Here is a 56,356-nt window from a genome sequence, read left to right as displayed (position 1 = left end):
GGCAGCCCCATGCCGGTCACGCCCTTGACGATGCCGGCAACGATGAAGGTCGCGAGGATCATGAGCAGGGTGGTTGTGTCTAAGTTCGGCACCGGGCACTCCAGAGGTCATTCGCATTTCGGCCGGGTGATGCCAGCCAGTCATTTGAAGCGAGCGGGTGCGACACGGTTTCTTCTCCCCGCCGGGGAGAAGGTGGCCCGAAGGGTCGGATGAGGGGGCAACGTCGGTGATAAATCGAGAGCTGGCCCCCTCATCCCGCTGCCGCGGACTTCTCCCCGGCGGGGAGAAGAAACAAGCGGCACCCGCTCGATTTGATAGGCCACTGATACATGAGGCCATGAGCAAATGTTTCGGCCGCAGCCGAACTATGCAAGCGTGCTCTTCATCGCCCTGCCGGCCACATAGGTTTCCACCACCGTGCGGTCGTCGCCCATGGTCAGCATCAGGAAGAGTTCTTCCGTCAGGCTGTTCACTACTTCCATCTTCAGCGCCATGGCGGGTGTCGAGGAAGCGTTCAGCACCGTGATGTCCGCGTCCGTGCCGGCCTCCAGCGTGCCGATGCGGTCGACCATGGAAAGGGCCTCGGCATTGCCGCGGGTCATCAGATACCAGCTTTCCAGCGGGTTGAGGCGCTCGCCCAGCAATTGCTGAATCTTGTAGGCCTCGTCCATGGTGCGCAGCATGGAGTAGCTCGATCCGCCGCCGATATCGGTGGCGACGGCGATACGAACAGGCTTTTCGCGCCGTTGCAGCTTTTTCATCGGGAAGAGGCCGGAGCCGATGAAGAGGTTTGAGGTGGGGCAATGCACGGCCACCGCGCCGGTTTCCGAGAGCACGTCCGCCTCGCGCTCGGAGAGGTGGATGGCGTGGCCGAGCAGGGTCTTGTTGCCCATCAGGCCGTAGCGCACATAGATATCGGTATAGTCGGTCGCTTCGGGGTAAAGCTCGCAGGTATATTTGATCTCGTCCAAATTTTCCGAAAGATGCGTCTGGATGAAGAGATCGGGGAATTCCTGCGCCAGCGCCTGTGCGGCTTCCATCTGCTTCGGGGTGGAGGTGATGGCGAAGCGGGGGGTGATGGCCACGTGGTTGCGGCCCTTGCCGTGCCAGTCGGCGATGACCTGACGCGTCTCGTCATAGGAGGTTTCCGGCGTGTCCAGCAGGCCCTGCGGGGCGTTGCGGTCCATCATCACCTTGCCGCCCACCATCAGCATGTTGCGCCTCATGGCCTCAGTGAAGAAGGCGTCGGCGGAGGTCTTGTGCACCGAGCAATAGGCAGCGGCGGTTGTTGTGCCGTGGCGCAGCAGCTCGTCGTAAAAATGCGTGGCGATGCGCTGGGCATGGGCGCTTTCGACGAAACGGCATTCCTCCGGGAAAGTATAGGTATTCAGCCATTCCAGCAGATTGGCGGCATAGGAGCCGATGACCTGCATCTGCGGGAAATGCAGGTGCATGTCGATGAGGCCCGGCACGATGAGATGCGGCCGGTGATCCTTTTCCTCGATGTCTTCGGGGGCTTGCTTGCGGATATCGGCGTAGTCGCCAATGGCGGCGATCTTGCCGTCTTCGATCAGCAGGCCACCATCCTCAATGTAAAGATAGCTTTGCGTATCGTCGATTGCGAGCGGCGCGCGGCGGAAGCTCAGCAGGCGGCCACGCAGCAGAACCATGCTCATTCAGTCTTTCCTTCGGCTTTTCCGGCCCCGGAAACCGCGCTTTCGTACCAGGCGGTCAGCACCTTGCGCTCATCCGGGGTGATGGCGGTGATGTTGCCGGGAGGCATGGCATGGCTGCGGCCGGCTTGCAAATAGATTTCGCGCGCATGGGCGGCGATCTGCTCGTCGGTTTCGAGCTTCACCGATTTCGGCGTGAAGGGCACGCCTTCCCACACCGGCTCGGCCGCATGGCACATGGAACAGCGGCCCTGAACCACATCGCGCGCTTTGGCGAAATGGGCGTCGGCGACGAATTGCTGCTGCATCGGCGAAAGCGTCGCTGCCTTCTGTTCTTCTTCGCCGGTCAGCACCTTCGGCACGGTGGAAAGCCACATGATGACGATGAAGATGAGGGCGGTCAGCAGCCAGGTCCATGTCGGCTTGCCCTTGCGGGCATGGGTGGTGTTGAACCAGTGGCGGATGGTGACGCCCATCAGGAAGACGAGTGCGGCGATGATCCAGTTGAACTGCGTGGCAAAGGCCAGCGGATAATGGTTCGACAGCATAAAGAAGATGACGGGCAGCGTCAGATAGTTGTTGTGCAGCGAGCGCTGTTTGGCGATGCGGCCATATTTCGGGTCCGGCGTGCGCCCGGCGATCAGGTCGGCAACGACGATCTTCTGGTTGGGGATGATGATGAAAAACACATTCGCCGACATGATGGTGGCGGTGAATGCACCGAGATGCAGGAAGGCTGCGCGGCCGGTGAAAACCTGCGTATAACCCCACGCCATCGCCACCAGCGCGACATAGAGCACGATCATCAGGCCCCAGGTATTGTTGCCGAGCGGCGATTTGCAGAGGAAATCGTAAAACAGCCAGCCGATGGCAAGCGAGGCGAGCGACAGACAGATGGCCTGGAACTGGGTGAGCGCCAGCACCGAATGGTCGATGAGGAAGAGATCGGCGCCGCCATAATAAACGATGCAGAGCATGGCGAAGCCGGACAGCCAGGTGACATAGCTTTCCCATTTGAACCATGTCAGGTGCTCGGGCATCTGGGCAGGCGCGACCAGATATTTCTGGATGTGGTAAAAACCGCCGCCATGCACCTGCCATTCCTCGCCATAGGCCCCCGGCGGCAGATGAGGCCGTTTGACCAGCCCGAGATCGAGCGCGATGAAATAAAAGGATGAGCCGATCCAGGCGATGGCGGTGATGACGTGGAGCCAGCGGACGGCAAAGGCCATCCATTCCCACGCAATGGCGTATTCGTACATGCGGTTCCCCTGATCCTTGTGCAGCGCACCTTGCGAGAAATTTGACCTTTAGGAAAGGGAAAAGCAGAGGGCAGGAGGTGATTGTTCACAATCTGACGCCTTTGTGTCCGCAATCTCGTTTCAGTTCACCCGTGTATGTGGGTTGGCCCGGTAAAGTTGCAGCCGCTCATTCCTGTCGCATAGTTTGTGCTTAGCTGGCTAACGCGACTCAGCTATTATCCTTTGTGCAGTCTGCCAATGTGCTAAAATATAAGGCTGCGGAGTCCTGCGGGGCGCCTTACCGGAAATCCATTCCGGTTTTACGCCGATGCGCAGGGCTTCCATGACATGTTTCGCTGGCGGTTCTTCCGAAAGCGGGCGCTGCGAACCCTGGGTGGGGGCAGATCAGGGGGCAGGTATCGCAGTTCCCGGCGCCGTTGTGTCCGGGTGGGTGTTGATGTGAAATTTGAATAAAGGGACGCAATGATCTTCCGGCAGCCGCCGTTGTTTCAACGGAGACCATGCCGATGCGCCTTGTTCTGACGGTCCTCTTCCTGCTTTTGGCGTTCAGCGCCACCGCGCTTGCCCATGAATCCCACAAGGGGTTCAAATATGAAAGCTATTGCTGCAATGGCGACGCCGAAACCGGCGACTGCCAGATGATTCCCACGCGCAGTGTTCGTGTCACGCCTGACGGTTACGAGGTCTCGCTCGCACCCGGCGATCACCGCATGGTCACGCGACGCCACGTCTTCAACTGGTCGCAGCGCGAGGCCAGACGATCCGAGGATGGCGAATATCATCTCTGCCTGTTTCCGGATGAGGACACGCCACGCTGTTTTTATGCGCCGGACATGGGGTTTTGAGGCAGTTGCTGCGGCCGGCTTTCCTCGATCCGCTTCAATATCCAGTCGCGGAACAGCCTGATCTTGCGAATGTTCCTGCGGTTTTCGGGGTAGACCAGCCAATAGTTCTTGCCTTCGCTGCTGAGGTGCTCGAAGGGTTGATAAAGGCGGCCGAGCGCAATCTCATCGGCATAGAGTTCAGGGGTGAGCATGGCCACCCCCTGGCTGGCGATTGCGGCGGCGGCTTCGAAGGCCTGCACATTGAGGCGGCTGCGGGGATAACGGTCGAGGCCGGGATTTTCAACACCCACTTCCCGAAACCATTGGCTCCACCAGATATCGCCGGGATCGATGATGCGCAGGCGCAGCAGGTCTTCTGGTTTGTGCAATCCGCCGATGCTTTCGGCAAGGCCCGGATGCAGCATCGGCGTATAAACGCCACGCAGCAGTTGATGATAGATCAGCCCTTTGCCGTTATCTTTGCTCCAGCGAATGGCGACATCGCAATCGGACTGGGAAAAATCGATCAAAGCGCTTGATGTGTCGAGCCGCACGGCAATCGAGGGATGTTCGAGCTGGAAAGCACCCAGATGCCGCGAAAGCCAGCGCGATGCGAAGGTAGCGGTGGAATGGATTGTCAGGGTCGCGTCGGACGTGTCACGCACATTGTCCACGGCCTCCCGCAGATTGTTGAAGGCTTCCGCGACTTTCGGCGCGAGTTTCTGCCCGGCCTCCGTCAGCGAGACCTGCCGCGCCTTTCTGATGAAGAGCGGCTCGCCGATATTCTCCTCCAGCAGTTTCACCTGATAGCTCACTGCCGTCTGGGTCATGCCCAGCTCTTCGCCGGCCTTGGTGAAGCTCAGATGCCTTGCGGCAGCTTCGAACACCCGCAGGGCGTTCAGGGGAAACTGGCGTGACATTTTCATGGATAAGTTCTCTTTATGCCAATTGCCGAAGGTTTCATTGGTTTTTCTCCGGAAAACAGAGCATTTTTAGCTCAATTCATCAACTGAGCTTCTGACATTTTTGAATGGAGACGAACATGCGCACAGCACTCTTGCGCGCGTGGTCCCGCCTGCGTGCGGGCCTGCGGACAGCGGAACGGTTTACCCTTGAAAGCATTGCGCCGGACAATCTGGCGGATGAAAGCCTGCCCGACGGGCTCAGGCGTGATCTTGGCCTTGAGGATGGCCGTGTCGATTTTCGCTGCGACGGATTTCGGCAGCGGAAAATGCTTGCAACAACTCGGCTGCCACAAGGGCCGCTATGACGGCGGGGCGCTTGTCCCTGACGCTGTTGCCACCGATGGGCAGAGTGAGTTTTGCAAGGCGGGAAGGCGGTTCGCCCTCCCGCTCCAGCCAATGGGAGAAGGTGGCGCGTTTGGTCTTTGAACCGATCATGCCGACATAGGCGAGATCGTCGCGGGCAAGCGCTTCCTTGGCTATGAGGAAATCGAGCGCGTGATCGTGGGTGACGATGATGGCAGCCCCGTTTGCAGGAATTTTCGCGACGAGCGCCTCCGGCATGGGGGTCAGCACGGATGCGATGTTCACTGGAAGATCGTGCAGCTCGTTTTCCCGGGTTTCCACCACTGTCAGCGTCAGGGGCAGCAGCGACAGCGCCTCGGCCAGCGCCTTGCCAACGTGGCCCGCCCCGAAAATGAAGACGGCCGGCTGCTGCTCGGCCTCGCCCTTTAGTCTCGCCTCCAGCGCTGCCGCGATTTCCGAAGTTATCAGCCGGAACCGGAGCAGGGTGCGGCCGCCGCAGCACTGGCCGATTTCCGGGCCAAGCGGAATATCCATGCGGTCTTCGGTAGAACCGCTCCGCAGCATCGCCCGGGCGTGGTCTATGGCCATATATTCGAACTGCCCGCCGCCAATGGTTTGCCACAGGCCGTCTTGCGAGACCAGCATGAAGGTTCCTGCCTCACGCGGGGAGGACCCTTTCACGGCCTCGATTTCCACGAGGATCGTGGCTGGATATTGCGTGAGGAAGCTGGTGAGGGAAGTCATGGGTCTCCCCTCACACCTTCTTCAGCCGTTCCACCGCCATCAGAACCCGTTCGGGCGTTGCCGGCGCATCGAGGCGCGGGCAGACCTTGTAATCGGCGACGGAGGCGACGGCCATGGAGAGGGCTTCGAGAACCGAGATCGCCAGCATGAAGGGCGGTTCGCCCACGGCCTTTGAGCGGCCGATGGTGGGTTCGGCATTTTCCGCCCATTCCGCCAGCCTGACGTTGAAACTCTTCGGCCGGTCGGAGGCGAGCGGGATCTTGTAGGTGGAGGGCGCATGGGTGCGCAACCGCCCCTTGCCGTCCCACCATAATTCCTCGGTCGTCAGCCAGCCCATGCCCTGCACGAAGGCGCCTTCTACCTGGCCGATATCAATGGCCGGGTTCAGCGACTTGCCGACATCGTGGAGGATATCGGTGCGTTCCATCAGGTATTCGCCAGTGAGCGTATCGATCGACACTTCCGAGCAGGCCGCGCCGTAGGCGAAATAATAAAACGGCGTGCCACGGCCGGCGGCGCGGTCCCAGTGGATTTTCGGCGTCTTGTAAAAACCGGCGGCGGAAAGCTGCACGCGGGCGAAATAGGCCTTTTTGATGAAATCGTTGAAGGCGATTTCCTCGAGGCCGATGCGCACCCGGTTCGGCAGGAAGACGACTTCTTCTTCCGGCACGTTCCAGTTCTCGGCGGCGAATTTGACCAGCCGCTCGCGGATTTGACGGGCGGCATCATAGGCCGCCATACCGTTGAGGTCGGTGCCGGAGGAGGCGGCGGTGGCCGAGGTGTTCGGCACCTTGCCGGTGGTCGTTGCCGTTATCTTCACCCGGCTGATATCCACCTGGAAGGCATCGGCCACCACCTGCGCCACCTTGGTGTAAAGGCCCTGGCCCATTTCGGTGCCGCCATGGTTCAGGTGGATGGAGCCGTCATTGTAGATATGCACCAGCGCGCCCGCCTGATTGAAGGCGGTCATGGTGAAGGAGATGCCGAATTTGACGGGGGTGAGCGCGATGCCCTTGCGGATGATCGGGCTCGTTTTGTTGAACTCGATGATCGCCTCGCGTCGCGCGCGATAGTCGCTGGAGGTTTCCAGCTCCTCGACGATGCGGGCGATGATGTTGTCCTCGACCTCCTGATGATAGGGCGTCGTGGTGCGTCCCGAGCCGGTCTCGCCGTAGAAATTCAGCTTGCGGATATCGAGCGGGTCCTTGCCGACGGCATAGGCGATTTCCTCGATGAAACGTTCCGCGCCCAGCATGCCCTGCGGGCCGCCGAAACCGCGAAAGGCGGTGTTGGAGACGGTGTGGGTTTTCAGCGGCCGCGAGGTGAGGTGCACATGCGGATAGAAATAGCTGGAATCCGCATGGAACAGCGCGCGATCCGTGACCGGGCCGGAGAGATCGGAGGAAAAGCCGCAGCGGGCGGCATAGGTGGCGTCGACGGCGTGGATGCGGCCTTCTTCATCGAAGCCAAGTTCGTAATCGACGCGGAAATCGTGGCGTTTGCCAGTTGCCGTCATGTCCTCGTCGCGGTCCGGGCGGATTTTCACGGCCCGATTCAGCTTCTTGGCGGCGATGGCGCAGAGGGCCGCGAACTGGTTGCCCTGCGTTTCCTTGCCGCCGAAACCGCCGCCCATGCGGCGCACCTGCACCGTGACGGCATTGGATGGCACCTGCAGCATATGGCTGACAATGTGCTGGATTTCGCTCGGATGCTGGGTGGAGCTCCACAGCGTTACCTCGTCATCCTCGCCCGGCACGGCCATGGCGATGTGGCTTTCGAGATAAAAGTGTTCCTGCCCGCCGATCCGCATGGTGCCGGTGAGGCGGCGCGGTGCGACATCCATTTCCAGCTTGGCATCGCCGCGCTTAAGCGTCATCGGATCGATGACCAGCGCGCCACCATTCTCAATCGCCGTGTCGATATCGGTGAAATGCGGCAGGTCCTTATAGGTGACCTTTGCCTTGCGGGCCGCCTTTCTGGCGATATCGCGGGTTTCGGCGAAAACCGCGAAGATCGGCTGGCCGTGGAATTCCACCTTGGTCTCGGCAAGCAGCGGTTCGTCGTGACGGCCGCCGGAAGAAATGTCGTTTTCGCCGGGCACGTCCTTGGCAACCATGACCCAGAGCACGCCGGGTGTTTTTTCCACTTCCGAGAGGTCCATCGAAACGATTTCGGCATGCGCCCGGTCGGAAAGGCCGAGCGCGCCATGGATCAGTCCGGCGGGTTCGGGAATATCGTCGATATATTCGGCGCTGCCGGTCACATGCTTATGGGCGGAATCGTGCCGGAGCGAAGCGTGCATCGGGCCGTCGATTTCGGTCTTGGTCTTGTCGAAGCTTGTGGTGTCCATGGTTCAAGCCTCTCCTTCGCAGTCAGAATCGGTGTGTAGAAACGATAACCCATCCTCATTCCTGTGCTTGTCACAGGAATCCAGCCGACGCGCGTCTGCGCGGTGAGAGAGACTTTCCAGCCCAAGGACTTGGGCTGGCTGGATTCCTGTGACAAGCACAGGAATGAGGGAGGGTGCGGGTGCCGCCATCGCCATCATCACGCCTCCTGAAGCGAGAAACGGCTGAGTTCCTGCTTTTGCCCCGAAGTCTCGAGGAAAAATCGCGTCAGCAGGTTCTTGGCCGTCAGTTGCCGATATTCGGCAGTCGCGCGCCAGTCGGTCAGCGGGGTGAAATCCTCGTCCAGCACATCGCGCGCCGCATCGATCGTTTCTTGGCGCCAGGGCTTGCCGAGAAGCGCCGCCTCCAGATGCGCGGCGCGTTTGGGCGTACCGGCCATGCCACCGAAGGCGATGCGGATGTCTTCGACCGTGTCATCGGCATCGAGCGTCAGGTTGAAAGCGCCGCAGAGCGCGGAAATATCCTCGTCGCGCCGTTTGGAAATCTTGTAGACGGCGTAGAGGCTTTCCGGCTTCCGGAACGGAATGAAGAGCTTTTCGACGAATTCGCCGCTCAGCCGGTCCTGTTTGCCGTAATCGATGAAATAGCTTTCCAGCGGCAGGCTGCGGTTACCGGAGGAGGATCGCAAGGTCAGCGTCGCCCCGAGCGCGATCAGCGCCGGCGGCGTGTCGCCGATGGGGGAGCCGTTGGCGATATTGCCGCCGATGGTGCCCATATTGCGCACCTGCTCGCCGCCGAGGCGGTCGAACAGCCGGGCAAGCGGCGGAAAATGGTCTGCAATGGTCTTGAAGGCCTGGCTGTAGGTGACGCCGGCGCCGAGTGTCACGCCCTCTTCATCCACGGCGATGGTTTGCAAATCCCCGAGATTGTTGATGAAGATCACCGGGTTCAGTGCCCGCATCTGCTTCGTCACCCACAGACCGACATCGGTGGAGCCGGCCACGATGGTCGCTTTCGGCTCAGCAGCGTAAATCTCGGTCAGCTCGGCCAGTGTCGCTGGAATGATTGTGCGGTCCTCGCCGTGGGTAACGGTGATCGTCTCGTTGGCGCGAATGGCCCAGAGCCTTGCCATGATATCCGTGCGGTCGCGTTGCAGCGGGTCGAAGAGCGCGCTCGGGCGGGCAGCGGCGATCTTTTCGGCGGCGCGCACGATCGGCTCATAACCCGTGCATCGACAGAGATTGCCTTGCAGCGCCTTTTCGATGTCGGCGCGGCCGGGGTTTTCACTGGAAAGCCAGAGGCCGTAAAGCGACATGATGAAGCCCGGCGTGCAGAAACCGCATTGTGAACCGTGGAAATCCACCATCGCCTGCTGCACGGGGTGAAGCGTACCGTCGCGGGCGGCCAGATGCTCGACCGTCACGATATGGGTGCCGTGCAGCGAGCCTAAAAAGCGGATGCAGGCATTGACGCTCTCATAACGCAGCGAACCGTCCAGCAGCCGCCCGACCAGCACCGTGCAGGCGCCGCAATCGCCTTCGGCGCAGCCTTCCTTGGTCCCGGTCAACCGCTTGCTGATGCGGAGATAATCGAGAAGCGTGTCTGTCGGTCCGAAATCCTTCAGCGAGATGGTTTCGCTGTTGAGGATGAAGCTGATCGCGTCGTTCATGCAATGCCCTGCTTTTTTGACCGGCTGCCGAGCCGGTTTCTTGTCATTGTCCCTGCGCATCATATGCACGCCCGCAGGCGTATATCGATTTCCGTTTTGGCAATTCATTGCTTCCAAAACGGAAATAAATTTCGGCAATTATTGCGCCGTCCAGCCGCCATCCACGGAAATATGGGTGCCGGTGATGTTGCTTGCGGCATCGCTTGCCAGAAACAGTGCGGCGGCGGCCACGTCATCGACGGTGACGAACTGCTTGGTCGCCTGCAGTTCCAGCATCACGTCGTTCTTCACCGCCTCTTCGCTGATGCCGCGCACCTTCGCCATTTCCGGTATCTGCTTTTCAACGAGCGGTGTGAGCACATAACCGGGACAGATGGCGTTGACGGTAACCCCGGTCTGGGCAAGCTCGAGCGCCGCCGTCTTCGTCAGGCCCATGATGCCGTGCTTGGCCGCCACATAGGCCGATTTGAACGGCGAGGCGACGAGACCGTGGGCGGATGCGATGTTGATGATACGGCCTTTTCCGGCCTTCTTCATCAGCGGTATCGCAGCCCGCATGGTATGGAAGGAACTGGTCAGATTGATGGCGATGATCCAGTCCCATTTCTCCGGCGGAAATTCCTCGATGGGCGCGATATGCTGGATCCCGGCATTGTTGACGAGCACATCCACCGAGCCGAGTTTTTCGTGCGAGGATTGAATGAGATCGGCGATCTCGTCCGGTTTCGTCATATCCGCGGGGTGATAAAGCACGCGCCCGCCGCTTTCCGCTTCCAGCAAAAGGCGCAATTTTTCGATCTCGTCCTCATCGCCGAAACCGTTCAGCACAATATTGGCGCCCTCCCGCGCAAATCGCTGCGCAATCGCAAGGCCGATACCGCTTGTAGAGCCCGTCACGATAACTGTCCGATGCATGCTTTCCCCTTTTTGCATTACTTCGCACATGTTTAAGCAAGGTATGCCCAAAGGGGGCGGGCTGGCAATCGCCATTTCGGGGGAGCTCGGTTGCGCGGTGAAACAGGCCGCGCCCATCCATTTTTTCGAAGCTAAGCATCCAGATTTTGCGCCAGATTCTGCATTTGCCTGCGGGGGCTTCCGTCCCTATCTCTGAGGCAAGCAAACAGAGGTATCATCTATGGAACTCGGTCTTTACACATTCGCGGATGTCAATCCCAACCCCGCCGATGGCCGTGGGCCGGAAGGCGCGCGCCGGCTGCGGGAGCTTATCGAAGAGATCGAGCTTGCCGATCAGGTCGGGCTCGATGTCTTTGGCCTCGGCGAGCATCACCGTCCGGATTATGTCGTCTCCTCGCCCTCCACCGTTCTCGCGGCGGGGGCGGTGAAGACGAAGAATATCCGCCTGACGAGCGCCGTTTCGGTGCTGAGTTCGGACGATCCGGTGCGGGTGTTCCAGCAGTTTTCGACCGTCGATCTTCTCTCGAACGGCCGCGCCGAGATCATGGCCGGGCGCGGGTCCTTCATCGAATCCTATCCGCTGTTCGGTTACGATCTTGAGGATTACGACGTGCTCTTCGCCGAAAAGCTCGATCTGCTTTTGGCGCTGCGGGAGCAGGAAATCGTCACCTGGTCCGGCACCAAGCACCCCGCCATTCACGGGCGCGGCGTTTATCCGCGGCCCCTGCAGGAGCGCCTGCCGGTCTGGATCGCCGTCGGTGGCACGCCGCAATCGGTGGCGCGGGCAGGCGCCATGGGTCTGCCGGTGGCGCTTGCCATCATCGGTGGTGAATATCGCCGCTTTGCGCCGCTGTTCGATCTCTATCATGAGGCTGCGCGCCGCGCCGGGCAGGAAAAGACCAAGCTGCGCACCAGCATCAATGTGCACGGCTTCATTGCCGACACCACCGACAAGGCGGCGGACCAGTTTTACGGACCGCAGGCGGAGGTGATGAACCGCATCGGCCGCGAGCGTGGCTGGGGGCCGACGAACCGCGCGCATTTCGACGCCGCACGCGGGCCGGAGGGCAATCTCTTCCTCGGTGAGCCGGAGCTGGTGGCGGAAAAGATCATCAAAGCGCATGGCGTGTTCAGGAATGACCGCTTCCTGCTGCAGATGGCCATCGGCCTGATGCCGCACGATCAGATCATGCGCGGCATCGAGCTTTATGGTACGAAAGTCGCCCCTATCGTCAGAAAAGAATTGACGGGGAGCGCCGATCCGGTGAAAGCCACGGCCTAATGATTGCCAAGGCGGGCGTTTTGAGACCCGCCATACAGAACGACGGACAGAGACATGGTCATTTCCACCGAAGAAGAACTGGTTCTGCTGAAGGACATCGGCCGTTTGTGCGCCGTCGCGATGCAGACCATGGCGGACGCGCTGGAACCCGGCATCACCACGGCCGAGCTGGATGCCATCGGCCGCAAGGTGCTGGAGGATAACGGTGCGCAATCGGCGCCGGAATTCTGCTACAAGTTTCCCGGCGCGACCTGCATCAGCGTCAACGAGGAAGTGGCCCATGGCATTCCGGGTCCCCGCATCATCAAGGCGGGCGATCTCGTCAATATCGATGTTTCGGCGGTAAAGAACGGCTTTTTCGGCGATACCGGTTCGTCCTTCGCCGTGCCGCCGGTGAAGAAGGAAATCGAGCGCCTCTGCCGCGATGGCAAGCGCGCCATGTGGACCGGCCTGCAGCAGGTGAAAACCGGCAGGCCTTTCGCCGATATCGGCAACGCCATCGGCGCTTTCGCCAAGAAGAACCGCTATACGCTGATCACCAATCTGGCGAGCCACGGCATCGGCCGCTCGCTGCATGAGGAGCCGAAGGAACTGGCGACCTGGCCGGACAAGGACGAGCGGCGCATCATGCAGGAAGGCATGGTGTTTACCGTCGAGCCGTTTCTCTCGACGGGGGCCTATTGGGCCGAAGACGGCGATGACGATCCATGGACGCTCTATAGCGATCCGAGCGCGCCGACGGTGCAGTATGAGCATACCGTGGTTGCGACCAAGAACGGGCCGCTGGTGCTGACGCTGGCTGAGTGAGGAGAGCATTGCTGACGTTTGCGATGTCCAGGCGCATAGCCCGCCTGGCAGTGCGGACTTGCCGTATTCAAAACTCTTCCATCTCCTCATCCCTGTGCTTGTCACAGGGATCCAGCCAGCCCAAGTCCTTGGGCTGAGAGGAGTCTTTTCGCCGCGCGGACGCGCGTCGGCTGGATTCCTATGACAAGCACAGGAATGAGGGTTGGAGGGCGCGGCGCGGTATCCTTCACCTTAGGTCTTGCACCGATAACGACCGCTTATAACGCCGATCAAAATAACTCGCTTGTCCCTTATCCGCCCCGTTGCGATAAGCCATGCATGAGCATCGACAAGCCACTTTCCGCCAAACATCTGACCGCACTTGGATTTTCCGGGGCGCTGATGATGGCCTCCGCCATGGGTTTCGGCCGTTTTTCCTTCACCCCCATTCTGCCGGGCATGATGGCGGATGTTCCGCTTTCGGCGGGGGATGCGGGGATCGTGGCGGCGGGTAACTTCGCCGGTTATCTGGCGGGGGCGGTTCTGGCGGCCTATTCATGGGGTTCGGGGCGGGAACGGCTGGTGGCGCTTTGCGGCCTGTTTTCCACCGCGGCATTATTGCTTGCCATGGCGGCTTTCAACTCCGTCGCGGTTTTCACCGCCATCCGGTTTCTGGCCGGTGTTGCCAGCGCGCTGACCATGATCTTCACCTCGCAGATCGTTATCGGCCATGCCGTCAAGGCGGGCAGGGACAGTGTTCAGGCGCTGCATTATGGCGGCGTCGGTGCGGGCATCGCGATCTCCTCGCTTGCGGTCTATCTGATCGGCGTCGTTTTCGATGGCGGCGGTTCCTCATGGCGGGAGGAGTGGATCGCAGGTGCCGTCTTTTCCTTCATCACATTCATTCTCGTCTGGCGGGTGCTGCCCGCAGGCCCGCCGCGACATGCATCCTCGGTGGCGGAGCCGCCGCTCCACTGGACGCGGCCGCTCTTCCTGACGACGCTGGCCTATGGGCTTTTCGGCTTCGGTTACGTCATCACCGCCACCTTCATCGTGGCGATTGCCCGCATGGCCGCCGCCGGTGCTTTCGTGGAGTTTCTGGCCTGGTTCATCACCGGCTGCGCCGCCGCCATTTCGCTTTTCCTCTGGAAACCGGTCTTGAAATCGCAGGGGTTGAAACGCGCCTTCGTCATCGTTCTTGCCGTCGAAGCCGTCGGTGTTTTCGCTTCCGTCATGCTGCCGCCGGTGCCGGGCGTGCTGGCAGGTGGTCTGCTTCTCGGGCTGACCTTCATGGTCATTACCGCTTATGGCCTGCAGCTCGGCCGGGAATTTGCCGGGCCGAGCCCGCGTCGCGCCTTTGCGCTGATGACGGCCGCTTTCGGCACGGGCCAGATCGTTGGGCCGCTTGCTGCCGGCTGGATTGCCGAGGCGACGGGAAGTTTCACCGCGCCCAGCATTCTCGCTTCGGCCGTGCTCGTCGTCAGTATTGTTCTGATGCTGCCGGTGCTTGCCACGGAGCGGCGGCGTTAAGTCTCTGACGACGTCCTGACCGGCCCGAATTCACGCTGTTTTGCGGGGATCGCGCAACTCTCTGCGCCTTACATCTTGTTAAGGTCAGCGCTTCTTCATTGCTGTGCACAAATTTCTGCCCTAGGTTCGGGCCAATAAGTGCTTCGCCAATAATGGCTGATTTCAAACGCGCGTGAGTTCGAAACGTGTTTCATTCCTTCTTTCCCAAACCGAAAATCTTCTTCACGTCGGCCATTATCTGGGCTTTTTTCGCAATTCTCGGATGGTACTTCATCGTTGAAGGATTAGGTCGGTCTTGGGGCTATGTAATGCCTGAACAGGAACCCTACGATCTCAGCTACTTCCTGGTCCCGGCTAACCTGTTCTTTTACGCCTATCTGGCATTGTGTCTGGCGGCGTTCGGCGGCGTGTGGACCGTTATCGCCAAGGATCATCCCTGGAAATTCTGGTCCATCTGGGGATCGTTGCTGATTATCGCGGTGACCTATTTCGGCGTTCAGATTTCCGTCGTCATCAACAATTTCCGGCGGCCTTTTGGCGACCTTTTGCAAAATGCCCTGTCGAAACAGCCGGGTATCGAGGTCTGGGATTTTTACAGCCTCCAGATCGTCTTCGCCAAGATCGCCTTCCTCAGCATGGCGGTCTCGATCCTGACGGATTTCTTCACCAGCCATTATATCTTCCGCTGGCGCACCGCGATGAACGACTTCTACATGTCCAAATGGGAAAAGCTGCGCCACATCGAAGGTGCTTCCCAGCGCGTTCAGGAAGATACGATGCGGTTCTCCTCAACGCTTGAGGGGTTGGGTATTACGCTCATCAATTCGGTAATGACGCTCGTTGTTTTCCTGCCGATTCTGTTTGCGCTGTCGTCCTATGTTTCGGAATTGCCGATTTTGGGCGAAGTGCCGCATGCGCTGTTCTGGCTGGCAATCGTCTGGTCCATCTTCGGTACGGTCCTTCTGGCGACAGTCGGCATCAAACTGCCTGGCCTGAACTTCCGCAACCAGCGTGTGGAAGCCGCCTATCGCAAGGAACTCGTCTATGGCGAGGACCACGCCGACCGCGCCCAGCCGCCGACAGTCAAGGAGCTTTATTCCAATGTGCGGAAAAACTATTTCCGCATGTACTGGCACTATCTCTATTTCAACGTCGCACGGTATTTCTACATTCAGGCCGATGCGGTGTTCCTGCTTCTGATGCTCGTTCCGACCATCGTGGCGGGCAAGATCACCTATGGTATCTACCAGCAGATCGCCACCGCCTTCGGTCAGGTCAGTAATTCGTTCCAGTATCTGGTTAATTCCTGGACCACGATCATCGAACTGCTTTCCATCCACAAACGTCTTGTGGCCTTCGAGGCCGCGATCGACGACAAGCCCCTGCCGGATATTGACGAGCGCTATCTTCAGCGGGAAGCGGAAGCCGGAGAGCTGGCGGCCAACAAACCCTGATGGAGAACAAAAAAGGCGGCCGATTGGCCGCCTTTTTAATAAGCTGAGAAGATTCAGCCCTCGGTCTTCTGCTTCTTCCGCGCCTCGATCATCGGCATCGCCTCGGCATAGCTTACACAGGCAACATCCTGCCTGCCGCAGACTTCGCGCAGCAGCCGCTCATAGGCGTTCCAATAGGCGCCGCCGTTCATCTTCACGAAGTGAAAGCCCATCTGTAGCGGAATGCGCTCGCCATTATATTGCCTGTCGAATGCATTGCGGAAGGCCGTATAGGCGCGCTCCTCGAATTCCTTCGAACGATCCGGCGTCTCGACGCCGATGGAGTGGCGGATGAAGAGATTGTAGTCCATGGCGATGATCGGGCGGTTGCCCGGACCTTCGGGAATGAGCGGTAGGCCGAAATGCTCTATGCCGTCGCGCTCCACCGGCCATTCCGGTCCCTTGGTGATGCTGGTGGCGTCATAAACGAAACGGTGCTTTTTCTGCGCTTCGGTCAGCGCCGGCCCCTGCGAGAGATAGGGCGCGCGAAAACCATCGATCTTTTTCACCATCTCGCGCCAGCCTTCAGGTTCCTCGCCCTTTTTGCCGATCATCTGCCAGGCGTTTTCCAGCGTGCTGGTGAAGGTGGTGAATTCGCCGTCCCATTGTTCGGCGGTCCACTGCCCGCCATCGAAATGGCCGCAGGTGTGGTTGCCGATCTCGTGACCTTCGCGATAGGCGGCCCAGATATTTCTGAGCCTTGCCTCCACCTCTTCCGGTGACTGGCCAAAACCGACATTGGAGCGACCCGCCTTCTGGCCGGGTCCCTGATAGGTCTTGGCGCTGGTCTTCCTGTCCATCACCAGCGTGCAGGCAAGGAAATAGGTAAAATGCGCGCCGACTTGCTTGCCCGTCGCCCGGCTTCTTTCCCACAGCGAATTGTCGCCCGCACCGTCGAAGGACACGATGACGAGCTGCTTCGGCTTCTCAGCCTCTTCGGCAAAAGCGGGAAGGGCGGCGAGAAGCGACAGGGAAAAGGCGGCAAGTGAGCGAAACATCAGTTATCCGTCATATGAAACACCGTGGCCTTTTGCGGGTGGAATAAGGCGAAGCTTTGAATAGTCTGGCGTTTTCGTGACTTTCGGCCTAATTCCTGTTGCAGCTTGCGGTCATAGGGCCGCTTCGTTCCACCGGGGACCGTGTTTCATGCTTTTTCTCGCACTCTGTCTTGCCTTGTTCCTGCTGACGCATCTCTTGAAGGTGGTCGCACCGCAATTTCGCGCGCGGATGATCGCGACGATGGGTGAAGGGCCTTTCAAGGGCGTCTATTCGCTCGTCAGCCTCATCACGCTCGGCCTTGTCATCTATGCCTTCGGTGAAGCGCGGCAGGAAACCGGAATGTTGTGGTATCCGCCGGTCTGGATGAGCCACATTGCCGTGACCCTGATGCTGCCGGCGATGATCTGTCTTATCGCCAGCCTCATCCCGGCTGGCCACATCGCGACGAAGACGAAACATCCGCTCATTCTTTCGGTCAAGATCTGGGCGCTCGCGCATCTTCTGGCCAATGGCGAGACCTCTTCGATCCTTCTTTTCGCATCGTTCCTCGCCTGGGGCGTGGTGATGCGGATTTCGCTGAAGCGCCGGGAACGGGCTGGCGAAAAAGTGGCCCGGGACTTCGTTTCAGGCCGCTACGATCTGGTGGCCATTGTCGGCGGCATCGTTCTTTGGGGTGCTTTCATCCTGAAACTGCACGAATGGTTGATCGGCGTTCAGCCCATCGTCCTGTAGGAAATCAACGTTTCCCCCTTACATATCAGGCAAAATAGGCTAGAAGGCCGACCATGACCCGGTCGGTCTGACTTTTGCTGACCCGGGTAAGCGGCTTGGTATGTCCGCGAACGGATGGATCGGAAGCGATCTCCGCGCGGGTAACGGAGAATTTGATGGCAAACGAAAATGATACCTTTATCCGCGAAGTGAACGAGCAGATCCGCTCCGAGCAGCTGTCGCGCTTCTGGGGCCGTTACGGTATCGTGGTCGTGGGTGCGGCCGTTCTCGTGGTTCTGGGCGCCGCTGGCGCCGGTATCTACGAGTACTGGAACACCAGCCGCGCTTCGAATTCCGGGGACCAGTTCCTTGCGGCGCTGAAGCTTGCTTCCGAAAACAAGACGGACGATGCGCTGAAGGCCTTTGCCGATCTGGAAACCTCCGGTCACGGCAATTATCCGGTTCTGGCGAAGTTCCGCTCGGCCACGCTGCTGTCGCAGAAGGGTGATGCGGCAGGCGCCATCGCCGCTTTCACCGCCATCGGCAACGACACATCCGCACCGCAGGTCTTCCGCGATACCGCCAAGGTGCGCGCGGCGTGGCTGCTCGTCGACAACGGCACCTATGATCAGGTCGTGGCGCTGGCGGAGCCGCTCAGCGCCGAGGGCCAGACCATGCGGGCTTCCGCCCGTGAAGCTCTGGGTCTCGCCGCCTACAAGGCCGGCGATTTCGCCAAGGCCAAACAATGGTTCGAGCAGATCGTCAGCGACGCGCAGGCGCCGCGCAACGTGACGAACCGCGCGCAGATCATGCTCGACAATATCACCGCTTCCGGCAAGGCTGCCTAACGCCGCTGCGCCACGCGAGATCGCCCCGGCATTTCTTCGCATTGCCAAAGCGATCCAACTCATTATTTTACGCATGTCCTTTGCCCAAAACAGGTAACGTTTTGGGCAGACGTGCTTTAAGGAACCAGGATCAATGAGCTTCACCGTCGCCATAGTCGGGCGCCCCAATGTCGGCAAGTCCACGCTTTTCAACCGTCTCGTCGGAAAGAAGCTGGCGCTGGTGGACGATACGCCGGGTGTGACCCGCGACCGCCGCCCCGGCGAGGCGAAGCTTGTCGACCTGCGTTTCACCATCATCGATACCGCCGGTCTGGAGCAATCCGGGCCGGAAACGCTTCAGGGCCGCATGTGGGCGCAGACCGAAGCGGCAATCGACGAAGCCGATGTGACGCTGTTCGTCGTCGACGCCAAGGCCGGCCTGACGCCTGCCGATGAAACGCTGGGCGAAATGCTGCGCCGTCGCGGCAAGCCGGTGGTGCTGGTGGCCAACAAGTCCGAAGCGCGCGGTTCCGATGCCGGTTTCTATGACGCCTTCACGCTCGGCCTCGGCGATCCGTGCCCGATTTCGGCCGAACACGGTCAGGGCATGATCGACCTGCGCGACGCCATTGTCGAGGCAATCGGCGAAGACGTCGCTTTCCCGCCGGAAGTGGATGAGGCAGAGACGGATATCGTTCTGCCGCGCAGCGAGCCGGGCAGCGAGGATGAAGAAGACGAAGAGCCGGTCTATGACGAGACCAAGCCGCTGCGCGTCGCCATTATCGGCCGGCCGAATGCCGGCAAGTCGACGCTCATCAACCGCTTTCTCGGTGAAGACCGGCTGCTGACCGGCCCGGAAGCGGGCATTACCCGCGACAGTATTTCGGTCGAATGGGACTGGCGCGGCCGCACCATCAAGATGTTCGATACCGCCGGCATGCGCCGCAAGGCCAAGGTGACGGAGAAGCTGGAAAAGCTTTCGGTGGCGGATTCGCTGCGCTCCATCCGTTTTGCCGAAACCGTGGTGATCGTGTTCGACAGCACCATTCCCTTCGAAAAGCAGGATTTGCAGCTCGTCGATCTCGTCATCCGCGAGGGCCGCGCTGCCGTGCTCGCCTTCAACAAATGGGATCTGGTGGAAGACCCGCAGGCCTATCTGGCCGATCTGCGTGAAAAGACCGAGCGGCTGCTGCCGCAGGCGCGCGGCATCCGCGCCGTGCCGATTTCCGGCCAGACGGGTTATGGCCTCGACCGGCTGATGCAGAATATCATCGATACCGACAAGATCTGGAACCGCCGCATCTCCACCGCCCGCCTCAACCGCTGGCTGGATTCGCAGACGACCCAGCATCCGCCGCCGGCCGTTTCCGGCCGCCGCCTGAAGCTGAAATACATGACGCAGGTAAAGGCCCGCCCGCCGGCCTTCATGATTTCCTGCACGCGACCGGAGGCTATTCCGGAAAGCTATACGCGTTATCTGGTGAACGGTCTGCGCAAGGATTTCGACATGCCGGGCGTGCCGATCCGTGTGCATTATCGTGGGTCTGACAATCCGTTCGAGAGCAAGGCTAAGAAGCGGCGTTGATTTTGACGTGAAGGGTCGCCGCGTATTTCTTCTCCCCATCGGGGAGAAGGTGGCCCGAGGGGTCGGATGAGGGGGCACCCTCTCCGTATATCTCGACCGTCGCCCCCTCATCCCGCTGCCGCGGACTTCTCCCCCCTCGGGGAGAAGAAACAAGCGGTATCCGCTCGTTCCAATTTCACTGTCCGGTTTTGAAGAGTAAAAGACCATGCTGATCAAGCAGACCGACTATCACCGGATTTACCGCGTCATCAACAGCCTGCTCATCAGCCAGAATGCCGATCCCGCCTCGGCCTCCATGTATTTCAGCACCTTCGGCGCATTCATCCTGCAGCAGCACTACAAGGTGAAGGCGGTGCCGAAGGGTGGGCTTGCGGCCTATAATCTCGGTGGAACGGTCCTGCTGTTCGCCGATCACCGCGAAGACGGTTATGTGACGGGCGCGGGCGAGAACTTCCACTGCTGGGTGGAGGCGGATGGCTGGGCCATCGATTTCATGGCCCCGGCATTTTCGGAAGGCGCCGATGGGCTTTCCGTGCCGGCGAAAATGTTCCAGCGGCCGCTTGCCGCCATGGCGGCATCCATCAACGATCTCGGACAATCCGGCGATTTCTTCTATCGCTCCGAACCCGAAGCCACGGCCAAGCGCTTTGCCGACTGGCACAGGCAGGCGATGATCGGCGATATGGCGAGCGTTGCCGCCAACTGGTTCCGCAAGTCGCCGAAACAGATGGCCGCATCGCTTTCGGTAACGGATCGTGACGGCAAGGCGCGGGCCGTGCCGCTTTCCGGCCAGATGCTCACCGGAGCATGGTGAACGCAGGTTACGCTGCGTAGTGTCGATCCCGAAGGTTTTGTCAGCAAAAGGTCTTTTGATTTATAAGGGCAATGTTGCTACGCAGACTGGGCTTCAACAGCGACGGGATTGACGTGTTCCTATGGCCGATGACACCATTTCAATAAGCTTCACGCCCGATCCGAAACATGTGCTCGACTATGTCCACGGCTATCAAAATCAGGCCTATGAAAATTACAGCATGATTTGCGACAAGTCCTGGAAGCGCCATTTTGCCTCGGCCAGAGCGCATCTATCCTCGTTTGCGGGACTTGCTGCCGGTTTCATCTATTCCTTAAGCCTGCCGTGGTTTCCGGGTGTCTGGCCGGTGGTCGGTTATTGGGTGTTTGCACCCGCACCGTTTGTGACCCTCGCCATATGGTTCATTATCGCGCGGGGCTCGAGAAAGGAGATGAAATCCTATTACGAGGTCCTGGCACATTGGAATATTGCCAATGATCGGATGTATTCGCCTCACACAGAGGTCGAGATAGGACCCGAGGGTTACAAGCAGGTCACAAGACTGGACACCGTGCAGCTGAGCTGGGCGCGCTACCATCTCGCACTCACGCCGCCCGACAGTCTGGTGCTGGTTTTCCACGGGACGGTGGCTGTCATACCCAACAGCGCCCTGCCGATTGCTGCAAAGGACATCATCGAGAAGATCAATCACTGGTGCGCAGCCCAGCAGAAAGAGCTTCTTCCCTTATCCTGAAGCGGCATTTGAAAATGGCGGTATCATCCGGAAAACAGAGGACGGCCAGCGTGTTCTCGCGGCAGCCGCCTGACGTCAATCAGCAGCCCGACCCCGTTCTAAAGATAACGGCAGTCGCGTCCTGATTGCCTTGTGGCATTCCCGCTTCGTTTCGTCCACCGTTCCCGAACAGAATCTCGGGGATCGCCTCATGCAAGTTGAGAACGCGGCAGCAGCGGCAGGGATTTTCCCGCCGCGTGAATGACATTGTCGAGGAATTGCCGCGAGGCTTTTTCCCAGCTGTAGCTTCTGGAAAGCGCCAGCGCCTCCTGTGGCGAACAATGAAGCGCCGCAAGACAGGCATCGCGAAGATTGTCGTCCAGCGCACCGGCTGCCGGGTTGCCGCCGAGAATATCGATCGGTCCGGTGACGGGGAAGGCGGCCACGGGCACGCCGCTTGCCAGCGCTTCCAGAATGGTGTTGCCGAACGTATCGGTCTTCGAGGGGAAAACGAAGACATCGGCCTGCGCATAGGCATCGGCCAGCTCCTCGCCGGTCTTGACGCCGGTGAACAAAACGTCCGGATATTTCTCCTGCAATTCATGGCGGGCGGGGCCGTCGCCGATGACCACCTTCGAACCCGGCAGGTCCAGTTCCAGAAATTCCGGCAGGTTCTTCTCCACCGCCACACGTCCGACCGTCATGAAGATCGGGCGCGGCAGGTCGAAAGGCAATTTTGCTTTCGGGCGGGGATGGAAAAGCTCGGCGTCGATGCCGCGGCTCCAGCGCTTCAGATTGCGCACGCCGCGCGCTTCCAGTTCGGTCTCAAGGCTCGGCGTCGCCACCATGCAGGTGTTGCCGCCATTGTGGAACCAGCGCACGAAGGCGTAAAGCCAGCTTTCCGGCACAGGGAAACGCGCCGCCACATATTCGGGAAAGCGGGTGTGATAGCTGGTGGAAAAACGCATGCGGTTCTTCACGCACCAGCGCCGCGCCATGAAACCCAGCGGCCCTTCCGTCGCAATATGCACGAAGGAAGGCTGGCTTTTTTCGATCTCCGCCGCCACACGGCGATAACCGGCAACCGAAAGGCGGATTTCCGGATAGGTGGGGCAGGGGATGCTGTAAAAACTCTGCGGCGTGACCATGCGCACATCGACGCCGAGCCGCGCGAGTTCGGTGTTGGTGTTTTCTATGGAGCGAACCACGCCGTTGACCTGCGGGTGCCAGGCATCTGTGACAATCGTGATTCTCGTCATGAAACACTGATCCTGCTCATCTGCGCGCGGGCGAATCCCCATTGCCCGGCTTCTGCCCGTATATGCGGCGTGCGTGTTACAGGATCATGTCAGGGTGTGTGACGGCGGGGAAGCGTGGTTTGCGCGCGGAAGTTTGCGGTTGTTCACGGCGCTTCCCCGGTGCGGCGGAGCCTTATCCCACCAGCGGCAGCAGCTCGGGGCTGATCAGCGCGCCGTGATGGCCGATGACGGTTGCCGCCGCCCTTGCCGCGAAGGTGGCCGCTTCTTCCGGCGAACTGCCGGTCACATAACGGGCGAGGAAAGCGCCGTTGAAGCTGTCGCCGGCGCTTGTCGTATCCACCACGTCCACGGCTTTCACCGCCGGGGCGTGAGTGCGACTGCCGCGGAAATCGAGCGTCGCACCCTTGGCGCCGTCCTTCACGACGATGTTTTCGACGCCAAGCGAACGGTAGCGGTCGATGGTCGCTTCCACGGAGACATCGCCGAAATGGCTCGCCTCGTCATCGAAACTCGGCATGACAAGCGTTGCGGCGCGTGCGCCGTTGGAGACGGTCTCAAGCATCGTATCCTTATCCGCCCACAGGCGCGGGCGAATGTTGGGGTCGAAGACCACCAGCTTGCCCGCCGCCTTAGCGCGGCGCAGTTCGGCGAGGAACGTATCGACATCATGGGCGGAGGCGAGAATGGCGAGCGTGATGCCGGAGAAATAGACCACATCGGCGCTTTCCACCGTCCTGCGCAGATGATCCGCATCGGCGGCGAGCTGCCTTGCGGCGGCGGCGTTGCGCCAGTAGCTGAAGGTGCGCTCGCCATCCTTCAGGTTGATGAGGTAAAGGCCGGGCGTGCCGCCCTTGATGCGGCGGATTTTTTCGGTGCCGATGCCGGCTTCCGCGATGAAGGTGAGCATGTCTTCAGAGAGAGGATCGTCACCAAGCGCGGTGAAATAATCGACCGACCAGTCGCCTGGCAGGCAGGCCCGGGCATACCATGCGGTATTGAACGTATCGCCGGCAAAACCCTTGCGCAGCAGCCCGTTGCCGGCCTGCGACAGTTCCACCATGCATTCGCCAATCGACAGAAACCGTCCGCCCACGCCGTCATCCTCCCGTTTTTTCCAGCCATGCGGCTTACGACGAGTGCGCGCCGCTGACAAGGGCGGTTGTGGCCGTTTGTGCATGTGCGAAGTTCCGGTTTACGCGGCCGCGATGGCTTTATATTCTCCTGCCAGACACATCAGGAGATTGCCGATGACGCTACCCCATGCCCCGGTCCACAAACCCCAAGCGCAATCGGACTGGTGGAAGGGAGCGGTGATCTATCAGGTCTATCCGCGCTCGTTTCAGGATACGACCGGCGACGGTTACGGCGATCTTGCCGGGGTGACGAAACGCCTGCCCTATATCGCCTCGCTCGGTGTCGACGGCATCTGGCTCTCGCCCTTCTTCACCTCGCCCATGGCCGATATGGGGTATGACGTTTCCGATTACTGCAACGTCGATCCGATGTTCGGCACGCTTGCCGATTTCGACGCGCTGATGGCCGAGGCGCACCGGCTGGGACTGAAGGTCATCATCGATCAGGTCATCTCGCACACGTCGGACCAGCATCCCTGGTTCGTGGACAGCCGGGCGAGCCGCACCAACAGCAAGGCCGACTGGTATGTCTGGGCCAATCCCAAGCCGGATGGCACGGCACCCACCAACTGGCTTTCCGTGTTCGGCGGCCCGGCCTGGGAATGGGACGGCGTGCGCAAGCAATATTACATGCACAGCTTCCTCGCCTCGCAGCCGGATTTGAACTTCCACAATCGCGAGGTTCAGGATGCGCTCCTCGAAACCGTGCGTTTCTGGCTGGATCGCGGCGTTGACGGTTTCCGGCTCGATACCGTCAACCATTATTTCCATGACAAGCTTTTGCGCGACAACCCGCCGCTTTTCGACGAGGAAAGTTTCGGTCTCGATGCTTCCGACGTCAATCCCTATGGCATGCAGGACCATCTCTACGACAAGACGCGGCCGGAAAACGTGGCCTTCCTGAAGCGTTTTCGCGCGCTGCTCGACGACTATGAGGGCCGCGCCACGGTGGGCGAGGTGGGAGACGGCGCGCGGTCGCTTAAGACGGTGGCTGCCTATACGTCCGGCAACGACAAGCTCAACATGTGCTACACTTTCGACCTGCTGGGGCCGGATTTCAGCGCGAAGCATCTGCGCGCCTCGGTCGAGACCTTCGGCAAGGTGGTAACGGATGGCTGGGTGTGCTGGGCCTTTTCCAACCACGATGTGGTGCGCCATCTCAGCCGTTTTTCCGAAAGCGTGGAGGAACAGACACGGGTGGCGAAGCTCGCCATCTGCGTTCTCGCCAGCCTGCGCGGCTCCATATGTCTCTATCAGGGCGAGGAACTGGGTCTGACCGAGGCGGAACTTGCCTTCGAGGATCTGCGCGATCCCTACGGCATCCGCTTCTGGCCCGCCTTCAAGGGGCGGGACGGATGCCGCACGCCGATGGTGTGGGAGACCGGCAAGCCGAATGCCGGTTTTTCAAGTGCTGAAAAGCCGTGGCTGCCGGTGCCCTATGTTCATGCCATGCAGGCTGTGGATGCGCAGGAGCGCAAGCCGGACTCGGTTCTGAACCATTACCGCGCCGTCTTGTCCTTCCGCAAAGGTCACGGCGCGCTGCGCGATGGTGATATGCATTTCATCAAGACCAATCTCGATGTGCTGGCCTTCACGCGCCAGAAGGGCGATGAAAAACTGCTCTTCGTTTTCAACCTCACCCGCGAAGCGGTGGAATTCCCGATACCGAAGGCCATGCGGGTCACCGATATACTGCCGATGCCGGGTTTCGCACCGCTATTCGATGCGGGGATCGTGAAGCTCGAGGGGCTGGATGTGTTTTGCGGGGTCGTTGCATGAGCGCGCAATTTGCCATCGAGACGGCTGGCGAAGCATCGCTCGATGAGTGGTCGCTTCTGCGGCACCGCTTGTGGCCCGATGCTTCACCCGCCGAACACCGGGCGGAATTGCAGGACGTCTCCGACAATGAGGTTGGATTTATTGCCTATGATCCGGCGGGCATGGCCATCGGTTTTGCCGAAGCCAGCCTGCGGCACGATTATGTCAACGGATGCGACACCTCGCCCGTGGCGTTTCTCGAAGGCGTTTATGTGGAGGAGGCCTTTCGCAAACAGGGCGTTGCGGCTGCATTGATTGCCGAAGTAACCCATTGGGCGACCAGCAAGGGTGTGAGCGAGCTTGCTTCCGATGCCGATATTTCCAATGTCGATTCACACCGCATGCATGCGGCGCTGGGATTTGAGGAAACGCAGCGGGTGGTTTATTTTCGCAAGTCTCTGCCTTTGGGTTCATGACCTCCCGGCACTGTTCGGCCATGGAATAATATCAGACATTGCGGGTGCGTTCTGACGATCAAATGCGGCGCCATGATCGCATCTTGGATGGGAATAGTATTATTTAAGTATTGATGAATTTTATAATATCTTCAATTTTAATTAATTCACGATTAAAACTTATATATATTCGTATTAATGACAGAAATGAAGTAATTATTTCATATTTACTTCGCTTTTGGCGAGCCTTGGGCAAGCTTCCAGTATTAATCATTGAAACCTACAGATTTTTCGGTCTCCACCCATAAAGTGAAGCAGGGATTGTCATGTCCGTTTCAATCAAGAATTTCAATCAGCCCAATACCGCGAATTCCACCTCGCCGCGCGCCAAAGCCAAGGCCGCCCTTCCATCCATCCGAGAGGTTTTCCTTTCCGGACAATCGGCAGCCCGCGCATCCACACCGAAACCAGCCCCCAAAACCTCGTCAGCCGATTATATCGCATCGCCCGCCTTCATGCGGAATCTGAGGGCCAAGCTTTCCCTGGCGGGGGACGATCCGGCGCAATATCTGCGCGCCCGGTCGATGATGAGTGCTCTCGAGCGTGGGGCCTTGCAGGTTTCGAACCCCACCCAGGGCAAAACGATTAATGCGTGGGATCCGAACCAGAAAAACGCCAAGCCGACGACAGCCACTGACATCGCCAAGACCAACTGGGTGGATTTCCTCAACACGCAGCTGAAGCGCAGCGAAGACGGCGAGCTTTCCAAGGATGGAAGCGGCAGCTATGTCGACAAGGCGACGGGAAAACACGCCTATTTTGGCAGGGTCGCGGGCAAATATTATTACGTCACCTGGCCTTCGGAGACGAAAGCATGAGGCCGCTCTCGCGGCCTCAAAACGCGGATTGAGCGTTTTCCACTGCCTCCGGTCGGCAAGCCACCGTCAGATCAGCGCAAACCGGTCCACATCCACCATGCCCATATCGGAAATCTTCAGATGCGGGATGACGGGCAGGGGCAGGAAGGCGACCTGCAGGAAGGGTTCTTCCAGCGTCGTGCCGAGCGCATAGGCTGCTTTTCTAAGCGTGTGCAGCGTATCGCGAACGGTCTCATAGGGTTCGAGGCTCATCAGCCCGGCGACGGGCAAAGCGATCTCGCCCGTCACCCTGCCGTCTTCCACCACCACGAAGCCGCCCTTGATTTCGCCGAGCCGGTTGGCGGCCAGCGCCATGTCGTCTTCGCTCACGCCGACAACGCAGATATTGTGGCTGTCGTGGCCGACGGTGGAGGCGATGGCGCCCTTTTTCAGGCCGAAGCCCTGAACGAAACCATTGGCATGGTTGCCGTTCTTGCCGTGGCGTTCGATGACGGCGACCTTGATGATGTCGTTCGCAAGATCGACGGTGGTCTGGTTGCCATCCGTCGGCAGCCTGTAGCGGCGGTGCTCGGTAATGATCTTGCCGGGAAGCACGCCCATGACCGGGCTTTCGCCTTCCGTAACCGGCACGCCGAAATGGGAAGCGAGCACGGGTCTTGCCTTGACGCTGTCGAGGCCGACGGGTGCGACCGATTTGCGCGTGGCAAAAAGGGCGTCATCGACGATCCTGCCGCCGGAGAGCACCATGCTTGCCTTGCAGTTCTGCAGGCTGTCGACGATCACGAGATCGGCGCGCCAGCCCGGTGCGACAAGGCCGCGGTCGCGCAGGCCGAAGGCTTTTGCGGCGGAAATCGAGGCGGCGCGGTAGATGGCGAGCGGTTCCACGCCGCTGGCGATCGCCGTGCGGATCATATAGTCGAGATGGCCCTGTTCGGCGATGTCGAGCGGGTTGCGGTCATCCGTGCAGAGGGCCAGATAGGGCGACAGGCGCTCGGTGATGATCGGCATCAGGGCGTGCAGGTCCTTCGAGACCGAGCCTTCGCGTACCAGAATATGCATACCCTTGCGGATTTTCTCCAGCGCCTCAGTCGCGCTCGTGCATTCATGTTCGGTGCGGATGCCGGCGGCGAGATAGCCGTTCAGCGCCGTACCGGAGAGAAGCGGTGCATGCCCGTCGATATGCTGGCCCTGAAAGGCCTCGAGCTTCGCCATGCACACCGGATCCTTGTGGATGACGCCCGGAAAATTCATGAATTCGGCAAGCCCGATGACCTTTGGATGATTGCGAAACGGCAACAGCTTTTCGATGGGCAGATCGGCGCCGGCGGTTTCCAGATGGGTGGCGGGCACGCAGGAGGAGAGCTGCACCCGGATGTCCATGATGGTTTCCATGGCGCTGTCGAGGAAGAACTGAAGTCCCTCCACGCCCAGAACATTGGCGATCTCATGCGGGTCGCAAATGGCGGTGGTAACGCCATAGGGCAAAACGCAGCGGTCGAACTCGTGCGGTGTCACCAGCGACGATTCGATATGGAGATGCGTATCGATGAAACCCGGAACGACGATCTTTCCGGAAATGTCGATTTCCTGTCGCCCCTTGTAGTTCTCGCAGGTGCCGACGATGGTGTCGCCACAGATGGCGATATCCGAAGCGACGAGTTCTCCGGTGACGAGGTCGAAGAAGCGTCCGCCCTTGAGAACCATGTCCGCCGGTTCACGGCCCGTACCCTGATCGATGCGCGTTTCAAGTCTGGAATTCATGCGGGTTTCTTCGGCTCCTGATTTACGTCGTATGCGAGAATTTTCACTATTTACATTCTATGGTTGTTTCTTGGTCTATTCGGATTGATTCTTTGAGTTTTTAATATATCCAGAGTAAAAAATTTTCATATTTGTGTTATCTAATCTTCCGAGGTGCAAGTTTAGGCAGGTTTGGGAAGGCTTGACTTCACCTTTATAGTTTAGCCGGTTGCGTGCCGACATTTTTACGAATTACGGTTTCAGGTTATCATTCCCGGGAAGGAAAATAAAAGCATCTGATGCTCAAACGAATTTCCACCCAGCAACTGACGATTGGCATGTTTATCGAAGCGGTCGAAGGAACGCTTTCGAACCAGGGATTTTTAAAACGGCACCGCTTTCTTTTGCGGCACGAGGAATTAATGCGTCAATTGAAATCAAGCGGCGCCGAAAGCATCGTCATCAACACGGCCAAGGGATACGATACCGAAGGCAGCGCGCGTTCTGCGGCGGTTTCGCCGCAACCGGGCAATTGCCCGGAAACCGTCGCTGCCGTCACCCACGCCGTACGCTCGGCCGCCGATACGATTGCCGAGACCTTTGCTTCCGCAGAGGCCGGCGGCGTTGTTTCGCTGAAGGGCATGGCTGCGGCGGCGGGCAAGATTTCCGATGCCGTGCAGTCGAACCCGGCGATTTTCATCGGGGTTACCCGCCTGAAATCGAAAGACGAAACGACCTTCGTGCACTCGGTCTCCGTCAGCGGGCTGATGATCCTCTTCGGCAATTATCTCGGGCTCGACAGGGGAACGGTCAATCTGCTCGGCATCAGCGGGTTGCTGCATGATATCGGCAAGGTGGAAATCCCCTCATCGATCCTTAACAAGGCGGAAGGGTTGAGCGCCAGCGAGCGGGAAATCATCAATCTCCATCCCGCATTCGGCCGGGATATATTGTCGCGCAACGCGCAGATGCCCGAGATGGTGCTCGATGTCTGCTTCAATCATCATGAGCGGATGGATGGCGGCGGTTATCCAAGCGGCCGTGCGGGCAGCCAGATCAGCCTCTATGCGCGTATCGCGGCGATTTGCGACGTCTATGACGCCATCACCTCGGTCAGGCCCTACAAGAAGCCGTGGACGGCGAATGACGCGCTGACCTGGATGCTGCGGCGGGAAGGGCATTTCGATATGCAGTTGCTGAAGAAATTCGCGCTGTGCATTTCCGCCTCGCTGCCGAGGGGTTAGTTGCCGAAGATGATCGCCATGTTCAGGCTGTCGATGTAACGCCCGTCGATCAGAACGGTGTCACGGCCCCGGCCTTCATGCACAAAACCGATCTTTTCATAAAGCGCGATTGCTCTCGTATTGTCCGCATGCACGCTCAGCTCCACGCGGTGCAGCCCGCATTGACGCGCGGCATCGAGCGTCTGCCGCATCAGCCGTCCGCCCAGCCCCTTGTCGCGATAGGCGGGCAGGATGCCCATGCCGAGCGTGCCGCGATGGGCATGGGTGGGTCTGCTCTCGCGGCGAATATCGCACCAGCCGACCACCTTGCCATCCGCAATCGCCACGAATTGCGGATGGTCGTTTTCGATCATGTCGAGAACGAAGGCGCGGACCGAATCGAGCGGCGGCGCCTCCAGAAAGCTCAGATATTTCCGCTCGCGCGACACCGCATCGAGAGCACGGTGAAAGCTCTCAACGTGCTCCGCCCGGATGGGTTCGATGCTGATGGCGTCGGCAGCAGCCATCATGCCGCCTTCGTCTTCGCCTTGCGGGTCAGATGCACCACGACATTTTCGATCATGCGCATGCCGGCGTCCTGGCCGAGCGTCATGATCGATTCCGGGTGGAACTGAACGGCGGCCACCGGTTCCTTGGCGTGTTCGATGCCCATGATCGTGCCATCCTCGCTTTCCGCCGTGATGATGAAATCACGCGGAAGGGTGGAGGGGTCGGCGAAGATCGAGTGGTAACGGCCAACGGTCACTTCCTTGCCGAGACCGGAGAAGACGAGGCCCGGTTCCAGCACGCGGATGCGTGAGGGCTTGCCGTGCATCGGCACCGCAAGCTGGCGAAGTTCGCCGCCATAGGCTTCCGCCAGTGCCTGAAGGCCGAGGCAGACACCGAAGATCGGCAGTTCGCGGGCGCGGGCGGCCTTGATCGTCGCCTTGCAGTCGAAATCTGTCGGGCTGCCCGGTCCGGGAGACAGCACGACGAGATCGGGCTGGAAGCGATCGAACACCTCTGCCGCAACCGGCGTTCTGACGGTGGAGACGGTCGCGCCCGTCTGGCGGAAATAATTCGCTAGCGTGTGCACGAAACTGTCTTCGTGGTCGACGAGCAGGATCTTCACACCGGTGCCCACCTTGGCGGCGTCGCGCTTGGTGGAAGCGGCGTTGGTGGCTTTCGCATCGCGAATGGCGGCGATCATGGCGGATGCCTTCAGTTCGGTTTCGGCTTCTTCTTCCTGCGGATTGGAATCGTTGAGCAGCGTTGCACCCGCACGCACCTCGGCAATGCCGTCCTTGATGCGGATGGTGCGCAGCGTCAGCCCCGTATTCATGTCACCGTTGAAACCGACCATGCCGATGGCGCCGCCATACCAGGCGCGCGGGCTCTTCTCATGGCCTTCGATGAAGCGCATGGCCCACAGCTTCGGTGCACCGGTGACGGTGACGGCCCAGGCGTGGCTGAGGAAGCCGTCAAAGGCGTCCATGTCATCGCGCAGGCGGCCTTCAATGTGGTCCACCGTGTGGATGAGGCGCGAATACATCTCGATCTGGCGGCGGCCGATGACCTTCACCGAACCCGGCTCGCAGACGCGGCTCTTGTCGTTACGGTCCACATCCGAGCACATGGTGAGTTCGGATTCGTCCTTCTTCGAATTGAGCAGTTTCAGGATCTGCTCGCTATCGGCAATCGGATCGTCGCCACGCTTGATGGTGCCGGAAATCGGGCAGGTCTCGATGCGGCGGCCGGAGACACGCACGAACATTTCCGGCGAAGCGCCGACCAGATATTCCTGATGGCCGAGATTGATGAAGAAGGAATAGGGCGAAGGATTGATCGCCTTCAGGCGGCGCGAAATCGCCGACGGATTGCTCTCGCAACGCTCCATGAATTTCTGGCCGGGAACGACCTCGAACAGATCGCCGCGGCGGAAGCTTTCCTTGGCCTTCACCACCAGTTCGGAATATTCGCCGGGACGGTGATCGCCCTTGGGCGGAATCGTGTCCGTGGTCTTGAAGGGATCGGGCGCAATATCGGAGGACTTGCCGTCCGTCGTCACGCCGCCCTTTTCGAAATCGTAGCGGTCGATCCAGGCCTTGGCGGAATAGTGGTCGACGACGAGGATTTCGTCGGGCAGAAACAGCACCATGTCGCGCTGGTCTTCCGGGCGCGAAAGCGACAGCTTGATCGCGTCGAACTGGAAGGCGAGATCGTAACCGAAGGCGCCGAACAGGCCGATGGCCGAATCCGCATTCGAATAAAAGAGGTCGACGATGGCGCGCAGCGCCGTGAAGACGGTCGGGATTTTCGAGCGTTCTTCTTCGGTGAAAACGCGGTCCGGCTCGTTGACGGTGAGATCGAGACGGCGCGTGGTGGAAGCGCCAAGCGTGAGATCGGGCGTCGCCTTCAGCTTTTCAGTGATGAAGGAAAGCAGCACTTCGCCGCGGCCATTATAGGCCTCGATCCACATCTTGCGGCCGAAACAGGAAATGCCGAGCGGCGGATCGACGATGGCCGTATCCCAGCGGGTGTAACGGCCCGGATATTCATAGTTGGACGAAAAAACCGCGCCGCGATGGGAATCGAGCTTTTCGATATAATTATCGATGGCGCTGGCGTAATCGGCGGGCCGACGCTTTCGGCTGACCTTGATGCCGCCTTTCGTCTCGTAGGTTTCCGCGCCGTCATCCTGAATGATCGTTACCATTTCTTTCGTACTCGTTTTTTCGCATGTCGTTATCGCAAAACCGCCAAGCACTTTTGCGCGCATGCTTTCTGTTGTTCAAGCCCGATGACAGGCGGCAAAATAACAAAAAAGCCGCCTGAAAATTCGGGCGGCTTGGACTTTGTCTGAAGACATGACTGGTCAAGGCCGCGAAAAGCTGCCCCACCACCAGTTAGCAATGTTCTTAGACACGATGTTCATGGGAAAATTGTTAGCGTGCACGATCCGCCTTGGCAAGCGGATTTCGGTGAGGGAATGAACCTTACGGGCCGTCGCGGCGTTGCACTCCTGCCGAAACGGTCAGGAGTGCCCCGAAAAATGCTTCATCGCCTGTGTCTTCTGGTAACCACCCTCGCATTGATTTCCGCCTCTGAACCGCCGGCGCAGGTGCCGGTGCCGCAACCGAAACCGGGCGAGGGGCAATCCGCCACCCCCTCGGAGAGGCCATCGGACGAGCCGCCGCAAAGTCCGGCGGAAGCGCCAAAACCGGCCCCGAAACCGCAGGTCCCGGAAGAGCGGAAACCGGATGACGGCAAGACGTCAGCAGACAAGGGGTCCGATGACAGCAAGAGAGGCGTCGAGGATAAGGCGGGTGAGGGCAAAGAGGAGGGCGAACCACGGAAACCGGACGTTGACGCCGCAAAACCGGAGGAGAAGCCGCCCGAGCCGGTGAGGCCGGAAGATCCGGCCGCGCTTCAGGCATGCCTTGGCGCATTGAAGGATATCGGCGCCGAGTTCAAGCAGCTTGAACCGATCCGCGATGCGGAGCAGGGCTGCGGCATCGAAGCGCCTGTCGAGCTTTCCGTGGTTCTGCCCGGCATCAAGCTGGAACCATCGGGCACCATGCGCTGCGAAACCGCGCTTGCGCTTTCCCGCTGGACAAAGGAGATGATGCTGCCGGCGGCAGCCCTTGCGCTGCCGGAAAAGAAGGTGACGGCCATCGCCAATGCCTCGACCTATATTTGCCGCAACCGCAACAGCGCGGAAAACGGCAAGATTTCCGAACATGCCAAGGGCAATGCCGTCGATATTTCCACGATCGCCTTCGATAAGGGCGAGCCGCTGGTGATGAAGCCGCGCGGTGAGGACGGAACGCCGGAAGGCGCTTTCCAGCGCACCATCACGGCCGCCGCCTGCCTGTTCTTCCGCACGGTTCTTTCGCCCGGCAGCGACGCCACCCATCAGGATCACCTGCATCTCGACGTGCTGAAGCGCAAGGGCGGTTATCTCTATTGCCGCTGATAAAAAAGGGCGACCCGAAGGCCGCCCCGACTGGAGATGATGTTTCTGCCCGGTTTTAGAATTTCTGGGTCAGAGAGATTTTGAAGGTGCGTCCGGGTTCGGAATAGAAGGCGACCGGCTGGTTCGTCGAGGAGGTCGCGGTGGTGCTGATATCGCGAACGCCGACGGCATTCCAATAGGTCTTGTCGAAGACGTTGTAGATGCCCGCCTGAATGCGCAGGCCCTTGGTTTGTTCCGGCTCCCACCAGCCGGTGAGGTTGACGATACCGTATCCCGGTGCATCGAAGGTCTGATACGAGGAGCCGGTTATGCTTGTCGCCGTTCCATCTTCGCGCATGCCGGCGGAGATGATGGTCGAAAGATCGACGCCCCATTGCTCCTGTTCGTAGCCGATGCCCAGAATGGACTTGAAAGGGGCGACGCTGCGGATGAATTCGCCGGTGTTCTTGTCCTTGCCATAGGCATAGGCAAGCGAGCCGTGCAGGAAGACGCCGTTGGCGAAGTCCTTGCGGGCCTTGGCTTCCATGCCGGAAATTTCGACTTCGGCGCGGTTGCGCCAGGTAATCAGCATGCCGGGGGTGCCGACGCCCGGTGTCGTCACCGCCGTCGTCGTGGTGCGGTAGACGTCGATGAAGTTCTTGTACTGGTTATGGAACAGGGTAAGGCTGCCGGTCAGATCGTCGGCGGCGTAGTTCGCGCCGATTTCAAAACCGTTTCCGGTTTCCGGCTTCAGGTTGGGATTGCCGACATTGGCATATCCGCCGTTGGCATTGGTGAAGTTGATATAGGCTTCGTTGATGGTCGGGGGGCGGTAGGCCATTGACCATTGGCCGAACAGTTCCACTTCCGGCGTCAGCTGATAGGTTGCCAGAAGCTTCGGCGAAATGCGGGAATCGCTCTGTCCGTCGGGGAAGGCAAACCGGGTGGAGCCGGTGTTACGGCTGAAATCGCTGGTCCGCTTCGGATCGTAATCGTACCAGTCGAAACGCACACCGGGCGTCAGTGCAAAGCCGCTATCGCCGAAACCGATCCGATCATCAAGGTAAAGGCCGAGCCTTCTGCCGTCAACTTTCGGGATATCGGCCTGCGAGGCGCTGACCGGAATGGCGTTGATGAACTGTTCCGTATCGGAAAACTGCAGATTGCCTCCGAACCGGATCTGATGGTTGAAATTACCTGTCGTGAACTCAGACAACGTATCGCCCGCAAGACCGAAAGAGCTTTCGTCCATCTCGTTGTGACGCTCGTAGCGGGTATTGTTCGACAGTGCGCCGAACGAGCCGGCATCCTTGATCAGCCGCTGCCAATAAAGGGTGAGATTGGCGGCATCGATCAGCGCGTCGGTGGACGGCGCCTCGTAGCTATAGTCGAAGGAGAGGCGTTCGCGGCGGGTGTCGTCGTAACCCCAATAATTGTCGCGAGCGTAGGTATTGGCGCCGCCGGCGCTGACACCGTGCAACGTTTTCAAGTTGGAATCGCTGTCGAGGTTGAAGCGCTCGGCGGTGAACCCGATACGGTGTCCGCCTTCGAGGTCCTGGCGGATTTTGAACAGCAGATTGTACTGGTCGTAGTCGAGGGGATTGGCCTTGGTACGGTTCACGCCGATGATATCGGCTGTGCCCTGGCTGTCGCGCTCATGGCCCTTCTTGTAGCCGCCCTGGAACAGGATGGAGGTGTTCTGGATTTTCTTGGCGACGGCGACGGAGCCGCCGAAGCTCTTGTCTTCGCTGTCATATGTCAGCTTGGCAACGCCGCCCCAATCCTTGTCCGGCCCGATCAGGTCTTCCGGCTCGAGCGTGCGTAGCACCAGCGCACCGCCGAGAGCGCCGGCCCCGATACGGCTCGAATCCGCGCCGCGCACCACATCGACGGTGGAGAGGGACGAGAAATCATAGCTGTTGTTGGTGTCGCTTGTGCTGGTGGTTGCGGTGGTGCCGCGCGCATAGTTTTCGAAGAAGGGAACGGGGATATTGTCGATCAGCGTCGTAACGCGCGCACCGCCCAGACCGCGGATGAACAGGCCGCCCGGTTTGCCGGGCTTGGATTCGATGAAATCGACGCCCGGCTCGGTGGTATTGCCCAGATCGCGGACATTGCCGATATCCTTCTTGCGGATGTCTTCCGCCGTGGTCTGGCTCGCCAGCGGCGTGTCGGCGGCGGCATTGGCGCTTTTGACGCGCTTGCCCTTGACGACGATCCTTTCAAGCGTGGTGGCGCCGTCCGCCTGCGCCGCGGCATCCTGTGCCAGCGCGGGGCCGGCAAGCGGCAGAAGAGAGATAGCAGTGCACAGAAGCAGCGCGGAATGCGTGCGCGAAATGGACATTAAGTACCCCCAGGTAGGCGCGCGAATGGGCCACGGCGTGCGAAAGCACGCCGCGCTTGCCGCCGCGGCTGAAACTGTTTTGATTGTTACGGGCGAGCCGATGAGCGAGGACTAAAAAACATGACGATAACTGTCAACATATTATATATGACTTTTTGCATCATGTTTTAAAGCATAACAGTATGTTGCAAAAATATGACGCTTATCCGCTCTCGAACCTGACTGGCGAATGGGGTGTGAAAACGCCACGGTACGGTCAAAGTCCCGACATTGCCGCTTGCTAGGATATTCGCAGCCAGTTTACATGGCGAAACAAACCATGCCCCAACAATAAACAGATTATTAATCGGATACGGAAATGAAGTCTCTTGAACTGCTCGTCGAGCGGATCATCCTCTCCAGCCGCTGGCTGCTCGTCGTTTTTTATCTCGGGCTCGTCGCGGCGCTGGCGGTTTATGCATTTTCCTTCGCGCTCAAGTTTCTGAAAGTTGCGAAGAACGTTTTCACCTACGACGAAGCGGACATGATCCTCGCCATGCTGGGTCTGATCGATGCGGCGCTGGTCGCCAGTCTGATCGTCATGGTGATGATTTCCGGTTACGAGAACTTCGTCAGCCGCTTCGACGATGCCGATGCCGAGGTTTCCTTTCTGGGCAAGCTCGATTCCGGCAGCCTGAAAATCAAGGTCGCGTCGTCGATCGTGGCGATCTCGTCGATCCACCTGCTGCAAATCTTCCTCAACGCCAGTCAATATTCGGACAGCAAGCTGATGTGGTTCACCATCATCCATCTGGCTTTTGTCGTCTCGGCGGTCATGCTCGGTTTCCTGGAAAAACTGATGGCCAAGCCGAAGGACAAATCCGAAAAGCCGGTGCTTTGATCAGGATGGTCCAGCCGATATGAAGGTCGCAACCCCGTTCTGGCCATGCCGCATGTTTCTCGCTCCGGGCGCTACGTCCCGGCGTGTCGAGGGTGCGTGAATGGTGAAGACGGAGCGTCAGGCCAGACTTTGCGACGATCTGTCGGCTGCGGCCGACAAATCCCAATGGCTGGAGGCGCTGCGGGAAGTGATGCGCGCCTTCGGTTATGCCTATGTGACCCTTTTGCGGTTACCCGGCGGCCAGAATGCCTATGCCTTGCCGACAGTTGTCGAAAGCAGCCTGCCGATCTGGGTCGTGAATGCGATGACCAGGGACGGCGCGCTTGGGGACTGTCCCGTCATCAAGCGCGGCGCGTCATCGATGATGCCGCAATATTGGTCGCTGCAGGATCCGGATATTGCCTGCGGACCGCTGGTGGATGCGGCAGCCTCGCTGAGCAGCATGGGCATTACGGCCGGTCTGATGGTGCCGGTGCACGGCATGTACGGCAACCGGCATCTGATGAATTTCGCGGGCGATCGCGATATCCTGCCGCAAGCCGCGCTCAACGAGCTGGGCATGATCGTGCTGCATGCGCTGGAGGTTTATGACCGGCTTTGCCGCACCAACTCAAAAGGTCCATCGCCGCTGACGAAGCGGGAACTAGACGTCGTGCGCTGGACGGCGCAGGGAAAGACCTCCGTGGAGATCGCCGAGCTTCTGTCCATCTCGGAACATACCGTCAATGCCTATATGAACAACGCCATCCGCAAGCTCGACTGCGTCAACCGCACCCAGCTGGTGGCCAAGACCATACGCCTTGGCCTGATAGACTGATCGACCCTGTCGTTCCCGGCAGGCCTCGCTTTACCGGTCGAGAACCGAGCGAAGCTCGACGAGATTAGAGCGAACCCGCAAAACGTAAAATCCCATGGTGGCGAGGTGCGAGGGCATGATCCAGCCGCTTTCCTCACCATTGGAAATGATCGCCGGCTGAATGCGCAGGGCGGCGCGGGTCTGCAACAGCGTGTCGTTCCAAAGGTTGGTCAGGTTACGCTCGCGGATGACCTGTGCGAAGTCCGATCCGGCGGCGGAAAGCACGCCGTAATAGCCGTAGAGCTGGCCATAAGCGAACCAGAAGCGGTCGTCGGCGCGCGTATCGAACCAGCCGCCATTATAGTTTTCCGAACGCTCGCGCAGAATTGCAGACGTGGAGCCGATATCGCCGGCGATACGGTCGATGAACTGGATGAGGTTGTCGGCGCGGGTATCGAAGACGGCCTTGCAGGCGGTAAGTTCGCCGTTGAAGGCCTGGAAGCTGCGGATGGCGGCGCGATAATAGGCCGGCGTCGGCGTCTTCGGGCCGAAGGGATCGAGACCGAAATACCAGGAATATTCGCTGAACTGCATGTTCCCGCGCGCTTCCTGAAGATTGTTGTTGATGCCGGAGGTTCCGCGCACGCGGCCGAGCGTATCCACCAGTTCCACCGAGGTGCGGCGCACGGCCTGGTTTACGCCGCGCTGGAAAGACGCCTTGTTGTCCAGAAACGGCGTGCTGTCCCAGTCCATGCCGAAAAGGCCGAGACGATAGAGCAGCATGGAGGAAATCCATGCGTTCTGGTTGACGTTGAAATCGGTGAGATCGGCGGCCGCGTCGACGATGGCCGAACGCTGGCAGACCGGCGCGGATGTGTTTGCGGCGGCACCCGTTGCGCCACCCGCCGGGGCGGCGGCGGGCAATTCCTGCCCGGCAGGCACGGTGCGCTCTTCAAGCTTGTAGCGCGCGACGTAATCCGGGTCGAAATTCGTCCAGACCTGGGTTTGCCAGATGAAATATCCGTAAAAGCCGGCAAGAAGAATGACGATGAGGGCGATGGGGCCCTTGATGAGCCAGTTGCGGCCGCTGTACCAGCCGTGGGCGGCCATGAAGGGCCACAGAAGCCAGGCGACGAGAAGACCGGCGGCCCTGCCGATGGCGCTGAAGGCTGCCTGAATCAAAGCGGTGATCCGGTCGATCATGTCGTCATAGTCTCCTCTGCCCGTGGGGCTGGACGCCGGAAGAAAAACACGCGGCCCGCCCGCACCCTTCGGCGCTTCGTATAAACCGCGGTCATTTACTGTCTTCCAGATATGTCCCGGTCAACCGGGATACAACATGATTGCGAAACTTTTCTCAACCTGCGGTCCGCGCCGGCCATTATGGCTTTCCACACCGATTGTGGAGCAACAGCCGCCGCGGAACCGAAGGGATATGCGCCTAGAGGCCGAGCTTGGCGATCTCGTCGTTCAGCCGGTCGCGCGCCTTTTTCGGCAGTTTGCCGTTCTTGACGGCGTCGAGATTGGCCGGCGCGGCATCGCCGACGACAACGAGCGCGATCATGCCCATGCCGAGATGCGGTGTGCATTTGACGACGTAGGCGCCTTCCTTCTCGACCGTCAACTTCACCGTCTCGTTCATCTTGCCCTTGAAGTCTGCGACACCCTCGGGGATCATGTCCTTCACGGCTGCCGCATCATGGCCCTTGTCGACCGGGACGAAGGTGATGACGTCGCCGACGGCGGCCTTGACGGTTGCGGGCTCGAAGACCATCGCCTGACCGTCGCTGCCCTTGTTGAGCATCTTCACTTCGATTTCGGCAGCAAGGGCGGGAAAGGCGAAAAGACCTGCGAGAATGGCGAGGCCGGCGAATTTGGCAGTTCTGTTCTGCATAGTTTTGCTCCTGAGAGAAAGCACATCCACGCGAATGTGTCGCCGTCGTCTTAGCCCAGGAGCGGGGGAGCCATCTTTGCGGAAAATCAAATGCGGCAACCGGACGCAGATGTTCACTCGCCCTTGAACGTCTCCACCCAGTGGCGGCGGCAGAAGGAAACATATTTCTCGTTGCCGCCGACATCGATCTGCGCGCCTTCCGTCACGACCTTTCCTTCATTGTCGAAGCGGGCCACCATCGTCGCCTTGCGGCCGCAATGGCAGATGGTGCGGATTTCGCGAAGCTCGTCGGCAATGGCGAGCAGTTCTTTCGAGGCGGGGAAAAGCTTTCCCTGAAAATCCGTGCGCAGGCCATAGGTCATGACCGGGATGTTCAGCCTGTCGACAATGTCGGCAAGCTGCCAGACATGGTGTTCGGAGAGAAAGTTGGCTTCATCGATGAAAACGCAGGCGACCGGCGCTTCGGCAGTGAGGGCCGATACCTCGGCGAACAGGTCGGTATTGTCATCGAAGGTCAGGGCGTCGGAGGAGAGGCCGATGCGCGAGGCGACACGGCCGACGCCGGCCCGGTCGTCAAAGGCGGCCGTGAAGATCAGTGTGCGCATGCCGCGCTCCTGATAATTGTAGGACGCCTGCAGCAGCATGGTCGATTTGCCGGCATTCATCGTCGAATAATTGAAATAGAGTTTTGCCATTATCCACTCCCGGAGCGCCCTTGCGTCCTTCGGACGCTTCTTAACAATGCTCCAACCTGTTGAATCGGCACATCGCGACTCACAGAGCCGATTGTCGTTTATGCCGATGCAGCAGCCAGCGTCTTTTGACGGCGAAGAAGCGGATTGAAAAGTGCCGCAGCGGGAAAAACACAGATTTCCGCAACCGGGCTGTTTGTCGCATTCGGGCGTTGAAAGCCGGCGATTTTCACGATTTTGTCGCAAACGGTGCGCCAAAGCACGCAAATGCGCGCGAGTTGATTGTGTCCGGCAGATATTGATAATGGCAAGGGAACGAAAAAACAGGGAGCAAGCCATATGTTTGCAAATAGAAGCCGCTGTCTGGCCTTGGCCGCAGCAATCTCCTCCATGACGTTCAGTGCGGCCGGTGCTGCGGAGCCGGCAAGCTGTGGCACAGTGCGCTTTTCCGATGTGGGCTGGACCGACATCACCGCCACGACGGCCACCGCCACCGTGCTTCTGAAAAGCCTCGGCTATGAAACCGACGTCAAGCTTCTCTCCGTACCCGTTACCTACACATCCCTGAAAAACAAGGACATCGACGTCTTCCTCGGCAACTGGATGCCGACCATGGAAGGCGATATCGCGCCCTATCGCGAAGACAAATCCGTCGAGACGCTTCGGGAAAACCTGACCGGCGCGAAATACACGCTGGCGACCAACGCCAAGGGCGCCGAACTCGGCATCAAGGATTTCAAGGACATCGCCGCCCACAGCGCCGATCTCGGCGGCAAGATCTATGGTATCGAGCCGGGCAATGACGGCAATCGCCTGATTCTCGACATGGTGGCCAAGGACAGTTTCGGTCTGAAGTCATTCGAGGTGGTCGAGTCGTCCGAACAGGGCATGCTCTCCCAGGTGGCCCGCGCTGAAAAATCCGGCGAGCCCATCGTCTTCCTAGGCTGGGAACCGCATCCCATGAATGCGAATTTCAAGCTGACCTATCTGACCGGCGGCGACGAGGTCTTCGGCCCCAATCTCGGCGGCGCGACGATCCATACCAATGTCCGCAAGGGTTACGTCGAGGAGTGCCCGAATGTCGGCGCCTTCCTCAAGAACCTGCAATTTTCCCTGCCCATGGAAAACGAGATCATGGGCAAGATCCTGAATGACGGCCTTGAGGGCGAGGCGGCTGCAACCGCCTGGCTGAAGGCCAATCCGACGGCGATCGAGCCCTGGCTCGCCAACGTCAAGACCAAGGACGGCAGCGCTGACGCCCTGCCTGCCGCCAAGAAGGCTCTCGGCCTCTAAGCCGCAAGACGATGCATGACTGCATCCGGCCTGCGCGGCAGGCCGGATCAGCGGGAAATAACGATGCCCATGCATGACCTTGCCTGTGAATTTTCAGACATTGAAGGTCATGCGCCAGCACCGCGTCCGGCAGTTCCGCTGCCGGCCGTCATTTCTGCATTGGAGCAATCCCGGTGAAACGGGATGACGATGCTCTATTTCTTTGTTGTCTGCGCAATTCCGGACGCAAAACCGCTCTGCACTTTTGCCGGAATTGTTTTAGTTCACGAAAGGTCTTTTCTTACCGTGGAATGGCTCAGCGCTCCTGAAAACCGCCTGCCCGTCGGCCGATATGCCAAGGAGGCCATTGACTGGCTGACCGGCAATCTCGCTTTTTTCTTCGATTGGCTTTCCTTCATTTTCCAAAGCGTCATCAACGCCCTGCTTTATGTGCTGCAGGCGCCGCATCCGCTCATCATCGTGGCGATCCTGACGGCGCTTTCCGCCTGGACGCGCCGCTCCGTCGGCATGCCGGTCTTCACCGCGCTCGGCCTGCTGCTCATCATCAATCTGGGCTACTGGAAGGCGACGACGGAAACGCTGGCGCTCGTCATCGCCGCCAGCGCCGTGTGCATGATTATCGGCATACCGCTCGGCATATTGGCGGCGCGGCGCAAATGGATCTATGCCGGCATGCGCCCGGTGCTGGACCTGATGCAGACCATCCCCACCTTCGTTTATCTCATCCCGGCGCTGGTGCTGTTCGGTCTCGGCATGGTTCCGGGGCTCATCGCCACCGTCATCTTCGCCATTCCGGCTCCCGTGCGGCTCACCCGCCTCGGCATCGTTTCGACGCCGCCGGCGCTGGTGGAGGCGGCCGTCGCCTTTGGCGCCACGCCGTCGCAAGTATTGCGCAAGGTGGAGCTTCCCTTCGCCGCGCCGCAGATCATGGCCGGCCTTACCCAGACGATCATGCTGTCGCTGTCGATGGTGGTCATTTCCGCCCTCGTCGGCGCCAATGGTCTCGGCGTACCCGTGGTGCGCGCCCTGAACACTGTCAACATCGCCATGGGCTTCGAAGCGGGACTGTGCATCGTCATACTGGCGATCGTGCTCGACCGGCTTTTCCGCCTTCCCGGCGCGGAGGATGATCTATGAGTGACGCCATCATCTTCGGAAATGTCGATATCGTTTTCGGCGACCGGCCCGATGCGGCGCTGCCGCTGATCGACAAGGGCAGCACGCGTGACGAGATCAATGCCGAAACCGGACTGGTTCTCGGCGTCGCCAATGCCTCGCTCTCGGTGAGTGAGGGCGAGATACTCGTGCTCATGGGGCTTTCCGGTTCGGGCAAGTCGACCCTGCTGAGGGCCGTCAACGGGCTTGCGCCCGTGGTGCGCGGCAATGTCGGCGTGAAGACCAAAACCGGCTATGTCGATCCCTATCGCTCGACGGCGAAAGCGCTGCGCGATCTGCGCATGCACACGGTCTCCATGGTCTTCCAGCAATTCGGCCTTCTGCCCTGGCGCAATGTGGCCGATAATGTCGGCTTCGGGCTTGAGCTTTCCGGCGTGCCGGAAGCCGAGCGCAAGCGCATGGTGGCCGAGCAGCTTGAACTGGTCAATCTCTCCGCCTGGGCTGACCGCAAGGTGGGAGAGCTTTCCGGCGGCATGCAGCAGCGTGTGGGGCTGGCGAGAGCCTTTGCCACCGGCGCGCCGATCCTGTTGATGGACGAGCCATTCTCGGCGCTCGACCCTCTTATCAGAAGCCGCCTGCAGGATGAGCTTCTGGAATTCCAGAGCCGGCTGAAGAAAACTATCCTCTTCGTCAGCCACGATCTGGACGAGGCCTTCCGCATCGGCAACCGTATCGCCATGATGGAGGGCGGACGCATCATCCAGTGCGGAACGCCGCAGCAGATCGTCAAGCAGCCTGCCACGCCCTATGTCGCGGATTTCGTGCAGAACATGAACCCGATCTCCATGCTGACCGCCGCCGATGTGATGAAGCGTGGGGTGGACGAACGCAACGGGCAGATGACAGTCGCCGCCACCGCCCGCCCTTCATCGCCGCTGATCGATATTCTCGATGCGCTGTCAAAACATTCCGGCGCGATCGGCGTCGTCGACAACGGTGCGATCGTCGGCACGATTTCCGCCGATGAAGTCGTGGCGGGGCTGACGCGTCACCGCAAAAAATAGTGATTCGCCTGTCTGAAAAAGAAAGGGCCTTCCATGGAGGGCCCTTTTTCTGTTTCCAGATGATCTTCGCGGCGCAAGTTATACCTTCCCACGGTAGCAAAGAATATTTTTGATATCACAAGTTATGCATGAAAATAATTACTAATAAAAATCATATTGCAAACTTAGAGAAAATTGCGCAAAGTTAATCTAGATTCTTTAGCTCGCTGCTAAATTTAAGGTGGTAATAGATTGCAGCCTCAAAATCCGGCATTGGGTAACAAGATTTCGGCGCTCAACTTTTGATCGTTTATTGCTTATAAATACTGCCGCTAATACATATGTTTATCATCAAATTGACAAAAAACAGGCAAAAAGCTGATAATTTGGTCACAATATTTTAAGTAAATAACCGGTGAAGAATAGTCTTTGAAAGGGACACGATATAAGCAAGATTTAGGTATATACAACGTATCGACTGAATTATAAAAACACCTTTTGGAACACCTATAATAGCCACCATGACCGTCTTTTTCGACTGTCATCAGGAGACTTGAGCGTATGGATAACCAATCTCTGTCGGAACATAGCATCGCCGCTGCAGACTTGCTCTCAGCCATGGCGAATCCCAAGCGCCTGATGATCTTGTGCACGCTGGTGGATACGGAAGTGCCGGTTGGTGTTCTCGCTTCACAGGTTGGTCTCAGCCAGTCCGCTCTCTCGCAGCATCTTTCGAAATTGCGTGCCCAGCGGCTGGTGAAGACACGACGGGATGCGCAGACCATCTACTATTCCAGCAATTCCGAATCCGTGAAAAAAATCCTCGCCTCCCTCGAGGAAATTTACTGCCAGGCGCAGAAGAGCAGCAAGACCGCTGCGTGATCCCAAGGCCCTGTTAAGGCCCGGCAGCATCACTCGATTGAAACCGGCGCACGACGCCGGTTTTTCTTTTCAGCGGCCTTCGCCGCGGGTGCATCCGGCACAGGGATTGGGGCTGCGTATTGGCGCGGTTTTCAGGCTGGTGCAGCAACCTGCATCTGCTGCTTGAGACGGCTTGCCGCAGCCGCATATCCGCCGTCGGCGCCATCCACGAAATGCATATGGTCTCTCGAAAGCGGAGAGGGGACGATACAGGTCATCAATGCGGCATCCTGTTCGTGCAGGCCGTAATAACAGCTTCCCGAGAGGCGGCCCTGTTCCAGCCGCGCGCGGATTTTTTCGAGCCGTGCGGCGTCGATATCCACCGTCATCTTCAGGCCGTCATCGAATTTCCTGAAATCGGTGTTGCTCGCAACTGAACGCCGGTAGCGTATCGCATTGAACGGTCCGAACGAGAGCCCCGTCACGCTCAAGAGATTGACGAGCAGGGACTCGCCGAGAATGCGAAACGAGCGGCGCATCTTGCCCCAGACATCGTGATAGGCAGCGCCGGCACGGGCTTCGAGGCCGAGACCCTCGCGCACGAACCCGAGTTTTGGCCCATCTTCCGGCACGGGGTGGCCGTGTCTTGCGTCCTGTTCGGCGAGATCGACAAGATCGACGACCAGTTGGCGAAATGCCGGCATGTCCCGCGACGGCCCCGGCACGGCGATGATCGACACCACCTTGCCATGGGTGGCCGGAATGGGGTTCCAGCGGCATGAAAGACCGGTGAGATCGGGGCGCTCGCCCGTTTCGGCTGCGGGCAGGGCATATTGCCCCTCCTTCATCCGCGCTTCCGCCCAGCTGTTGCCGCCGCCCGAAAACATGGCGTAGGAAACATCCTCGCTCGCCTGAAAGCGCGCGACACGAATATCGAAGCCATTTTCACGAATATCCTCGACGGGAACCAGCGCCACGCGCATGGCAAGATCGAGATCGTCCTTCACCCAGCGCTGCACATTCGAAAGCGCGGTGCGTGCGACAGACAGCCCCTGTGGCGGCACCGCGACGGCGGCGCCATCGCCGCCGAAAACGAAGGGCAGATCGTGACGTCCGAGACTGTTCGATACGCCCGATATGACCGCCGCACCGGCCATGTTGACGGCCTTGTAGCGGCCGGTGCCGATTGCCGAGGTCGAATCGATGATATCGGCGATGGCCAGCCCCCATCCCGGCGGCAGGGCGCGATAAAGCGCCGGGTCGGCCACGTCTTCAAAATGCCGGAAGACGGGCAGGCCCGTCAGAAATTCTTCATCTGCTGCGATCATGGCGTATTATCCTCCAGCGGCGGCCAAACGCCAAGCGTTTACGGAAGGTCGATGCGTCCATTCAGACGGCGCAATCACGGCCGATCCGGCGATTGATTTACCGCGAATAGAGCTAATCCAGCAAAGTGACTTGCATAAATCATCAAACCTTCCGTATGAGTTGAGTGGAAGGCTCGGAATTCAAAAATGGAACGAGTTTTCGCCGGGAGGCGTCCGATAGTTTCATTCGGTCGGCGCCCCATGGCGCTCACCGGGTCCCGCGACCCCCTTTAAGGAGACACCAGGATGAAACTGAAGACATTGACCAGCGTGACGCTTGCAGCGTCCTTCGCATTCGCACCCCTTGCTCATGCCGAAATCGTCATCGGCCTGATTGCACCGCTCACCGGTCCTGTCGCCGCCTATGGCGACCAGGTGAAGAACGGCGCCCAGACGGCAGTCAATGAAATCAACAAGAAGGGCGGCATCCTCGGCGAACAGGTCGTGCTGAAGCTTGCCGATGACGGCGGTGAGCCGAAGCAGGGCGTTTCCGCGGCCAACCAGCTGGTTGCCGAAGGCATCCACTTCGTCGTCGGTCCGGTGACGTCCGGCGTCGCCATTCCGGCATCGGATGTCTTTGCCGAAAACGGCGTGCTGATGGTGACGCCGACGGCGACCGCGCCGGGCCTGACCAACCGTGGCCTTTCCAACGTTTTCCGCACCTGCGGTCGTGACGACCAGCAGGCCGAGGTTGCGGCGAAATATGTTCTCGCCAACCTCAAGGACAAGAAGATCGCCATCATTCACGACAAGGGCGCCTACGGCAAAGGTCTGGCGGACGCCTTCAAGGCCACGCTGAATGCCGGCGGCGTGACCGAAGTTCTCTACGATGCGCTGACACCCGGCGAAAAGGATCTCGGCGCGCTGACGGCCCGTCTGAAGTCCGACAATGCCGACATCGTCTATTTCGGCGGTTACCATCCGGAAGCGGGTCTTCTGGTGCGCCAGCTGAAGGATATCGGCTCCAAGGCTGCCGTCATCGGCGGTGACGGCCTGTCGAACAGCGAGTTCTGGAACATCGGTTCGCAGGCTGGCGAAGGCACGATCTTCACCAACGCTTCCGACGCGCTGAAGAACGACGATTCCAAGGCCGCTGCCGAAGCGCTGAAGGCCGCCAACATTCCGGCGGAAGCCTTCACGCTCAATGCTTACGCTGCCGTCGAAGTGCTGAAGGCCGGCATCGAGAAGGCCGGAAGCGCCAAGGATTCCGAAGCGGTTGCCACGGCCCTGAAAAGCGGTGACGCTTTCCCGACCGCAATCGGCAAGGTGACCTACGGCGAAAACGGCGACCTGACCTCGCAGGCCTTCTCGCTGTTCAAGTGGCAGGACGGCAAGATCGTCGCAGCCGAATAAGCTGATCCTACCGGCCGCACCTTGTGCGGCCGGTTTCATTTTACGGTCTGAAACAAGGTAGGGCAGCATGGCCGATGCGGGAACGCAAACGGGCGGGGAAATCGGCTTCGAGCGGATATTTCCGATCGTCAGAATTTTCGATGAGGCGAAGGCGCGCGAGTTTTATGTCGATTTTCTCGGTTTCGAGATCGACTGGGAACACCGCTTCGGCGATAATTTCCCGCTTTACATGCAGGTTTCACGGGCCGGAATGGGGCTTCACCTCAGCGGCCATCACGGCGATGCGACGCCGGGCTCCAACATCTTCGTCACAATGCGTGGTGTTCATGCCTATCAGAAGGAACTGGAAGGCAAAAAATATCGCTTCCTCAATCCGGGTGTTGAAGAATTGCCCTGGGGCGATGTCATGGAAGTCATTGATCCGTTCGGCAACCGTATCCGTTTCTGCGAGCAAAAAGACGAGGATTGAGGTCCGGGTTGTCACCGCGCGGCTCTTGACCTCGCCTGCGGTTTGAACGATAGAAACGCCAATAGCGAACCGCGCGCACGGAGACCCCGTGCGCGCGGTTCGTGCGTTTTGGCAATCGGTCATGCAATTCGTTCGCATCCGCACGGGGGCAAAAATGAACAGTGAAGGCAATATGCAGGCCGGGGCGCTGGTCCGGAAGCTGGCATTCTGGAGCATTCCGCTTTCTTTCGGCGTGCTGGGCCTCAAGCTCGTGGCCTGGTGGGTCACCGGTTCGGTCGCGCTTTTATCCGACGGTCTGGAATCGACCGTCAACGTGGTCGCGGCCTTCATCGCCTATTTCGTCATTCGTTATGCGCAGAAGCCCGCCGATGATGACCATCAGTTCGGCCACCACAAGGCGGAATATATTTCCGCCGTCGTGGAAGGCGTGCTGATCGTCGTTGCCGCGCTGCTGATCGTGCAGGAGGCCTGGGGCGGTCTTTTCAACCCGAGGCTGCCGGAAGCGCCGGCCCTTGGTCTTGCCATCAATGCGGCGGCGGGCGTCATCAACGCCATCTGGGCGACGATCCTGATCCGTGTCGGCAAAAGACACGCCTCACCGGCGCTGGCAGCTGACGGCCATCACATCATGTCCGATGTCGTGACCTCGGCAGGCGTTCTCGTCGGCCTCGTTCTGGCGCTTTTGACGGGTTATGCCATTCTCGATCCGCTGCTCGCCATCCTGGTGGCCATCAACATCCTGTTCCAGGGTTCCAAGGTCATTCTGCATTCGCTTGGCGGGCTGATGGACCGGGCCGTGGAGCCGGAAGAGGACGAGGCGATCAAGAAGGCCATCGCCGAACATTGCGGCGGCGTCATTGGCGTCCATGATCTGAGGACACGCCGGGCCGGCTCGGCCGCCTTCATCGATTTTCACGTCGTTGTTCCAGCTGTCATGACGGTGCGCGAGGCGCATGATATTTGCGACCGCCTTGAAGATGCCATAAGGGACGTCATACCGGGCGCCAGCCTTGCCATTCACGTCGAGCCGGAAGGCGAAAAGGCGCATGGCGTCAAAGTGATTGTTTGAAAAACAGGAGTTTTCCATGTCCGTGACGGATGTTTCCGGCCTGTCGCAGCTGGGCACGAAGGTCGATACGCCAGAGAGCCCGGAAAAGGCCGTTCTCGAAAAGGTGCCGAACGGCAATGCCGGCACCGATTACGTGGTGCGCTTTACCGCACCCGAATTCACCTCGCTTTGCCCGATGACCGGCCAGCCGGATTTCGCCCATATCGTCATCGACTATATCGCCGGCGACTTTCTGGTGGAATCCAAGTCGCTGAAGCTGTTCCTGCAATCTTTCCGCAACCACGGCGCATTCCATGAGGATTGCTCGGTCTATATCGCCAGGCGGCTGGTGGACCTGCTTCAGCCGAAGTGGCTGAGAATCGGCGCTTACTGGTATCCGCGCGGCGGCATTCCGATCGACGTCTTCTGGCAGACCGGACCGGTGCCCGAAGGCGTGTGGCTGCCGGATCAGGGCGTTCCCACCTATCGCGGTCGGGGCTGATCCGGGCTTCTACGAGATTAAAGGTTCAGGCGAACGAACCGTCGTCGCCTGAATCGAAATCCGCGTCGTCGGCGCTGTCGTCATCGGCCTGCCGGATATCGTCGTCGTCGTTGTTCTGCGGGCTGGCGTTGTCGCCGTAATAATTATTGATGACGGTTTCCTCGACAGGCGCGTTACCGGCAGCATTGCCGCCGCCGAAGGGCGAGCCAAGGCCGAGCGATGACATGTGGCTGCCGAAAATGCCGCTCAGCGAATTGGCGAGCAGCATGCCGCCGGCGACACCCGCAGCGGTCCCAAGCGCACCCTGCAGAAAACCACCGCCGGAAGAACGCCCGAATGCGGCGGATTGCTGGCTCCAGGGGCCGCCGGATTGCTGGCCGGCTGGCGATCCCCAGGGACCCGCCGTCTGGCCGGCGGTATCGTTGCGCCATGAGGTTTGCGGGGCAGGGGCGGGTGTCGGCGCTGGCGGCTGTGACTGGCCGGTTCCGAAGATGGAACTCAGAAAGCCGCCCTGCGCTGCGGCCTGCGGGGCGCTATTGCCGCTTTCCAGCGCGTGGATACGGTCTTCGAGCTGCTTGATATGGGCTGCTGCCGCTTCGAGACCCTTTTCCTGAACGATGACCGCCTGGGCGAGATAATAGGGGGCTGCGGGCTGATCGCGCACGGCGTCTGCGATCAATGTTTCCGCCTCGCGGTCACGCGGGGTGGCGGATGCGGTTCTGGTCCTGTCGAACAGGGACTTGAGAAGCTGGCTTTCTTCCGGTGACATATGATGCCTCCTTACCGTGAAGCGAAAATCCACGATAAGGAGGTAGGCCTCAATTCCGGCTTTTCAAAGCGGCCCGAATTTTAAATTTCGGTAATGATCGTCAGCCGCCGAAGGCGAGCGAGAGACCCGCAATGGCCGTCAACGCACCCACCGTGCGGCTGGCTACCGAACCGAAACGGGCAATGCCGAGGCCGAGTGCGATGCCGGCCGCATGCAGGATGGCGGTGGCGATCATGAAGCCGATGCCGAATTGCCATGCGCCAGCGCTGCCGAGTTCCCCGCCATGGGCGTGGCCGTGGAAAAGGGCGAAAGCACCGACCACGGCAGCAGCGGCGGCCGTCGGAAGCCTTGCCGCCATGGCAACCAGCAGGCCGAGACCGATGACGGAGGCGAGAATTGCCGGTTCGACGAAGGGAAGCCCGATGCCATAAACCGCCATCAGGAAGCCGACGGCCATGGTGCCGACGAAGGCGGAAGGCACGATCCACAGCGCCTTGCGGTCGCCCTGCGCCACGGCGATCTGCGAGGCCCAGATGCCGACGGCGACCATCGCCAGAATGTGGTCCGCACCGAAGAAGGGGTGGGAGACACCGGCCATGAAGGAACCGTGTTCTTCCGGGTTCAGATGGGCGAAAGCGGGCAGGGCGGTAACGCCCAGTGCGGCGGCAGTGAGGCTTAGTCTTTTCAGCATGGTTCCCTCTTGAAATTATGGCCGTCCGCAACGGAATCTTGGGGCTTCCCGCAGCAGGCGGCGCGGCAATGAGGCGTCAACGATATCGCGAAGGCCGACAGGCTGTCCATGCGTCATCTGCCGGGGGTGCTGTTTATTGTTGGCGGGCAAACCTTGCCTTTTTCTCTCATTGCCTTACGTAACAAGTCGCACTATGTCCGAAGGGCATGCACGAATTTTGCTGGAGAGAGCCGTTGATGAACGAAGACGAAGACGACAAGAGCAAGGAACTGCCGATCGGCAAGGAAACGGAAGCGAATCTTTTCAAGTCGCGTTCGATCTTCATCTATGGTGGCATCACGCAGGAACTGGCGCAGAAGGTCTGCACGCAGCTCGTGGCCCTTGCCGCCGCCAGCGACGACGACATTCGCGTTTACGTCAATTCGCCGGGCGGCCATGTCGAATCGGGTGATTCCATCCATGACATGATCAAGTTCATCAAGCCGAAGGTCTATATCATCGGCACGGGCTGGGTCGCTTCCGCCGGCGCGCTGATTTACGTTTCGGTGCCGAAGGAACGTCGCCTCTGCCTGCCGAACACCCGCTTCCTGCTGCACCAACCCTCCGGCGGTACGCGCGGCATGGCATCCGACATCGAAATCCAGGCCCGCGAAATCATCAAGATGAACCAGCGCCTCATCAAGATCTTCTCCAAGGCCACCGGCCAGAGCGAAGAAAAGATCGCCAAGGACATCGATCGCGATTACTGGCTCGGCGCGGAAGAGGCCAAGGATTACGGCCTCGTCGGCAAGATCGTCGAGAGCCAGTCGGAACTCTGAGTTTTCGATTTTTCAGTTGAGAAAGCCCGTATCGGTGAAAACCGGTGCGGGCTTTTTCCTTTCAGGCCGGTGTTATTTCATCATGTCGCAGGCCTTCATCATGTCGGCCTTTTTCATCTTGTCCATTTCCATGCCGGCCTTGTCCATGCAGTCCTTCTTGCTGGCCTTCTTGCCGGCCATGGACATGCCATCCTTTTTCATCGTCTCCGTCTTCATGGTGTCGTTATGCATGGTATCCTTCTTCATCGTATCGGTTTTCATGCTGTCGGCATGGGCGATGCCTGCGAAGGAAAGAGCGGACAGAAGGGAAGCGGCGGCGATGGCGGTGAAAATGCGGGTCATGAAGGGTCTCCTCTGGACGTCGTTGAATGTCCGCCGGCATCGTGCCGGGGCTCACGATTGTCCATTCGGCCGGGAAAGGCCGACCGTTACATCTTCACGCGCTTGTGACGACAAGTTCGGGCGAGATTTTTTTAAAGCCACTATGTAACAATATCCTGCCGATTGCGAATAACCCGATAGTGACGATGACAGGCAGCCCTTCGGAAGAAACACTGAAAATGCTGATGCTGCGTTCCCTCGATGGGGACGAAGGCGCCTACAGGCATTTGCTTCATGCCCTGAGACGGCTGCTGATCGCCTATTACGGCCGGCGCATGGCTGCTGCCGCCAGAGGCGATGTCGAAGATCTTGTGCAGGAAACCCTGTTGTCGCTTCACGCCAAGCGGGAGACCTATGACCGTGCGCGACCCTTCACCGCCTGGTTCTTTTCGATAGCGCGCTACAAGCTCATCGATCACTATCGGGGCCGGGGTGCGCGCCTGCTGGCGGAAGTGGAACTCGATGAAACGCTGGAGGCGGAACCGTCCGTCGATGCGGTCACGGCCCGCATGGATGTGGAGCGGCTGCTCGACGAGTTGCCGGAACGGCAACGGGATCTCATTCGAAGGGTGAAGCTCGAAGGTCACTCAATTGCCGAAGCGGCGCAAAAATCCGGCCAGACCGAGCTTGCGGCGAGGGTAGGTATTCACAGAACGCTGAAAGTCCTGGCGGCAAAGTTGCGGGGGGACACGTGAGGAAGACGGAAGACATCATCGACCAACTGGCGGGCGATCTGAAACCCGTACCGGCTTTCGCGCTGGAGCGGAGGCTGGCGTTCGTGGCCTTGCCCGCGCTCGGCGTTTCGCTGCTGCTGATGGTCGTCATTCTGGGGCTTCGCAGCGATATGAATGAAGCCATGACCGAACCGGGTTTCTGGGTTAAATCCGCCTATAATGCCCTGCTGGCCGTGGCCGCATTTTTCGCCGTCATGCGTCTTGCGCGGCCGGAGGGCGACAGGGGTGGCCTGTTTGCGTGGCTTGCATTGATTTTTGTGGCCATGGCGGTCATCGCGCTCGTCCAGCTTGGATTTGCCGTGCCTGGCACCTACAGGACCCTCATTCTCGGATCGTCGGCGCTGCATTGCCCGTTTTTGATCGTTGCTTTCGCACTACCGCTGTTTCTGGCGAATTTCGCGGCTCTCAAGCGTTCGGCTCCCGCTGATCCCACGCTTGCGGGTTTTGCCGCGGGCATTGCCGCGGGTGCGGCCGGGGCGTGGGTCTATTCGTGGTTCTGCACCGAAAACGGCATGGCTTTCGTGTTGATCTGGTATTCGCTGGGCATCTTGATGACCGGCATCATCGGCGCTTTTGCCGGTTCACGTCTGCTCCGCTGGTGAAGGCAAGATTGCCGATGCCGGCCCGGACATGGTCCAGAGCCGGCATTCTGCTTCATGCGGATTTCATTGACCCAGATTGGCGGGAATTGCGAATGCCGCAAACTGGGTGAACTGCTTGCCGGTGTTGAAATTGTCATCGGAGGCGATGACGAAGAGCTGCTTGCCATCCACCACCGGGCCGAAAGCGAAGCTCTCGATATTGTCGATATCGAGGCCGAAATCGCCTTCGTTGATTTCGAACCAGGCCGATTTGGACACGGCGGCCACGGATGCAGGATCGATCTTGTCCTTGCCGAGAATATTGTCGGCGCGGGACATGTCGGCGATGAAGAAGCGGATGTGATTGCCGACGCCGGAGGCGAAATTGCGCTCGACAGCGACGAAACGGCCATCCGGCAGGGCCGCGATGGCGGAAAGGCCGTTGTCGTTATATTTCGGCTCGGCGGCCGTCGGGGTCTTCGAGATAGGCTCGGTGACATAGACATGCTCGGCGACCGGCTTCAGCGTCGCCGTGTCGATGACGAGGATACGGGCCGGGCTGCCCGCCTGCGGCGTCGCCTTGGGGCCGTCCTGGGTGAGCGCATTTTCGGTGGCGGCGATCAGCCGGCCGGGCATCAGCGTCAGGCCTTCGAAAGCGAGGTTGTTCTGTACGCCCCTGGTCTTGGCGTCATCGACGAGATAGGCGTTTGGCAGTTCGAGCCGCTTCACATTGCTGCCGTCGAGGTCCGAGACGTAGAGCGCCGGCTGGTTCTTCAGGTCGCGTTCGGAGGACCAGTAGAGCTTGCCGCCCTTGCGGTCGAGCGCGATGCCTTCCGCATCGATGCCCTTCGGCGCAAAAGCAGCGCCGGTCTCGTCCTTCAATTCGCGCGTGGCGGCGATGTTGAGCGTGGCGGCACCTTCCGTCACGGCTAGCTCCAGCTCGTAATAACGAGCCGGCCCTTTTTCGACGCGGTCATCGGAAATTGCGAGATAACGCCCGGTTTCGCTGTCAAAGGCGAGATCGGAAATGCCGCCGAAGGTGACGCCATCGATGGAGAGGCCCGATGGAACGACGATCTGGCCGAGAAAGGCCGGCGGCGGCGGGGTCTGGGCCGCGGCGGGCAGAGCCGCAAAACAGCAGGCGACGATGGTGACGGTGCGGAGCATGGCGAGGGTCCCTCTTGTGGCGGATGACCGGTTGCGATGCAGGGAGGATTAGCGCCGTGCCGCTAAACTTTGATGACGTTTTCCCTGCTGCCGTACCTGAAGTCTGGCGGCTCATCTTGCCAAGCGGCGTCTTTTTTGATCCTGAATATAACCACGCTTCATCCAAAGCGTGTCGCCATCCCCGGATTCGCGCGTCACGCTTCAGTTTTGTTTCTGCCTGTCGCCAATGCGGACCGCTGCGGTTGTTTGCGACAGACAGCAGGCCGCAGAGTGCTTCATGCTGAAAGATTTTTCCGTCCAGAGCCTGTTCATGGGCTGCCTCACCGCCTTTGTCGGTTTCGCCAGCTCCTTCGCCGTCGTGCTGCAGGGCCTGAAAGCTGTCGGTGCGACGGATTTCGAGGCGGCGTCGGGGCTGATGGCGCTTTCGGTGGCGATGGGGCTTTGCGCCATTATTCTCTCCGCCGCCACCCGGCTACCCATCAGCATCGCCTGGTCGACACCGGGTGCGGCGCTGCTTGCGACCACCGGCGTCATTGAGGGCGGCTTTCCGGCGGCCGTCGGCGGGTTCATCATCTGCGCAATTTTGATCATCATCGCCGGCCTGTTCAGGCCGCTTGGAAAGGCGGTCGCTTCCATTCCCGCGCCGCTTGCCAATGCCATGCTCTCCGGCGTCATCATCGGCCTGTGTTTTGCGCCGATCAAGGCGATCGGCTTCAACCCGGCGCTCGGATTGCCGATCATCCTCGCCTGGATCGTGGTGGGAGCCTTTAAACGGCTGTTCGCCGTGCCCGCCGCCCTTGCCGCCTTCGTGCTGGTGATGATTTTCGGCGTCGAAATTCCGGCGGGTGCACTTGATAGCGTGGCGCAATCGCTGACGCCGCCGATGGAGTGGGTAACGCCCGTCTTCAGTCTCCACGCGGTTGTTTCCATCGCTCTGCCGCTCTTCATCGTCACCATGGCCTCGCAGAATATTCCCGGCATCGCGGTGCTGAAGGTCAATCACTACGATCCGCAACCCGGACCGCTTTTCGCCTCGACCGGCTTTTTCTCGCTGCTTTCCGCACCCTTTGGCGGCCATGCCGTCAATCTTGCGGCGATTACGGCGGCGATGTGCGCGGGCGAGGACGCCCATCCCGATCCAAAGCGACGTTACTGGGCGGCGATCATCGGCGGTGTCGGATATATTATTTTCGGCCTGCTGGCGGGCGTGGTCACGGCCTTCGTGGCGCTGGCGCCGCCCATTCTCATTCAGGCGGTGGCGGGGCTGGCACTGGTCGGCGCCTTTTCCGGCTCCGCTGTCGCAGCCTTCAGGGAGCCGGAAACCCGCGAGGCGGCGGCCATCACCTTTCTCATCACTGCCTCCGGCCTTTCCTTCGGCGGCATTTCCGGGGCCTTCTGGGGCCTGATCGGCGGCGGGCTGATGATGGCGTTGCAGCGGGTGGTGAAGCGTGGTTAGATAGTGGAAATGGTATAGTTTTTATATTATATTCTCATGGTATTCGAATTTGATCCGATAAAGAGCGCTGGCAATAAAGACAAACACGGCATCGATTTTGTCGATGCACAGGCATTGTGGCACGATAAATACGGTTTGACGGTTACAGCGCATAATATTGGAGAAGAGCGGTTTGCCCTCATCGCACTTCTCGGGGAGAAGTTGTGGTTGGCTGTCCATACAGTGCGGGGTGGCCGTATTCGCATCATTTCCGTGCGA

General features: G+C 59.7%; 54 protein-coding genes (2 of these 54 cut by a window edge). 30 read left to right on the top strand and 24 right to left on the bottom strand.

Features of this window, described 5'->3' with window-relative positions; genetic code table 11:
* The 3 genes from I3J13_RS14685 to puuD all read right to left on the bottom strand — a co-directional run.
* Positions 1 to 62 carry the 5' portion of a sulfite exporter TauE/SafE family protein gene (locus I3J13_RS14685; RefSeq protein WP_196379248.1) on the bottom strand. Its footprint begins 658 nt before the window's first position, so only the first 62 of its 720 coding nucleotides appear in the window; its start codon is at positions 60 to 62; its stop codon lies off the left edge, out of view.
* 303 nt (positions 63 to 365) lie between these two features.
* Positions 366 to 1,676: a guanine deaminase gene (gene guaD, locus I3J13_RS14680; RefSeq protein WP_196379245.1), complete on the bottom strand. Its 1,311-nt coding sequence runs from the start codon at positions 1,674 to 1,676 to the stop codon at positions 366 to 368.
* A complete protein-coding gene (gene puuD / locus I3J13_RS14675) occupies positions 1,673 to 2,935 on the bottom strand; it encodes a urate hydroxylase PuuD (protein ID WP_080835594.1) in 1,263 nt (420 codons plus the stop codon). The genes guaD and puuD overlap by 4 nt, the downstream gene beginning before the upstream one ends.
* Before the next feature lie 506 nt (positions 2,936 to 3,441).
* On the opposite strand from puuD, the gene I3J13_RS14670 reads away from it, so the two are divergent.
* Entirely contained in the window at positions 3,442 to 3,780 is a 339-nt protein-coding gene (locus I3J13_RS14670) for a hypothetical protein (protein WP_162936601.1), read from the top strand.
* On the opposite strand, the gene I3J13_RS14665 is transcribed toward I3J13_RS14670, so the two are convergent.
* The 5 genes from I3J13_RS14665 to I3J13_RS14645 all read right to left on the bottom strand — a co-directional run bounded on the left by I3J13_RS14665 (position 3,756) and on the right by I3J13_RS14645 (position 10,703).
* Positions 3,756 to 4,685, bottom strand: a complete 930-nt coding sequence (locus I3J13_RS14665) for a LysR substrate-binding domain-containing protein (protein WP_020810938.1) — start codon at positions 4,683 to 4,685, stop codon at positions 3,756 to 3,758. The genes I3J13_RS14670 and I3J13_RS14665 overlap by 25 nt on opposite strands.
* A gap of 237 nt (positions 4,686 to 4,922) precedes the next feature.
* Entirely contained in the window at positions 4,923 to 5,771 is an 849-nt protein-coding gene (xdhC, locus tag I3J13_RS14660; RefSeq protein WP_196379244.1) for a xanthine dehydrogenase accessory protein XdhC, read from the bottom strand.
* Between the two features lie 10 nt (positions 5,772 to 5,781).
* Positions 5,782 to 8,121 carry a xanthine dehydrogenase molybdopterin binding subunit gene (xdhB, locus tag I3J13_RS14655; RefSeq protein ID WP_196379243.1) on the bottom strand — a complete coding sequence of 780 codons (2,340 nt, stop codon included), beginning with the start codon at positions 8,119 to 8,121 and terminating at the stop codon, positions 5,782 to 5,784.
* 197 nt (positions 8,122 to 8,318) lie between these two features.
* Positions 8,319 to 9,788 (bottom strand): xanthine dehydrogenase small subunit, encoded by a 1,470-nt coding sequence (gene xdhA, locus I3J13_RS14650; protein WP_196379242.1) that lies wholly within the window; start codon positions 9,786 to 9,788, stop codon positions 8,319 to 8,321.
* A gap of 138 nt (positions 9,789 to 9,926) precedes the next feature.
* A complete protein-coding gene (locus I3J13_RS14645; protein WP_003524233.1) occupies positions 9,927 to 10,703 on the bottom strand; it encodes a 3-hydroxybutyrate dehydrogenase in 777 nt (258 codons plus the stop codon).
* 220 nt (positions 10,704 to 10,923) lie between these two features.
* On the opposite strand from I3J13_RS14645, the gene I3J13_RS14640 reads away from it, so the two are divergent.
* From I3J13_RS14640 to sbmA, 4 genes are all read left to right on the top strand, one after another.
* Complete coding sequence (locus tag I3J13_RS14640) at positions 10,924 to 11,985, top strand: LLM class flavin-dependent oxidoreductase (protein ID WP_196379241.1); 1,062 nt, start codon at positions 10,924 to 10,926, stop codon at positions 11,983 to 11,985.
* Between the two features lie 54 nt (positions 11,986 to 12,039).
* Positions 12,040 to 12,792 (top strand): type I methionyl aminopeptidase, encoded by a 753-nt coding sequence (map, locus tag I3J13_RS14635; protein ID WP_003510360.1) that lies wholly within the window; start codon positions 12,040 to 12,042, stop codon positions 12,790 to 12,792.
* A gap of 318 nt (positions 12,793 to 13,110) precedes the next feature.
* Positions 13,111 to 14,301 carry an MFS transporter gene (locus I3J13_RS14630; protein WP_196379240.1) on the top strand — a complete coding sequence of 397 codons (1,191 nt, stop codon included), beginning with the start codon at positions 13,111 to 13,113 and terminating at the stop codon, positions 14,299 to 14,301.
* A 185-nt stretch (positions 14,302 to 14,486) separates the two neighbouring features.
* Positions 14,487 to 15,755 carry a peptide antibiotic transporter SbmA gene (gene sbmA, locus I3J13_RS14625; protein ID WP_035261556.1) on the top strand — a complete coding sequence of 423 codons (1,269 nt, stop codon included), beginning with the start codon at positions 14,487 to 14,489 and terminating at the stop codon, positions 15,753 to 15,755.
* A 53-nt stretch (positions 15,756 to 15,808) separates the two neighbouring features.
* Here sbmA and I3J13_RS14620 read toward each other — a convergent pair whose 3' ends face one another.
* On the bottom strand, positions 15,809 to 16,792 hold the full coding sequence (locus I3J13_RS14620) for a polysaccharide deacetylase family protein (RefSeq protein WP_059754244.1): 984 nt from the start codon (positions 16,790 to 16,792) through the stop codon (positions 15,809 to 15,811).
* 148 nt (positions 16,793 to 16,940) lie between these two features.
* Between I3J13_RS14620 and I3J13_RS14615 the strand changes: the two genes are divergently transcribed.
* The 5 genes from I3J13_RS14615 (at position 16,941) to I3J13_RS14595 (ending at position 21,463) form a co-directional block, all read left to right on the top strand.
* The gene (locus I3J13_RS14615) at positions 16,941 to 17,525 is read left to right on the top strand and encodes an NnrU family protein (RefSeq protein ID WP_196379239.1); all 585 of its coding nucleotides are present in this window, start codon (positions 16,941 to 16,943) and stop codon (positions 17,523 to 17,525) included.
* Positions 17,526 to 17,680: 155 nt separating this feature from the next.
* Entirely contained in the window at positions 17,681 to 18,352 is a 672-nt protein-coding gene (locus I3J13_RS14610) for a tetratricopeptide repeat protein (RefSeq protein WP_196379238.1), read from the top strand.
* Positions 18,353 to 18,485: 133 nt separating this feature from the next.
* Positions 18,486 to 19,916, top strand: coding sequence for a ribosome biogenesis GTPase Der (gene der / locus I3J13_RS14605; protein WP_196379237.1), 1,431 nt, complete (start codon positions 18,486 to 18,488; stop codon positions 19,914 to 19,916).
* 205 nt (positions 19,917 to 20,121) lie between these two features.
* Positions 20,122 to 20,730, top strand: coding sequence for a DUF2026 family protein (locus I3J13_RS14600; protein WP_196379236.1), 609 nt, complete (start codon positions 20,122 to 20,124; stop codon positions 20,728 to 20,730).
* A gap of 121 nt (positions 20,731 to 20,851) precedes the next feature.
* Positions 20,852 to 21,463 (top strand): hypothetical protein, encoded by a 612-nt coding sequence (locus I3J13_RS14595; protein ID WP_196379235.1) that lies wholly within the window; start codon positions 20,852 to 20,854, stop codon positions 21,461 to 21,463.
* Between the two features lie 188 nt (positions 21,464 to 21,651).
* Here I3J13_RS14595 and I3J13_RS14590 read toward each other — a convergent pair whose 3' ends face one another.
* Both I3J13_RS14590 and I3J13_RS14585 read right to left on the bottom strand, forming a co-directional pair.
* On the bottom strand, positions 21,652 to 22,701 hold the full coding sequence (locus I3J13_RS14590; protein ID WP_196379234.1) for a bifunctional monoglucosyl/glucuronosyl diacylglycerol synthase: 1,050 nt from the start codon (positions 22,699 to 22,701) through the stop codon (positions 21,652 to 21,654).
* 172 nt (positions 22,702 to 22,873) lie between these two features.
* Positions 22,874 to 23,794, bottom strand: coding sequence for a PfkB family carbohydrate kinase (locus I3J13_RS14585; RefSeq protein WP_196379233.1), 921 nt, complete (start codon positions 23,792 to 23,794; stop codon positions 22,874 to 22,876).
* 154 nt (positions 23,795 to 23,948) lie between these two features.
* On the opposite strand from I3J13_RS14585, the gene bglA reads away from it, so the two are divergent.
* The 3 genes from bglA (at position 23,949) to I3J13_RS14570 (ending at position 26,925) form a co-directional block, all read left to right on the top strand.
* Positions 23,949 to 25,613, top strand: coding sequence for a beta-galactosidase BglA (gene bglA, locus I3J13_RS14580; RefSeq protein ID WP_196379232.1), 1,665 nt, complete (start codon positions 23,949 to 23,951; stop codon positions 25,611 to 25,613).
* Complete coding sequence (aac(6'), locus tag I3J13_RS14575; protein WP_196379231.1) at positions 25,610 to 26,068, top strand: aminoglycoside 6'-N-acetyltransferase; 459 nt, start codon at positions 25,610 to 25,612, stop codon at positions 26,066 to 26,068. The genes bglA and aac(6') overlap by 4 nt, the downstream gene beginning before the upstream one ends.
* Before the next feature lie 305 nt (positions 26,069 to 26,373).
* Positions 26,374 to 26,925 carry a hypothetical protein gene (locus I3J13_RS14570; RefSeq protein WP_059754216.1) on the top strand — a complete coding sequence of 184 codons (552 nt, stop codon included), beginning with the start codon at positions 26,374 to 26,376 and terminating at the stop codon, positions 26,923 to 26,925.
* Between the two features lie 66 nt (positions 26,926 to 26,991).
* On the opposite strand, the gene ade is transcribed toward I3J13_RS14570, so the two are convergent.
* Entirely contained in the window at positions 26,992 to 28,686 is a 1,695-nt protein-coding gene (gene ade, locus I3J13_RS14565; protein WP_196379230.1) for an adenine deaminase, read from the bottom strand.
* A gap of 278 nt (positions 28,687 to 28,964) precedes the next feature.
* Between ade and I3J13_RS14560 the strand changes: the two genes are divergently transcribed.
* Positions 28,965 to 29,909: a cyclic di-GMP phosphodiesterase gene (locus I3J13_RS14560; RefSeq protein ID WP_174057165.1), complete on the top strand. Its 945-nt coding sequence runs from the start codon at positions 28,965 to 28,967 to the stop codon at positions 29,907 to 29,909.
* Here the strand turns inward: I3J13_RS14560 and I3J13_RS14555 are convergent.
* Positions 29,906 to 30,418: a GNAT family N-acetyltransferase gene (locus tag I3J13_RS14555; RefSeq protein ID WP_035262484.1), complete on the bottom strand. Its 513-nt coding sequence runs from the start codon at positions 30,416 to 30,418 to the stop codon at positions 29,906 to 29,908. The genes I3J13_RS14560 and I3J13_RS14555 overlap by 4 nt on opposite strands.
* Positions 30,415 to 32,604 (bottom strand): anthranilate synthase, encoded by a 2,190-nt coding sequence (locus I3J13_RS14550; protein ID WP_196379229.1) that lies wholly within the window; start codon positions 32,602 to 32,604, stop codon positions 30,415 to 30,417. The genes I3J13_RS14555 and I3J13_RS14550 overlap by 4 nt, the downstream gene beginning before the upstream one ends.
* 336 nt (positions 32,605 to 32,940) lie before the next feature.
* Here I3J13_RS14550 and I3J13_RS14545 point away from each other — a divergent pair, with 336 nt between their 5' ends.
* Entirely contained in the window at positions 32,941 to 33,864 is a 924-nt protein-coding gene (locus I3J13_RS14545) for an extensin-like domain-containing protein (RefSeq protein ID WP_196379228.1), read from the top strand.
* 55 nt (positions 33,865 to 33,919) lie between these two features.
* Here I3J13_RS14545 and I3J13_RS14540 read toward each other — a convergent pair whose 3' ends face one another.
* Positions 33,920 to 36,187 carry a TonB-dependent hemoglobin/transferrin/lactoferrin family receptor gene (locus tag I3J13_RS14540; protein WP_196379227.1) on the bottom strand — a complete coding sequence of 756 codons (2,268 nt, stop codon included), beginning with the start codon at positions 36,185 to 36,187 and terminating at the stop codon, positions 33,920 to 33,922.
* A gap of 358 nt (positions 36,188 to 36,545) precedes the next feature.
* On the opposite strand from I3J13_RS14540, the gene I3J13_RS14535 reads away from it, so the two are divergent.
* Together I3J13_RS14535 and I3J13_RS14530 are read left to right on the top strand one after the other, a co-directional pair.
* Positions 36,546 to 37,067, top strand: coding sequence for a TIGR00645 family protein (locus tag I3J13_RS14535; protein WP_003524933.1), 522 nt, complete (start codon positions 36,546 to 36,548; stop codon positions 37,065 to 37,067).
* A gap of 100 nt (positions 37,068 to 37,167) precedes the next feature.
* Complete coding sequence (locus tag I3J13_RS14530) at positions 37,168 to 37,884, top strand: helix-turn-helix transcriptional regulator (protein ID WP_059754203.1); 717 nt, start codon at positions 37,168 to 37,170, stop codon at positions 37,882 to 37,884.
* Positions 37,885 to 37,914: 30 nt separating this feature from the next.
* Here I3J13_RS14530 and I3J13_RS14525 read toward each other — a convergent pair whose 3' ends face one another.
* From I3J13_RS14525 to I3J13_RS14510, 4 genes are all read right to left on the bottom strand, one after another.
* The gene (locus I3J13_RS14525; protein WP_196379226.1) at positions 37,915 to 39,066 is read right to left on the bottom strand and encodes a DUF2333 family protein; all 1,152 of its coding nucleotides are present in this window, start codon (positions 39,064 to 39,066) and stop codon (positions 37,915 to 37,917) included.
* A 238-nt stretch (positions 39,067 to 39,304) separates the two neighbouring features.
* Positions 39,305 to 39,757 (bottom strand): pseudoazurin, encoded by a 453-nt coding sequence (locus I3J13_RS14520; RefSeq protein WP_003524080.1) that lies wholly within the window; start codon positions 39,755 to 39,757, stop codon positions 39,305 to 39,307.
* 113 nt (positions 39,758 to 39,870) lie between these two features.
* A complete protein-coding gene (locus tag I3J13_RS14515) occupies positions 39,871 to 40,452 on the bottom strand; it encodes a thymidine kinase (protein WP_080851141.1) in 582 nt (193 codons plus the stop codon).
* Between the two features lie 98 nt (positions 40,453 to 40,550).
* Positions 40,551 to 40,841, bottom strand: a complete 291-nt coding sequence (locus I3J13_RS14510; protein WP_168207949.1) for a hypothetical protein — start codon at positions 40,839 to 40,841, stop codon at positions 40,551 to 40,553.
* On the opposite strand from I3J13_RS14510, the gene I3J13_RS14505 reads away from it, so the two are divergent.
* From I3J13_RS14505 to I3J13_RS14490, 4 genes are all read left to right on the top strand, one after another.
* A complete protein-coding gene (locus I3J13_RS14505) occupies positions 40,840 to 41,742 on the top strand; it encodes a choline ABC transporter substrate-binding protein (protein ID WP_371259706.1) in 903 nt (300 codons plus the stop codon). The genes I3J13_RS14510 and I3J13_RS14505 overlap by 2 nt on opposite strands.
* Before the next feature lie 285 nt (positions 41,743 to 42,027).
* Positions 42,028 to 42,879 carry a choline ABC transporter permease subunit gene (gene choW, locus I3J13_RS14500; RefSeq protein WP_059754593.1) on the top strand — a complete coding sequence of 284 codons (852 nt, stop codon included), beginning with the start codon at positions 42,028 to 42,030 and terminating at the stop codon, positions 42,877 to 42,879.
* Complete coding sequence (gene choV / locus I3J13_RS14495) at positions 42,876 to 43,922, top strand: choline ABC transporter ATP-binding protein (protein ID WP_065655676.1); 1,047 nt, start codon at positions 42,876 to 42,878, stop codon at positions 43,920 to 43,922. Before choW ends, choV begins: the two co-directional genes overlap by 4 nt.
* Before the next feature lie 540 nt (positions 43,923 to 44,462).
* A complete protein-coding gene (locus I3J13_RS14490; RefSeq protein ID WP_003524068.1) occupies positions 44,463 to 44,783 on the top strand; it encodes an ArsR/SmtB family transcription factor in 321 nt (106 codons plus the stop codon).
* Between the two features lie 131 nt (positions 44,784 to 44,914).
* Here I3J13_RS14490 and I3J13_RS14485 read toward each other — a convergent pair whose 3' ends face one another.
* Entirely contained in the window at positions 44,915 to 46,090 is a 1,176-nt protein-coding gene (locus I3J13_RS14485; RefSeq protein WP_174057159.1) for a DUF3095 domain-containing protein, read from the bottom strand.
* A 285-nt stretch (positions 46,091 to 46,375) separates the two neighbouring features.
* On the opposite strand from I3J13_RS14485, the gene I3J13_RS14480 reads away from it, so the two are divergent.
* The 4 genes from I3J13_RS14480 (at position 46,376) to queF (ending at position 49,501) form a co-directional block, all read left to right on the top strand.
* The gene (locus I3J13_RS14480; protein ID WP_196379225.1) at positions 46,376 to 47,482 is read left to right on the top strand and encodes a branched-chain amino acid ABC transporter substrate-binding protein; all 1,107 of its coding nucleotides are present in this window, start codon (positions 46,376 to 46,378) and stop codon (positions 47,480 to 47,482) included.
* Positions 47,483 to 47,549: 67 nt separating this feature from the next.
* Positions 47,550 to 47,951: a glyoxalase superfamily protein gene (locus I3J13_RS14475; RefSeq protein WP_196379224.1), complete on the top strand. Its 402-nt coding sequence runs from the start codon at positions 47,550 to 47,552 to the stop codon at positions 47,949 to 47,951.
* 154 nt (positions 47,952 to 48,105) lie between these two features.
* Positions 48,106 to 49,020 carry a cation diffusion facilitator family transporter gene (locus I3J13_RS14470; RefSeq protein WP_059754590.1) on the top strand — a complete coding sequence of 305 codons (915 nt, stop codon included), beginning with the start codon at positions 48,106 to 48,108 and terminating at the stop codon, positions 49,018 to 49,020.
* Positions 49,021 to 49,036: 16 nt separating this feature from the next.
* Entirely contained in the window at positions 49,037 to 49,501 is a 465-nt protein-coding gene (gene queF / locus I3J13_RS14465; protein WP_142845426.1) for a preQ(1) synthase, read from the top strand.
* A gap of 25 nt (positions 49,502 to 49,526) precedes the next feature.
* On the opposite strand, the gene I3J13_RS14460 is transcribed toward queF, so the two are convergent.
* Both I3J13_RS14460 and I3J13_RS14455 read right to left on the bottom strand, forming a co-directional pair.
* Positions 49,527 to 50,270, bottom strand: a complete 744-nt coding sequence (locus I3J13_RS14460; protein ID WP_196379223.1) for a DUF2076 domain-containing protein — start codon at positions 50,268 to 50,270, stop codon at positions 49,527 to 49,529.
* Positions 50,271 to 50,370: 100 nt separating this feature from the next.
* Entirely contained in the window at positions 50,371 to 50,961 is a 591-nt protein-coding gene (locus I3J13_RS14455) for a HupE/UreJ family protein (protein WP_196379222.1), read from the bottom strand.
* A 236-nt stretch (positions 50,962 to 51,197) separates the two neighbouring features.
* On the opposite strand from I3J13_RS14455, the gene I3J13_RS14450 reads away from it, so the two are divergent.
* Positions 51,198 to 51,779 (top strand): ATP-dependent Clp protease proteolytic subunit, encoded by a 582-nt coding sequence (locus I3J13_RS14450; RefSeq protein ID WP_003523060.1) that lies wholly within the window; start codon positions 51,198 to 51,200, stop codon positions 51,777 to 51,779.
* A gap of 72 nt (positions 51,780 to 51,851) precedes the next feature.
* Here the strand turns inward: I3J13_RS14450 and I3J13_RS14445 are convergent, their stop codons facing one another.
* Complete coding sequence (locus I3J13_RS14445; RefSeq protein WP_137003863.1) at positions 51,852 to 52,121, bottom strand: pentapeptide MXKDX repeat protein; 270 nt, start codon at positions 52,119 to 52,121, stop codon at positions 51,852 to 51,854.
* A gap of 185 nt (positions 52,122 to 52,306) precedes the next feature.
* On the opposite strand from I3J13_RS14445, the gene I3J13_RS14440 reads away from it, so the two are divergent.
* Positions 52,307 to 52,855, top strand: coding sequence for a sigma-70 family RNA polymerase sigma factor (locus tag I3J13_RS14440; protein ID WP_120357025.1), 549 nt, complete (start codon positions 52,307 to 52,309; stop codon positions 52,853 to 52,855).
* The gene (locus I3J13_RS14435) at positions 52,852 to 53,496 is read left to right on the top strand and encodes an NrsF family protein (RefSeq protein ID WP_196379221.1); all 645 of its coding nucleotides are present in this window, start codon (positions 52,852 to 52,854) and stop codon (positions 53,494 to 53,496) included. Before I3J13_RS14440 ends, I3J13_RS14435 begins: the two co-directional genes overlap by 4 nt.
* Before the next feature lie 63 nt (positions 53,497 to 53,559).
* Here the strand turns inward: I3J13_RS14435 and I3J13_RS14430 are convergent, their stop codons facing one another.
* Complete coding sequence (locus I3J13_RS14430; RefSeq protein ID WP_196379220.1) at positions 53,560 to 54,642, bottom strand: esterase-like activity of phytase family protein; 1,083 nt, start codon at positions 54,640 to 54,642, stop codon at positions 53,560 to 53,562.
* 277 nt (positions 54,643 to 54,919) lie between these two features.
* Between I3J13_RS14430 and I3J13_RS14425 the strand changes: the two genes are divergently transcribed.
* On the top strand, positions 54,920 to 56,098 hold the full coding sequence (locus I3J13_RS14425) for a benzoate/H(+) symporter BenE family transporter (protein WP_080851156.1): 1,179 nt from the start codon (positions 54,920 to 54,922) through the stop codon (positions 56,096 to 56,098).
* A 36-nt stretch (positions 56,099 to 56,134) separates the two neighbouring features.
* Positions 56,135 to 56,356 carry the 5' portion of a BrnT family toxin gene (locus I3J13_RS14420; protein ID WP_065655686.1) on the top strand. The gene runs 72 nt beyond the window's last position, so only the first 222 of its 294 coding nucleotides appear in the window; the start codon lies at positions 56,135 to 56,137; the stop codon falls past the right edge of the window.

The organism is Agrobacterium leguminum (assembly GCF_015704895.1).
Lineage (GTDB): Bacteria > Pseudomonadota > Alphaproteobacteria > Rhizobiales > Rhizobiaceae > Agrobacterium > Agrobacterium leguminum.
Note: the sequence above shows the minus strand (reverse complement) of the source record. Positions and strands in the feature narration are given on the sequence as shown.

Coding starts and splice junctions, on each gene's coding strand:
- I3J13_RS14590 (WP_196379234.1), bottom strand. CDS start 22,701: ATGACGAGAATCACGATTGTCACAGATGCCTGGCACCCGCAGGTCAAC.
- I3J13_RS14485 (WP_174057159.1), bottom strand. CDS start 46,090: ATGATCGCAGCAGATGAAGAATTTCTGACGGGCCTGCCCGTCTTCCGG.
- choV (WP_065655676.1), top strand. CDS start 42,876: ATGAGTGACGCCATCATCTTCGGAAATGTCGATATCGTTTTCGGCGAC.
- I3J13_RS14640 (WP_196379241.1), top strand. CDS start 10,924: ATGGAACTCGGTCTTTACACATTCGCGGATGTCAATCCCAACCCCGCC.
- I3J13_RS14645 (WP_003524233.1), bottom strand. CDS start 10,703: ATGCATCGGACAGTTATCGTGACGGGCTCTACAAGCGGTATCGGCCTT.
- queF (WP_142845426.1), top strand. CDS start 49,037: ATGTCCGTGACGGATGTTTCCGGCCTGTCGCAGCTGGGCACGAAGGTC.
- I3J13_RS14665 (WP_020810938.1), bottom strand. CDS start 4,685: ATGAAAATGTCACGCCAGTTTCCCCTGAACGCCCTGCGGGTGTTCGAA.
- map (WP_003510360.1), top strand. CDS start 12,040: ATGGTCATTTCCACCGAAGAAGAACTGGTTCTGCTGAAGGACATCGGC.
- I3J13_RS14520 (WP_003524080.1), bottom strand. CDS start 39,757: ATGCAGAACAGAACTGCCAAATTCGCCGGCCTCGCCATTCTCGCAGGT.
- I3J13_RS14540 (WP_196379227.1), bottom strand. CDS start 36,187: ATGTCCATTTCGCGCACGCATTCCGCGCTGCTTCTGTGCACTGCTATC.
- xdhB (WP_196379243.1), bottom strand. CDS start 8,121: ATGGACACCACAAGCTTCGACAAGACCAAGACCGAAATCGACGGCCCG.
- I3J13_RS14615 (WP_196379239.1), top strand. CDS start 16,941: ATGCTTTTTCTCGCACTCTGTCTTGCCTTGTTCCTGCTGACGCATCTC.
- I3J13_RS14440 (WP_120357025.1), top strand. CDS start 52,307: ATGACAGGCAGCCCTTCGGAAGAAACACTGAAAATGCTGATGCTGCGT.
- I3J13_RS14550 (WP_196379229.1), bottom strand. CDS start 32,604: ATGGTAACGATCATTCAGGATGACGGCGCGGAAACCTACGAGACGAAA.
- puuD (WP_080835594.1), bottom strand. CDS start 2,935: ATGTACGAATACGCCATTGCGTGGGAATGGATGGCCTTTGCCGTCCGC.
- I3J13_RS14670 (WP_162936601.1), top strand. CDS start 3,442: ATGCGCCTTGTTCTGACGGTCCTCTTCCTGCTTTTGGCGTTCAGCGCC.
- xdhA (WP_196379242.1), bottom strand. CDS start 9,788: ATGAACGACGCGATCAGCTTCATCCTCAACAGCGAAACCATCTCGCTG.
- I3J13_RS14535 (WP_003524933.1), top strand. CDS start 36,546: ATGAAGTCTCTTGAACTGCTCGTCGAGCGGATCATCCTCTCCAGCCGC.
- I3J13_RS14490 (WP_003524068.1), top strand. CDS start 44,463: ATGGATAACCAATCTCTGTCGGAACATAGCATCGCCGCTGCAGACTTG.
- I3J13_RS14450 (WP_003523060.1), top strand. CDS start 51,198: ATGAACGAAGACGAAGACGACAAGAGCAAGGAACTGCCGATCGGCAAG.
- I3J13_RS14600 (WP_196379236.1), top strand. CDS start 20,122: ATGCTGATCAAGCAGACCGACTATCACCGGATTTACCGCGTCATCAAC.
- I3J13_RS14595 (WP_196379235.1), top strand. CDS start 20,852: ATGGCCGATGACACCATTTCAATAAGCTTCACGCCCGATCCGAAACAT.
- I3J13_RS14425 (WP_080851156.1), top strand. CDS start 54,920: ATGCTGAAAGATTTTTCCGTCCAGAGCCTGTTCATGGGCTGCCTCACC.
- I3J13_RS14515 (WP_080851141.1), bottom strand. CDS start 40,452: ATGGCAAAACTCTATTTCAATTATTCGACGATGAATGCCGGCAAATCG.
- I3J13_RS14560 (WP_174057165.1), top strand. CDS start 28,965: ATGCTCAAACGAATTTCCACCCAGCAACTGACGATTGGCATGTTTATC.
- ade (WP_196379230.1), bottom strand. CDS start 28,686: ATGAATTCCAGACTTGAAACGCGCATCGATCAGGGTACGGGCCGTGAA.
- I3J13_RS14510 (WP_168207949.1), bottom strand. CDS start 40,841: ATGGAGGAGATTGCTGCGGCCAAGGCCAGACAGCGGCTTCTATTTGCA.
- I3J13_RS14505 (WP_371259706.1), top strand. CDS start 40,840: ATGACGTTCAGTGCGGCCGGTGCTGCGGAGCCGGCAAGCTGTGGCACA.
- I3J13_RS14530 (WP_059754203.1), top strand. CDS start 37,168: ATGGTGAAGACGGAGCGTCAGGCCAGACTTTGCGACGATCTGTCGGCT.
- I3J13_RS14555 (WP_035262484.1), bottom strand. CDS start 30,418: ATGATGGCTGCTGCCGACGCCATCAGCATCGAACCCATCCGGGCGGAG.
- I3J13_RS14545 (WP_196379228.1), top strand. CDS start 32,941: ATGCTTCATCGCCTGTGTCTTCTGGTAACCACCCTCGCATTGATTTCC.
- I3J13_RS14455 (WP_196379222.1), bottom strand. CDS start 50,961: ATGCTGAAAAGACTAAGCCTCACTGCCGCCGCACTGGGCGTTACCGCC.
- I3J13_RS14630 (WP_196379240.1), top strand. CDS start 13,111: ATGAGCATCGACAAGCCACTTTCCGCCAAACATCTGACCGCACTTGGA.
- xdhC (WP_196379244.1), bottom strand. CDS start 5,771: ATGACTTCCCTCACCAGCTTCCTCACGCAATATCCAGCCACGATCCTC.
- I3J13_RS14480 (WP_196379225.1), top strand. CDS start 46,376: ATGAAACTGAAGACATTGACCAGCGTGACGCTTGCAGCGTCCTTCGCA.
- guaD (WP_196379245.1), bottom strand. CDS start 1,676: ATGAGCATGGTTCTGCTGCGTGGCCGCCTGCTGAGCTTCCGCCGCGCG.
- I3J13_RS14570 (WP_059754216.1), top strand. CDS start 26,374: ATGTCCGTTTCAATCAAGAATTTCAATCAGCCCAATACCGCGAATTCC.
- bglA (WP_196379232.1), top strand. CDS start 23,949: ATGACGCTACCCCATGCCCCGGTCCACAAACCCCAAGCGCAATCGGAC.
- I3J13_RS14620 (WP_059754244.1), bottom strand. CDS start 16,792: ATGTTTCGCTCACTTGCCGCCTTTTCCCTGTCGCTTCTCGCCGCCCTT.
- I3J13_RS14475 (WP_196379224.1), top strand. CDS start 47,550: ATGGCCGATGCGGGAACGCAAACGGGCGGGGAAATCGGCTTCGAGCGG.
- I3J13_RS14470 (WP_059754590.1), top strand. CDS start 48,106: ATGAACAGTGAAGGCAATATGCAGGCCGGGGCGCTGGTCCGGAAGCTG.
- I3J13_RS14430 (WP_196379220.1), bottom strand. CDS start 54,642: ATGCTCCGCACCGTCACCATCGTCGCCTGCTGTTTTGCGGCTCTGCCC.
- I3J13_RS14610 (WP_196379238.1), top strand. CDS start 17,681: ATGGCAAACGAAAATGATACCTTTATCCGCGAAGTGAACGAGCAGATC.
- I3J13_RS14525 (WP_196379226.1), bottom strand. CDS start 39,066: ATGATCGACCGGATCACCGCTTTGATTCAGGCAGCCTTCAGCGCCATC.
- I3J13_RS14445 (WP_137003863.1), bottom strand. CDS start 52,121: ATGACCCGCATTTTCACCGCCATCGCCGCCGCTTCCCTTCTGTCCGCT.
- der (WP_196379237.1), top strand. CDS start 18,486: ATGAGCTTCACCGTCGCCATAGTCGGGCGCCCCAATGTCGGCAAGTCC.
- I3J13_RS14460 (WP_196379223.1), bottom strand. CDS start 50,270: ATGTCACCGGAAGAAAGCCAGCTTCTCAAGTCCCTGTTCGACAGGACC.